The 57,170-nt window shown below is 71.8% G+C and carries 49 protein-coding genes and 1 pseudogene (1 of these 50 running past the window's edge); 15 read left to right on the top strand and 35 right to left on the bottom strand.

Annotated features, from left to right (window positions below):
• The 17 genes from dxs to ABZ887_RS19150 form a co-directional block, all read right to left on the bottom strand.
• Positions 1-717 carry the 5' end (the start) of a 1-deoxy-D-xylulose-5-phosphate synthase gene (gene dxs / locus ABZ887_RS19230; protein WP_361290607.1) on the bottom strand. It extends 1,278 nt beyond the left edge of the window, so 717 of the gene's 1,995 nt are visible here — the first part of the coding sequence; it begins with the start codon at positions 715-717; its stop codon lies beyond the left edge, outside the window.
• Positions 718-744: 27 nt separating this feature from the next.
• The gene (gene ispG / locus ABZ887_RS19225; RefSeq protein WP_361290604.1) at positions 745-1,902 is read right to left on the bottom strand and encodes a flavodoxin-dependent (E)-4-hydroxy-3-methylbut-2-enyl-diphosphate synthase; all 1,158 of its coding nucleotides are present in this window, start codon (positions 1,900-1,902) and stop codon (positions 745-747) included.
• A 4-nt stretch (positions 1,903-1,906) separates the two neighbouring features.
• Entirely contained in the window at positions 1,907-2,929 is a 1,023-nt protein-coding gene (gene hpnH, locus ABZ887_RS19220; protein WP_181803030.1) for an adenosyl-hopene transferase HpnH, read from the bottom strand.
• A gap of 5 nt (positions 2,930-2,934) precedes the next feature.
• Entirely contained in the window at positions 2,935-3,576 is a 642-nt protein-coding gene (locus ABZ887_RS19215; RefSeq protein WP_361290600.1) for a 1-hydroxy-2-methyl-2-butenyl 4-diphosphate reductase, read from the bottom strand.
• Positions 3,576-5,567: a squalene--hopene cyclase gene (gene shc / locus ABZ887_RS19210; RefSeq protein WP_361290597.1), complete on the bottom strand. Its 1,992-nt coding sequence runs from the start codon at positions 5,565-5,567 to the stop codon at positions 3,576-3,578. The genes ABZ887_RS19215 and shc overlap by 1 nt, the downstream gene beginning before the upstream one ends.
• A 117-nt stretch (positions 5,568-5,684) precedes the next feature.
• Entirely contained in the window at positions 5,685-6,752 is a 1,068-nt protein-coding gene (locus ABZ887_RS19205; RefSeq protein ID WP_361290594.1) for a polyprenyl synthetase family protein, read from the bottom strand.
• A 59-nt stretch (positions 6,753-6,811) separates the two neighbouring features.
• Positions 6,812-8,233 (bottom strand): hydroxysqualene dehydroxylase HpnE, encoded by a 1,422-nt coding sequence (gene hpnE / locus ABZ887_RS19200; protein WP_361290591.1) that lies wholly within the window; start codon positions 8,231-8,233, stop codon positions 6,812-6,814.
• Positions 8,230-8,370 (bottom strand): DUF6380 family protein, encoded by a 141-nt coding sequence (locus ABZ887_RS19195; protein ID WP_361290588.1) that lies wholly within the window; start codon positions 8,368-8,370, stop codon positions 8,230-8,232. Before ABZ887_RS19195 ends, hpnE begins: the two co-directional genes overlap by 4 nt.
• Positions 8,370-9,323: a presqualene diphosphate synthase HpnD gene (hpnD, locus tag ABZ887_RS19190; protein WP_361290585.1), complete on the bottom strand. Its 954-nt coding sequence runs from the start codon at positions 9,321-9,323 to the stop codon at positions 8,370-8,372. Before hpnD ends, ABZ887_RS19195 begins: the two co-directional genes overlap by 1 nt.
• Positions 9,320-10,222, bottom strand: coding sequence for a squalene synthase HpnC (hpnC, locus tag ABZ887_RS19185; RefSeq protein WP_361290582.1), 903 nt, complete (start codon positions 10,220-10,222; stop codon positions 9,320-9,322). Before hpnC ends, hpnD begins: the two co-directional genes overlap by 4 nt.
• A 359-nt stretch (positions 10,223-10,581) precedes the next feature.
• Entirely contained in the window at positions 10,582-11,367 is a 786-nt protein-coding gene (locus tag ABZ887_RS19180) for an ABC transporter ATP-binding protein (RefSeq protein WP_361291046.1), read from the bottom strand.
• A gap of 1 nt (position 11,368) precedes the next feature.
• The gene (locus ABZ887_RS19175; protein ID WP_361290579.1) at positions 11,369-12,298 is read right to left on the bottom strand and encodes an ABC transporter permease; all 930 of its coding nucleotides are present in this window, start codon (positions 12,296-12,298) and stop codon (positions 11,369-11,371) included.
• 167 nt (positions 12,299-12,465) lie between these two features.
• A complete protein-coding gene (locus ABZ887_RS19170; protein ID WP_361291043.1) occupies positions 12,466-13,338 on the bottom strand; it encodes a glycosyltransferase in 873 nt (290 codons plus the stop codon).
• A gap of 8 nt (positions 13,339-13,346) precedes the next feature.
• Positions 13,347-14,090, bottom strand: coding sequence for a CDP-alcohol phosphatidyltransferase family protein (locus tag ABZ887_RS19165; RefSeq protein WP_361290576.1), 744 nt, complete (start codon positions 14,088-14,090; stop codon positions 13,347-13,349).
• A gap of 13 nt (positions 14,091-14,103) precedes the next feature.
• Positions 14,104-15,165 (bottom strand): iron-containing alcohol dehydrogenase family protein, encoded by a 1,062-nt coding sequence (locus ABZ887_RS19160; protein WP_361290573.1) that lies wholly within the window; start codon positions 15,163-15,165, stop codon positions 14,104-14,106.
• A complete protein-coding gene (locus tag ABZ887_RS19155; RefSeq protein WP_361290570.1) occupies positions 15,153-15,905 on the bottom strand; it encodes a phosphocholine cytidylyltransferase family protein in 753 nt (250 codons plus the stop codon). Before ABZ887_RS19155 ends, ABZ887_RS19160 begins: the two co-directional genes overlap by 13 nt.
• Positions 15,902-17,668 (bottom strand): DUF5941 domain-containing protein, encoded by a 1,767-nt coding sequence (locus ABZ887_RS19150; protein WP_361290567.1) that lies wholly within the window; start codon positions 17,666-17,668, stop codon positions 15,902-15,904. Before ABZ887_RS19150 ends, ABZ887_RS19155 begins: the two co-directional genes overlap by 4 nt.
• 425 nt (positions 17,669-18,093) lie before the next feature.
• Between ABZ887_RS19150 and ABZ887_RS19145 the strand changes: the two genes are divergently transcribed.
• Positions 18,094-19,035, top strand: a complete 942-nt coding sequence (locus ABZ887_RS19145; RefSeq protein WP_361290564.1) for a cation diffusion facilitator family transporter — start codon at positions 18,094-18,096, stop codon at positions 19,033-19,035.
• 216 nt (positions 19,036-19,251) lie between these two features.
• On the top strand, positions 19,252-19,845 hold the full coding sequence (idi, locus tag ABZ887_RS19140) for an isopentenyl-diphosphate Delta-isomerase (protein ID WP_361290561.1): 594 nt from the start codon (positions 19,252-19,254) through the stop codon (positions 19,843-19,845).
• Between the two features lie 6 nt (positions 19,846-19,851).
• On the opposite strand, the gene ABZ887_RS19135 is transcribed toward idi, so the two are convergent.
• Positions 19,852-20,346: an ATP-binding protein gene (locus ABZ887_RS19135; RefSeq protein ID WP_361291040.1), complete on the bottom strand. Its 495-nt coding sequence runs from the start codon at positions 20,344-20,346 to the stop codon at positions 19,852-19,854.
• Positions 20,347-20,626: 280 nt separating this feature from the next.
• Here ABZ887_RS19135 and ABZ887_RS19130 point away from each other — a divergent pair, with 280 nt between their 5' ends.
• A complete protein-coding gene (locus tag ABZ887_RS19130; RefSeq protein ID WP_361290558.1) occupies positions 20,627-21,382 on the top strand; it encodes an enoyl-CoA hydratase-related protein in 756 nt (251 codons plus the stop codon).
• On the opposite strand, the gene ABZ887_RS19125 is transcribed toward ABZ887_RS19130, so the two are convergent.
• Together ABZ887_RS19125 and ABZ887_RS19120 are read right to left on the bottom strand one after the other, a co-directional pair.
• Positions 21,354-22,004: a DJ-1/PfpI family protein gene (locus ABZ887_RS19125; protein ID WP_361290555.1), complete on the bottom strand. Its 651-nt coding sequence runs from the start codon at positions 22,002-22,004 to the stop codon at positions 21,354-21,356. The genes ABZ887_RS19130 and ABZ887_RS19125 overlap by 29 nt on opposite strands.
• A gap of 7 nt (positions 22,005-22,011) precedes the next feature.
• A complete protein-coding gene (locus ABZ887_RS19120; protein ID WP_361290552.1) occupies positions 22,012-22,980 on the bottom strand; it encodes a GlxA family transcriptional regulator in 969 nt (322 codons plus the stop codon).
• A gap of 135 nt (positions 22,981-23,115) precedes the next feature.
• On the opposite strand from ABZ887_RS19120, the gene ABZ887_RS19115 reads away from it, so the two are divergent.
• The 3 genes from ABZ887_RS19115 (at position 23,116) to ABZ887_RS19105 (ending at position 27,512) form a co-directional block, all read left to right on the top strand.
• Positions 23,116-23,985 carry a hypothetical protein gene (locus ABZ887_RS19115; protein ID WP_361290549.1) on the top strand — a complete coding sequence of 290 codons (870 nt, stop codon included), beginning with the start codon at positions 23,116-23,118 and terminating at the stop codon, positions 23,983-23,985.
• Between the two features lie 211 nt (positions 23,986-24,196).
• Entirely contained in the window at positions 24,197-26,584 is a 2,388-nt protein-coding gene (locus ABZ887_RS19110; RefSeq protein ID WP_361290546.1) for a Tex family protein, read from the top strand.
• Positions 26,585-26,726: 142 nt separating this feature from the next.
• Positions 26,727-27,512: a DUF4232 domain-containing protein gene (locus ABZ887_RS19105; RefSeq protein WP_361290543.1), complete on the top strand. Its 786-nt coding sequence runs from the start codon at positions 26,727-26,729 to the stop codon at positions 27,510-27,512.
• A 33-nt stretch (positions 27,513-27,545) separates the two neighbouring features.
• Here the strand turns inward: ABZ887_RS19105 and ABZ887_RS19100 are convergent, their stop codons facing one another.
• The 4 genes from ABZ887_RS19100 to ABZ887_RS19085 all read right to left on the bottom strand — a co-directional run bounded on the left by ABZ887_RS19100 (position 27,546) and on the right by ABZ887_RS19085 (position 33,529).
• On the bottom strand, positions 27,546-30,062 hold the full coding sequence (locus ABZ887_RS19100) for a lysylphosphatidylglycerol synthase transmembrane domain-containing protein (RefSeq protein ID WP_361290540.1): 2,517 nt from the start codon (positions 30,060-30,062) through the stop codon (positions 27,546-27,548).
• A gap of 151 nt (positions 30,063-30,213) precedes the next feature.
• Positions 30,214-30,690 (bottom strand): DUF1003 domain-containing protein, encoded by a 477-nt coding sequence (locus ABZ887_RS19095; RefSeq protein WP_361290537.1) that lies wholly within the window; start codon positions 30,688-30,690, stop codon positions 30,214-30,216.
• 119 nt (positions 30,691-30,809) lie between these two features.
• Positions 30,810-32,450 carry an ABC-F family ATP-binding cassette domain-containing protein gene (locus ABZ887_RS19090; protein ID WP_361290534.1) on the bottom strand — a complete coding sequence of 547 codons (1,641 nt, stop codon included), beginning with the start codon at positions 32,448-32,450 and terminating at the stop codon, positions 30,810-30,812.
• Between the two features lie 56 nt (positions 32,451-32,506).
• Positions 32,507-33,529 (bottom strand): oxidoreductase, encoded by a 1,023-nt coding sequence (locus ABZ887_RS19085; protein WP_361290531.1) that lies wholly within the window; start codon positions 33,527-33,529, stop codon positions 32,507-32,509.
• 65 nt (positions 33,530-33,594) lie between these two features.
• Here ABZ887_RS19085 and ABZ887_RS19080 point away from each other — a divergent pair, with 65 nt between their 5' ends.
• A complete protein-coding gene (locus ABZ887_RS19080) occupies positions 33,595-34,539 on the top strand; it encodes an FAD-dependent oxidoreductase (protein WP_361290528.1) in 945 nt (314 codons plus the stop codon).
• Positions 34,540-34,543: 4 nt separating this feature from the next.
• Here ABZ887_RS19080 and ABZ887_RS19075 read toward each other — a convergent pair whose 3' ends face one another.
• Positions 34,544-36,496, bottom strand: coding sequence for a Xaa-Pro dipeptidyl-peptidase (locus ABZ887_RS19075; RefSeq protein WP_361290525.1), 1,953 nt, complete (start codon positions 36,494-36,496; stop codon positions 34,544-34,546).
• Positions 36,497-36,719: 223 nt separating this feature from the next.
• Between ABZ887_RS19075 and ABZ887_RS19070 the strand changes: the two genes are divergently transcribed.
• Complete coding sequence (locus ABZ887_RS19070) at positions 36,720-38,189, top strand: M1 family metallopeptidase (protein ID WP_361290522.1); 1,470 nt, start codon at positions 36,720-36,722, stop codon at positions 38,187-38,189.
• Positions 38,190-38,293: 104 nt separating this feature from the next.
• On the opposite strand, the gene ABZ887_RS19065 is transcribed toward ABZ887_RS19070, so the two are convergent.
• Positions 38,294-38,785 (bottom strand): macro domain-containing protein, encoded by a 492-nt coding sequence (locus ABZ887_RS19065; RefSeq protein ID WP_361290519.1) that lies wholly within the window; start codon positions 38,783-38,785, stop codon positions 38,294-38,296.
• 42 nt (positions 38,786-38,827) lie between these two features.
• Positions 38,828-40,297 (bottom strand): amino acid permease, encoded by a 1,470-nt coding sequence (locus tag ABZ887_RS19060; protein ID WP_361290516.1) that lies wholly within the window; start codon positions 40,295-40,297, stop codon positions 38,828-38,830.
• A 252-nt stretch (positions 40,298-40,549) separates the two neighbouring features.
• Between ABZ887_RS19060 and ABZ887_RS19055 the strand changes: the two genes are divergently transcribed.
• Positions 40,550-41,269: a MerR family transcriptional regulator gene (locus tag ABZ887_RS19055; RefSeq protein WP_361290513.1), complete on the top strand. Its 720-nt coding sequence runs from the start codon at positions 40,550-40,552 to the stop codon at positions 41,267-41,269.
• Positions 41,270-41,317: 48 nt separating this feature from the next.
• Here the strand turns inward: ABZ887_RS19055 and ABZ887_RS19050 are convergent, their stop codons facing one another.
• From ABZ887_RS19050 to ABZ887_RS19035, 4 genes are read right to left on the bottom strand one after another with little or no spacing between them, the layout of a single operon-like run.
• Entirely contained in the window at positions 41,318-43,513 is a 2,196-nt protein-coding gene (locus tag ABZ887_RS19050) for a 3-hydroxyacyl-CoA dehydrogenase NAD-binding domain-containing protein (protein ID WP_361290510.1), read from the bottom strand.
• 40 nt (positions 43,514-43,553) lie between these two features.
• Complete coding sequence (locus ABZ887_RS19045; protein WP_361290507.1) at positions 43,554-44,768, bottom strand: acetyl-CoA C-acetyltransferase; 1,215 nt, start codon at positions 44,766-44,768, stop codon at positions 43,554-43,556.
• 57 nt (positions 44,769-44,825) lie between these two features.
• On the bottom strand, positions 44,826-45,839 hold the full coding sequence (locus ABZ887_RS19040) for an LLM class F420-dependent oxidoreductase (RefSeq protein WP_361290504.1): 1,014 nt from the start codon (positions 45,837-45,839) through the stop codon (positions 44,826-44,828).
• Complete coding sequence (locus tag ABZ887_RS19035) at positions 45,839-46,999, bottom strand: CaiB/BaiF CoA-transferase family protein (protein ID WP_361290501.1); 1,161 nt, start codon at positions 46,997-46,999, stop codon at positions 45,839-45,841. Before ABZ887_RS19035 ends, ABZ887_RS19040 begins: the two co-directional genes overlap by 1 nt.
• 179 nt (positions 47,000-47,178) lie before the next feature.
• Between ABZ887_RS19035 and ABZ887_RS19030 the strand changes: the two genes are divergently transcribed.
• Positions 47,179-48,357 (top strand): saccharopine dehydrogenase NADP-binding domain-containing protein, encoded by a 1,179-nt coding sequence (locus ABZ887_RS19030; protein ID WP_361290498.1) that lies wholly within the window; start codon positions 47,179-47,181, stop codon positions 48,355-48,357.
• Between the two features lie 15 nt (positions 48,358-48,372).
• On the opposite strand, the gene ABZ887_RS19025 is transcribed toward ABZ887_RS19030, so the two are convergent.
• From ABZ887_RS19025 to ABZ887_RS19015, 3 genes and pseudogenes are all read right to left on the bottom strand, one after another.
• The gene (locus ABZ887_RS19025; protein ID WP_361290495.1) at positions 48,373-48,555 is read right to left on the bottom strand and encodes a hypothetical protein; all 183 of its coding nucleotides are present in this window, start codon (positions 48,553-48,555) and stop codon (positions 48,373-48,375) included.
• Between the two features lie 477 nt (positions 48,556-49,032).
• Positions 49,033-49,296, bottom strand: a pseudogene (locus ABZ887_RS19020) (endonuclease V); the annotation flags it as partial.
• Positions 49,297-49,339: 43 nt separating this feature from the next.
• The gene (locus ABZ887_RS19015) at positions 49,340-50,443 is read right to left on the bottom strand and encodes an oxidoreductase (protein ID WP_361290492.1); all 1,104 of its coding nucleotides are present in this window, start codon (positions 50,441-50,443) and stop codon (positions 49,340-49,342) included.
• A gap of 203 nt (positions 50,444-50,646) precedes the next feature.
• Between ABZ887_RS19015 and ABZ887_RS19010 the strand changes: the two genes are divergently transcribed.
• Entirely contained in the window at positions 50,647-51,063 is a 417-nt protein-coding gene (locus ABZ887_RS19010; protein ID WP_361290489.1) for an SsgA family sporulation/cell division regulator, read from the top strand.
• 1 nt (position 51,064) lies between these two features.
• Here ABZ887_RS19010 and ABZ887_RS19005 read toward each other — a convergent pair whose 3' ends face one another.
• The gene (locus tag ABZ887_RS19005; RefSeq protein ID WP_361290486.1) at positions 51,065-51,910 is read right to left on the bottom strand and encodes an isocitrate lyase/phosphoenolpyruvate mutase family protein; all 846 of its coding nucleotides are present in this window, start codon (positions 51,908-51,910) and stop codon (positions 51,065-51,067) included.
• 353 nt (positions 51,911-52,263) lie between these two features.
• Between ABZ887_RS19005 and ABZ887_RS19000 the strand changes: the two genes are divergently transcribed.
• From ABZ887_RS19000 to ABZ887_RS18985, 4 genes are all read left to right on the top strand, one after another.
• On the top strand, positions 52,264-53,901 hold the full coding sequence (locus tag ABZ887_RS19000) for an ABC-F family ATP-binding cassette domain-containing protein (RefSeq protein WP_361290483.1): 1,638 nt from the start codon (positions 52,264-52,266) through the stop codon (positions 53,899-53,901).
• A gap of 97 nt (positions 53,902-53,998) precedes the next feature.
• Entirely contained in the window at positions 53,999-54,775 is a 777-nt protein-coding gene (gene ddaH, locus ABZ887_RS18995) for a dimethylargininase (RefSeq protein WP_361290480.1), read from the top strand.
• Positions 54,776-55,001: 226 nt separating this feature from the next.
• On the top strand, positions 55,002-55,976 hold the full coding sequence (locus ABZ887_RS18990; RefSeq protein WP_361290477.1) for an acyl-ACP desaturase: 975 nt from the start codon (positions 55,002-55,004) through the stop codon (positions 55,974-55,976).
• Between the two features lie 67 nt (positions 55,977-56,043).
• The gene (locus ABZ887_RS18985; protein ID WP_361290474.1) at positions 56,044-56,889 is read left to right on the top strand and encodes a hypothetical protein; all 846 of its coding nucleotides are present in this window, start codon (positions 56,044-56,046) and stop codon (positions 56,887-56,889) included.
• The last annotated feature ends 281 nt before the right edge of the window (positions 56,890-57,170 follow it).

Raw genomic sequence — 57,170 nt, 5'->3', positions numbered from 1 at the left:
CATGCCCTGCGGGGCGAAGGCGTCCTTGAAGCCCTTCTTGGCGCCGTGCAGGGACTCGTAGATGGTGTTGCCGACCACCGGGGTGCGCAGGAGGACGTCCTTGCCCCAGGCCAGCACCTTCTCGTAGCCGTCGGTGGTGCGCAGCGTCGCCAGGTGGTTGGCGAGGCCGCCGATGGTGGGGGCGTACGACCGCTCGTTGTCGTTGACGACGATGATCAGCGGCCGGTCCTTCGCCGCCGCGATGTTGTTGAGCGCCTCCCAGGCCATCCCGCCGGTCAGCGCGCCGTCGCCGATCACCGCGACGACATGGCCCTTCTCCCCCTGCACCTGGCGGGCCTTGGCGAGGCCGTCGGCCCAGCCGAGCGCGGTGGAGGCGTGGCTGTTCTCGATGACGTCGTGCTCGGACTCCTCGCGCGAGGGGTATCCGGACAGGCCGCCCTTGCCGCGCAGCTTGGAGAAGTCCTGACGGCCCGTCAGCAGCTTGTGCACATAGCTCTGGTGGCCGGTGTCCCAGAGGATGCGGTCGACCGGGGACTCGAAGACCCGGTGCAGCGCGACGGTCAGCTCCACGACGCCCAGGTTGGGCCCGAGGTGTCCGCCCGTCCTGGCGACCGCGAGCACCAGGAACTCCCTTATTTCTTCGGACAGTTCACCGAGTTCCGCCTCGGACAGCGCCTTCAGGTCGCGTGGTCCCCGGATCTTCTCCAGAATCGTCACGCTCGGCCCCCTCTCGGTCCGTGCTGGTCAGCTCACCGTGACGGCGGGTGTTCCGGACCCGGCGCCGTCCTGCTCCATCTGTTCGGCGATCTTCATCGCTTCCTCGATGAGGGTCTCCACGATCTTCGACTCGGGCACGGTCTTGACGACCTCGCCCTTGACGAAGATCTGCCCCTTGCCGTTGCCGGAGGCGACCCCCAGATCGGCCTCCCGTGCCTCGCCGGGGCCGTTGACCACACATCCCATGACGGCGACGCGCAAGGGCACTTCCATGCCCTCCAGCCCTGCCGTCACCTCGTCCGCCAGCTTGTAGACGTCGACCTGGGCGCGCCCGCAGGACGGGCAGGAGACGATCTCGAGACGCCGCTGCCGCAGGTTCAGCGACTCCAGGATCTGGATGCCGACCTTGACCTCCTCGGCGGGCGGCGCGGACAGCGAGACGCGGATCGTGTCACCGATGCCCTGCGAGAGCAGCGCCCCGAAGGCGACCGCCGACTTGATGGTTCCCTGGAACGCCGGGCCGGCCTCCGTGACGCCCAGGTGCAGCGGATAGTCGCACTGGGCGGCGAGCTGCCGGTACGCCTCGATCATCACGACCGGGTCGTTGTGCTTGACGGAGATCTTGATGTCCCGGAAGTCGTGCTCCTCGAAGAGCGAGGCCTCCCAGAGCGCGCTCTCCACGAGCGCCTCCGGGGTGGCCTTGCCGTGCTTCTCGAGGAGTCGGCGGTCGAGCGAGCCGGCGTTGACGCCGATCCGGATCGGCGTGCCGTGGTCCTTCGCGGCCCGCGCGATCTCCCGCACCTGGTCGTCGAACTTCTTGATGTTGCCGGGGTTCACCCGGACCGCCGCGCAGCCGGCCTCGATGGCCGCGAACACGTACTTGGGCTGGAAGTGGATGTCCGCGATCACCGGGATCTGGGACTTCCTCGCGATCGTCGCCAGGGCGTCCGCGTCGTCCTGCGTGGGGCAGGCGACGCGGACGATCTGGCAGCCGGACGCGGTGAGTTCGGCGATCTGCTGGAGGGTGGCGCCGATGTCCGAGGTGCGGGTCGTGGTCATCGACTGCACCGACACCGGGGCGCCGCCGCCGACCGCCACCGGCCCGACATGGATCTGCCGGGACGCGCGGCGCTCGGCGACCGGCCGGGCGGGGACCTCGGGGAGGCCCAGGGAGATGGCGGTCATGCCGTCACTCCCGGTTCCCGGAGACCGTCTCGCGCATGGCGCGGAGCGACTCCTTGAGGGATCCCATGGTGGCGAGGACGGCGGTGGGCTCGTAGCCGCAGTGCGCCATGCAGTTGGCGCAGCGCGGGTCCTTGCCGCGGCCGTACTTGTCCCAGTCGGTCTTCTCGATGAGTTCGCGGTACGTCGGGACGTATCCGTCGCTCATCAGGTAGCAGGGGCGCTGCCAGCCGAAGAGCGAGTAGTTCGGGATCGCCCAGGCCGTGCACGGGAAGTCGACCTTGCCCTCCAGGAAGTCCAGGAAGAGCGGGGAGTGGTTGAGCCGCCACTTCTTGCGGTTGCCGCCCGCGAAGGCCTTCTTGAAGAGTTCGCGGGTCTGCTCCACCCCGAGGAAGTGCTCCTGGTCGGGGGCCTTCTCGTAGGCGTAGGCGGGCGAGATCATCATCTCGTCGACCTTGAGGTCGTCGTTGAGGAAGTTGAGCACCTCGATGATGGTCTGCGGGGTGTCGGTGTTGAAGAAGGTCGAGTTGGTGGTCACCCGGAAGCCGCGCCGCTTGGCCTCCTTGATGGCCTCCACCGCCTCGTCGAACACGCCTTCCTTCGCGACGGACTCGTCGTGCCGCTCGCGCAGCCCGTCGATGTGCACCGCGAAGGCGAAGTAGGGCGAGGGCGTGAACTTGTCCATCTTCTTGCGCAGCAGCATCGCGTTGGTGCACAGGAAGACGTACTTCCGCTTCGCCACCAACTGCCGCACGATCTCGTCGATCTGGGGGTGCATCAGGGGCTCGCCGCCGGCGATGGACACCATCGGCGCACCGGACTCCAGCACCGCCCCGACCGCCTGCGCGACCGGCATGCGCTGCTTCAGCACCCCCGCCGGGTGCTGGATCTTGCCGCAGCCCTCACATTTCAGGTTGCACGCGAAGAGCGGTTCCAGCTCCACGATCAGCGGGAACTTGTCCCGCTTGCGGAGCTTCTGTTCTGCCAAGTAGGTAGCGACCTTGATCGACTGGCGCAGCGGCATGGCCATCTGGCTCACCTCCGGGGGAGCAGCAAAGAACGGTGCCATTCGAAGAAAGCTGGAAGAACGGATCGAAGAACGCGGAAAGCCGATATTCCACCGCGCACCGTGCCGATCCGGACGAGTTCATGTTCAGGAGCGTCCACGACCACCCTGACGGCCGCAACAGGGCGTTCGCCCGCGCGCACGGCGCTCAGGAGCGTGGCCGCCGACTCCATGTCGACCGCGATTGCGCCGGTCGCGAGCAGATCTGACCGCTCATGACCGCGGACGACGTGATCGGACCCGGTGACGGGGCCGGTGTGGACGGTGCGGCCGGGCAGGGTCCGCACAAGCTCCTTCACCAGGAGTTCGGTGCCGACGCACGGGACGCTGCCGCGGGGGTCCCGGGTCTCCTCGGCGACGACCAGGTCGCCGGGGTGCATCCCGGGGGCGAGTCCCGCACAGAAGCCCGTCGCCAGGACCGCGGCGCCGGCCAGCGCGGGATCGGCCAGGACCCGGGTGACGGACCGTTCCGCCGCCTTGGGGCCCATGCCGGTGCGCAGCACGGTGACGGGTCCGCCCGCGCCCCCGCGTTCGCCGGCGCGCAGGGCGAGGTGCTCGATGCCGAGTGCGCAGGCGATCAGCAGCGGGGCCGGCGCGGGCGTGGGGCTCATCAGTCCCCCTCGGCCTCGGGGGTGGGCTCGCCGTGCACGTAGCGGCCGAGCGCGGTGAGCGGGAAGACCTGCCGGTAGAGGTGGTAGTTGATGGAGAAGTCCCAGGGGAAGCCGGTACCGGTGAAGTACGGCTCGTCCCAGGAGCCGTCCTCGGCCTGCGTCTCGGCGAGCCACCGGACGCCCCGCTCGACGGCCTTGGCGTCCCTCTCCCCCGCCGCGAGCAGCGCCATCAGCGCCCACGCGGTCTGGGAGGCGGTGGAGGCGCCGCGCCCGCTCCAGTCGTCGGCGTACTTGTAGGAGCGCAGGTCCTCGCCCCACCCTCCGTCCTCGTTCTGGACCTGCTCCAGCCAGGTCACCGCGCGCCGGACGGCCGGGTGCGAGACGGGCAGCCCGGCCGCGGTCAGCGCGGGCACCACCGAGCCGGTGCCGTACACGTAGTTGACGCCCCAGCGCCCGAACCAGGCGCCGTTCGGCTCCTGTTCGGCGAGCAGCCACTCGATGCCGCGCCGGGTGCGCGGGTCGTGGGACATGCCCTCGAAGGCCAGCATCTCCACGACGTGCGCGGTGACGTCGGCCGACGGCGGGTCGATGACCTCGCCGAAGTCGCAGAACGGCAGCCGGTTGGGGAACGGGCTGGTGTTGTCGACGTCGAAGGCGCCCCAGGCGCCGTTCTTCGACTGCATGCCGAGGTTCCAGCGCACCCCGCGCCCGATGGCCTTCTCCATCCGCTCCGGGTCGTGGTGCCTGACCCGGCGCAGGGCGAGGACGACCTCGGCGGTGTCGTCGATGTCGGGGTAGTTGTCGTTGTGGAACTCGAACGCCCAGCCGCCCGGCGGCAGCTGGGGTCGCTTCACCGCCCAGTCGCCGGGCCGCACGATCTGCTCGCCGAGCATCCAGTCGGCGGCCTTGACGAGTTGCGGGTGGTCGGCGGGCAGGCCGGCGTCGGCGAGGGCGATGGTCGCCAGACAGGTGTCCCACACCGGCGACTGGCAGGCCTCGATCATCCGGCCGCCGTCCTCGCGCCAGATGGCGTAACGATCCAGCGACTCGAGTCCCGCGCGCACCACGGGGTGTTCGAGGTCGTAGCCGAGCAGGTACAGGGCGATCACCGAGTACACGGCCGGGGGCTGGATGCCGCCCCAGGCGCCGTCGTTCTCCTGGCGCTCGACGATCCAGCGGCCGGCGGACTTCAGGGCGGAGCCGCGCAGCCGGCCCAGCGCGACCTTGCGGTAGCCGCGGACAACCTTGTCGAGCCGCTGGAAGACGCCCTCCCAGCTCGCCACCGGAGCCAGCGGCTGGGGCGGGTTCGGGTTGGCCGGGTCGGTGTGGAGCTCGTCCAGGGGGAAGGGGGCGGGGCGCACCGGGCGCTTGGCCGAGACCACGGTGAGCGGCACGATGGTCTGCCGGGCCCACTGGCCGAAGTTGTAGATGCTGAGCGGGAACCACTTGGGGAAGTAGAGGAGTTCCGGGGGAAGTTCGGGCAGGTCCTCCCACTTCCACCAGCCGAACAGGGCCAGCCAGATCCGGGTGAAGACCCGGGCGGCGGCGATCCCGCCGCGCTCGCGGACCCAGGCCGACGCCTTCGCCATGTGGGGCGCGTCCGGCGCGTCCCCGGCCAGCCGCAGGGCGACGTACGCCTCGATGGTGGTGGAGAGTTCGCCGGGGCCGCCGTAGAAGGTGGCCCAGGTGCCGTCCTCGCGCTGCTCGCCACGGATGAAGAGCGCGGCGGCTGCGGTCGTGGACTCGTCGCGGATGCCCAGGAACTGACGGAGCAGCAGGTCCTCGGCGTCCATGGTGACGTTGGTCTCCAGGTCGCCCTTCCACCAGCCCTGCGCGTCCTGCTGGGCGAGCAGATGGTCGGTGGCGCGTCGGACGGCGCGTTCGGCGGCTTCTTGTACCCCGGTCGCCACGGGGGTGGTGAATTCGGTGCTGGCCGAGTCGGCCCGGGGCGGCAGGGTGGCCCCGGTGCTTCCGTCGGTCGTCGCTGTCATGGCTTCCCCTTCGTGCAGTCGTACGAAATCGTTCTGCTGTGGGTCCGCCGTCGGCCGGTGCTGGCTGCGCGCTCGCACCGGCCGGCGACTACGCGAGGGCTATTCGACCGATAATGATCATCTCTTTCGTACGACGACGAAGTCCGCGAGCGCCGTGAACCGTGCCCGTACCCGGTCGGGCATGTCGATGGCGTGCAGGGCCTCGATGGCGATGGTGTGCTGGCGGCGCGCCTCCTCGGCGGTCCACTCGCGGCCGCCGGCCTCCTCGATGAGGGCGGCGCGGGCGGCGAACTCCTCCTCGGAGAAGTTCTCGAAGTCGCTGCTCTTGGCGTCGGCGGCGAGGATCTCGCCGAGCCGCTCGGAGGCGGGCCCGCCCGCGGCGAGCGCGGCGACGACCGGCAGGGACTTCTTGCGCTGGCGCAGGTCGCTCCAGGTCTGCTTGCCGGTGGCGTCCGGGTCGCCCCAGATGCCGAGCAGGTCGTCGACGGCCTGGAAGGCGAGGCCGAGGTGGTAGCCGTACTTCTCCAGGGTGTCGGCGGTGCGGTCGTCGGCGCCGCCGAGCACCGCGCCGATGGAGCTGGAGGCGGCGAGCAGGGCACCGGTCTTGTTGCCCTCCATCTCCAGGCACTCCTCGACGCTGACCCGGTCGCGGTGCTCGTAGGAGATGTCCTGGGCCTGCCCGTCGATCAGGGCGCGGGTGGCGGTGGTGAGGCGGCGGGTGGCGCGGCCGGCCTCGACGGTGCCGAGTTCGAGGAGGACCTCGTTGGCGAGGGCGAACAGGGCGTCGCCGACCAGGATGGCCTGGGCGGGGCCGTGCACCTTCCAGACGGTGTCACGGTGGCGGCGCTGTTCGTCGCCGTCCATCAGGTCGTCGTGCAGCAGGGAGAAGTTGTGGACGAGTTCGACGGCGACGGCACCGGGGATGCCGACCTCGGGGGCGGCGCCGGTGACCTCGGCGGAGAGCACGGCGAGCGCGGGCCGTACGGCCTTTCCGCCGTCGCCGTCGGCGGGGTTGCCCTCGGCGTCGATCCAGCCGAAGTGGTAGGCGGCCACGGTGTCCATGGGGGAGGCCAGGCGGTCGACGGCCGCCCGCAGTACCGGTGTGGCAAGGGTCCGGCCGCGCTCCAGGAGCGCGGTCACGTCCACCGCGTCGGCAGCCGTCTCGGCCGGGGGCACAGTGGGCACAGTTTCTCCTCTTGTTGCGGTACCGGGGGTGCGGGGGCCTGCCGCCTGCTGATCGAGCTTCACGCCGCCTCCTCGAACGCGAAGAGGTGACGGGGGCGGGGCCGGCCCAGGGTGCCCAACGCGGCGTCGGCCGCGTTCACACCGCTGCGGACCGCACTCTCCATGGTCGCGGGCCACCCGGTGGCGGTCCACGCTCCGGCCAGGTAGAGGCCGGGTGCCTTGGTGCGGGCGCCGGGCCGCAGCCGCCCGACGCCGGGGGTGGGGGCGAACGTCGCGGTGCGCTCCCGGGTCACGAAGAAGTCCTGCACCCCGGCGCCGCGCGCACCGGGCAACAGCCGTTCCAGCTCGGGCAGATAGCGCTCGCGCAGGTCGGCCACGGGGGTGTCGATCTCGTCCTGGGCCGCCGACTGCGACAGCGCCAGGTACTGTCCCTCGCGCAGCCCGGAGGCGTGGGTGCGGTCGAACACCCACTGGACGGGGGTGCCGAGGGCCGCGAAGAACGGCTTGGTGAGCACCGTGCGGTCGTAGACCACATGGACGTTGAGGATGGGAGCGGTGCCGATCTCCAGCAGGTTCTCCGGGGCGTCGAGGGCACCGGCGGGCAGCAGGTCGTGCGCCTCGCGCGGGGCGACGGCGAGCACGACGGCGTCGGCGGTGAGTGTCTCGCCGGGAACCTGAACGCTCCAGGTTCCGTTCTCGTTAGTGGAGACGGAGGTGACGCGTGTACGGACCTCGGTACGCACGCCCGCGGAGTCGAGCGCCTTGCGGGCCAGCCGGTCGTGCAGTTCGCCCAGCGGCACATGGGCCCAGCCGATGTCGGCCGCGCCCGGGTCGGACAGCAGACCGGTCTTGAACACCATCGCGGCGAGCCCCAGTGAGGCGTCGCCCGCGACCGCGTTGAGGGTGGCGACCCCGACCAGGTCCCACAGGGCCTCGACGGCACGCGCCGACTGGCCGTGGGCGGCCAGCCAGCTGCCGAAGTCCTGTGCGTCCAGGCTCGGATCGGCGAGGTCGAGCCCCTTGAGCGCGAGCGCGGCACGCCCGACCCTGGCCCGCTCGGCGAGCGAGAGGTGCGGATAGGCGGCCAGGCTGCGCCCCAGATGCAGGGGCACCGGCAGCGGGTCGCGCCGCAGCCTGCCCAGGCGCCGCCCCTCCGGCTTGGCGAGGTCGAGGACGGGCACGTCGAGGCGGTCCTGCAGCGGTGCCAGCGCTGTGCCCTCGATGCGGTCGAGGAACCAGCGGTAGGCGGTGCAGCAACGCAGGTACACGTGCTGGCCGTTGTCCACGGTCAGGTCGCCGCGCTGGAAGGAGAAGGCGAGCCCGCCGAGCCTCGGCCTGCCTTCGAGAAGGGTGACGCGCACCCCCGCGTCGGCCAGCGCGAGCGCGGCCGTGATGCCCGCGAGACCGCCGCCGATCACGACGGCGGTGCGCCCGGACGGAATGTCGTCCTGCGTCCGCTCGGATCGTGAGCCGTCGGTCATCGTGCCGCCTCTCCTGGCCGTCCGCCGTGCCGGTGGAACGGGGCAGGGCGGGCCGTCGCAGTCAGGGACGCCACGCCGCGCCGGAGGGTTGCCTGCCGTTTTCCTCCGGTGGAGTCACCTTGGCCCACTTTGTCCATCAGGCGCGCCTCCTGACGGTCAGACGGGAGGTGTGGCGTCGGGTGTCGAGCCCGGACAGGCCGCGCACGGCGACGTACGCCTTCTCGCGTCCGGGCAGCGAGACCCGGCCGCGCAGCACCGCCTCCGGTTCGCGCTCGATGCGGTCGAGCAGGCGGCGGTAGATGCCGGCCATGGCGGCGACACAGGCGCCGCTGCGCCGGTCGAGCATGGGCAGCAGCCGGTAGCCCTCGGCGAAAAGGGCCCGGGCGCGCCGTACTTCGAAGTGCACGAGGCCCGCGAAGTCGGAGCCCTCCGGCGGGGTCGGCCCGTGGAACCCGGCCGAGCAGCCGAACTTGGCGAGGTCGTCGGCGGGCAGATAGATACGGCCGTTGCCGGCGTCCTCGCGGATGTCCCGGAGGATGTTGGTCAACTGGAGCGCGAGCCCGAGCGTGTCGGCATACTCCGGCGCGCGCTCGGCACCGCGCGCCCCCGGTTCCGTGCCGAACACGCCGAGCGAGAGCCGGCCGATGGCGCCGGCCACGCAGCGGCAGTAGACCTTGAGGTCGTCCCAGGTCTCGTAGTGCTCGCCGCGTACGTCCATCAGCACGCCGTCGATCAGCTCGTCCAGGCCGCCCAGCGGGATCGGGAAGGCCTGGGCGGCATGCGCGAGAGCGACGGCGACCGGGTCGGTGTCGTCCTCGGCGACCGCGCCGTCCTGGACCCGGGCGAGCAGTGCCCGGGTGTCCTCCAGCCGGGCCGCCTTCACGTCGTCGGCCAGCTCGCCGTCGCCGATGTCGTCGACGCGCCGGGAGAAGGCGTAGAGCGCCGACATGGCGCGCCGCTTCGGCGCCGGGAGCAGCCTGATGCCGTAGGCGAAGTTCCGTGCCTGCTGTCCGGTGACGGTCTCGCAGTAGCTGTAGGCGGCGAGTACCGGTGCGGACACATGTGTGGGAGAGTCCACGGTCCGGATCACCCCTCTCCTCGCAGAGTCACGCCCACCTCACGCAGCAACCGGCCCTTGCCGGGCTTGGGCGGGCCTGGAAGTACGTCGTATTCGGCGGCGGCGATCGCGTGGACCGCCGCCCTTCCCCCCGCCACGAACCCCGCGAGCAGCAGCTTCAACCTGCCGTGGACGCTACCCACAAGGGGGGCGCCTTCATTCAGGAGATCGCGGGCGCGTTGCGCTTCGTATGCAACCAGTGCACGCACCGATGCGCCTGCGGTTTTCCTGGCGAGATCCGCCTCCTGGACGTGAAAGCGCTTCATGTCCTCGGCGGGCAGATAGATCCGGTCGCGGCCGAGGTCCTCGGCCACGTCCTGGAGGTGTTCGACGATCTGGAGTGCGGTGCAGATCGCGTCGGAGAGCCGGATCCGGTCGGGGGTCGAGGTGCCGGTGACGGCGAGGACCAGGCGGCCGACGGGGTTGGCGGACAGCTCGCAGTAGGCGAGGAGGTCGTCGTAGGTCTCGTACCGCTTGACGAGCTGGTCCTGGCGGTTGGCGGCGACCAGGCCGAGGAACGGCTCGGGGGTGAGGGAACGGCGGCGGACCGTCACCTGGAGGCGGCGCAGCAGGGGGTGGTGCGGAGTGGCGTCGAAGACGCGGCGCAGGTCGGCCTCGAAGGCGTCGAGCAGGACCAGGCGGTCCTCGGCCTGCTCCGGGGAGACCCCGAGGAGGCGGGCGTCGGCGCCGCCGGGGGCCAGGTCGCCGTCGCCGATGTCGTCGACGAGGCGGGCGAATCCGTACACCGCCGTCAGGTCGTCGCGCCAGGCTTTCGGCAGGAAGAAGGGGGCCACGGGGAAGTTCTCGTCCGCGGCCTTGTCCAGGGTGCCGCGCTCCGGGTCTCCGGTGCGCACCGGGCCGGCTGCCGTCACCGTTCGCTGCCCGGGGCGAGGACGGCGCGGCCTGCGTTGAGCTGGGGAGTTTCCGTAGCCATTGCCGTCACATCTCCCGTTCTACACTGCCGACCCAATACACACTATTTCGGACACGCCGCCCAGCAGTCCGCGGGGCGGCCCGGCGGAGGGTGTCGTGCATTATCGCCCCACTTGCCGCTTTCCGGGACCGGTACAGCTTACGTTGTACAACGCATCGAGGTTCGTCGGGGTGTCCCGCAGATCACAACAACACACCGATTGGCGTCAAGATTCCTAAGGCGAGCCGGAGTTGACGTTTCCTTTGCAGACGCCGGGCCCCACCGGAAAGGTTCCGGCGGGGCCCGGGGCGTGGCGGGCTACTTGCCCGTGAACTTCTCGTACTCCTGGAGCACCTCTTCGGTCGGGCCGTCCATGCGCAGCTCACCGCGCTCCAGCCACAGGACGCGGTCGCAGGTGTCGCGGATCGACTTGTTGTTGTGACTGACCAGAAACACCGTGCCCGCGTGCTGGCGCAGTTCGCGGATGCGCTCCTCGGACCGGATCCGGAACTTCGCGTCACCGGTGGCCAGCGCCTCGTCGATCATGAGGACGTCGTGGTCCTTGGCGGCGGCGATGGAGAAGCGGAGCCGGGCCGCCATGCCGGAGGAGTAGGTCCGCATGGGCAACGTGATGAAGTCGCCCTTGTCGTTGATGCCGGAGAACTCGACGATCTCCTGGTAGCGGGCCTTGATCTCCTCGCGGGACATGCCCATCGCGAGACCGCCCAGGATGACGTTGCGCTCACCCGTGAGGTCGTTCATCAGGGCCGCGTTGACGCCGAGCAGCGAGGGCTGGCCGTTGGTGTAGACCCGGCCCTTCTCGGCGGGCAGCAGGCCGGCGATGGCGCGCAGCAGGGTGGACTTGCCGGAGCCGTTGGAACCGATCAGGCCGATGGCCTCGCCGCGGTAGGCGACGAAGGAGACCCCGCGGACGGCGTGCACCTTGCGCACGCCCCGGTCGTCGCCCCGCTTGAAGATGCGGCTGAGGGCGGCCGTCGCGCTGCCCTTGCCGGTCTTGGCGCCGTTGACCCGGTAGACGATGTGCACGTCCTCCGCGATCACGGTGGGGATCCGCTCCCCCTGGTCCTGCTCCACGTCGTTCAGGTCAGCCACGGCCGTACCGCTCCTCCGCCTTCCAGAAGTACACGAAACCGCCGGCGAACACGACCACGGCCCAGGACAGCGCGACGACCCAGACGTGCGGCGGCAGGTTCGAGGCGCCGTAGCCGTCGATGAGGGCGAAGCGCATCAGGTCCATGTAGACGGTGGCGGGGTTCACCTGGAGGAGCGTGCGCGCCCACTCCGGCCGGCCCTCCATCATCTTGGTGATCGAGAACATCACACCGGACATGTACATCCAGGTGCGCAGCACGAACGGCAGCAGCTGGGCGAGGTCCGGGGTCTTGGCTCCCAGCCGGGCCACGATCAGGGCCAGTCCCGTGTTGAAGAGGAAGAGCAGGAACAGGATCGGGACGACCAGCACCCAGGACAGGCCCGGGCGGCTGCCGAACCCGACCACCACCGCGACCATGACGATCATCGAGAAGAGCAGCTGCTGGAGCTGCTGCAGCGCGAAGGAGATCGGCAGCGAGGCGCGCGGGAAGTGCAGCGCCCGCACCAGGCCGAGGTTGCCGGCGATCGCCCGCACGCCCGTCATGATCGAGCTCTGGGTGAACGTGAAGGTGAACACGCCGGTGACCAGGAACGGGATGTAGATGTCCTGCGACATGCCACGGCTGGCGTGCAGGATGACGCCGAAGATGAAGTAGTACACGGCCGCGTTCAGCAGCGGCGTGGCCACCTGCCAGAGCTGGCCGAGCTTGGCCTGGCTGTACTGGGCGGTGAGCTTGGCCTGTGAGAAGGCCAGGATGAAGTGGCGCCGTCCCCAGAGCTGGCGTACGTACTCGACGAGCGAGGGGCGTGCGCCGCTCACCGCGAGTCCGTATCTGGCGGCGAGCTGCGCCGCCGTGAGGCCTTCGTCGGGCGACGGCACCGCGCTCACCGCGATCCCGCCGTCATGCGTTGTCTCACTCAAGGGTGGAAGCCTTCGTCTCCGGATCCGTCCGCGGATGCGCCGTCGGATTCGTCTTACGTTCGTCTTACGCAATTGTGCTACTGGGCACGACACGTCTCCGTCATCGGAGACGCCTTCGGGGGGGGTGTCCGCGCACCGTCGCGCGCGGACCCGCACCTTCGAGCTTGTCAGATCACCGGGGGACGGCCCAGTCGCGTGAGTCTCCACACGGTCCGCCAGCGCATCGGGCGGCGGGGGCCGCACGGGGTGGTCCAGCCCTCCCGGAAGCCGGCGAACCAGGCGTGCAGGGCCGGGCGGGAGGGGCGGCGCACCAGGGTCAGCAGCAGCCACACCCCGAGGTAGACCGGGACCAGGGGGGCGGGCAGGTTGCGGCGGGCCAGCCAGACCCGGTTGCGTGCGACCATCCGGTGGTAGACCGCGTGCCGGGAGGGAGCGGTGGTGGGGTGGTTGAGGACCATGTCGGACCGGTAGTCGATCATCCAGCCGGCGTCCAGGGCCCGCCAGGCCAGGTCGGTCTCCTCGTGGGCGTAGAAGAACTCGTCCGGCAGGCCGCCGACCTCGGCGAGGACCTGGGTGCGGACGGCGTTGGCGCCGCCCAGGAAGGTGGTGACCCGGGAGGAGCGCATCGGGTCGGAGGCCCGCAGCCGCGGCACGTGCCGGCGCTGGGTCTGCCCGGTGTCCGGGTCGGCGATGCGGAAGCTGATGATGCCGAGACGCTGGTCGGCGGCGAAGGCCTGGCGGCACAGCTCGGCGGTGTCGTGCTCGGCGAGCAGTCCGTCGTCGTCCAGGAAGAGCAGTATGTCGACGTCACGGCCGCTGGGGCCGAAGGCCTCTATGCCGACGTTGCGCCCGCCCGGGATCCCGAGGTTCTCGGGCAGCTCCAGGGTGCGGACGCCGTCCGGGACGTCCGGAACGGGCGAGCCGTTGCCGACGACGACCACCTTGACCCGCTCGCCGTCCTGCTTGGCGACCGAGTCGAGGAGGGCGCGCAGTTCGTCCGGGCGGTTGCCCATGGTGATGACGACCGCGCCGACCTTCAGCCCGGCGCTCACCGCAGCCTGCTCGACGCGAGGACCGAGACCAGGTGCAGCAGGGTCTGGAGCAGCGCGATGCCGGCGAGCACGGCGGTGCCGAGCCGGGTGAAGAAGAGGTCGCCGCGGACCTGGTCGACGATCGCGAGGACCAGGATCAGCAGGGACGCCTCGATGCCGAGGATCAGCCGGTGGAACCGGAGCAGGGCGGCGGCCCGGCGGGCCAGTGCCATCCCGGAGGAGCGCATCTCGGCGGCGGCCTCCTTGACCACCGGCAGGCCGGCCTGGTGGCGGGCGACACCGACCAGGTCGGTCTCGGCCTTGATCAGGATCGCGCCGAGCGCGGCCAGGGTACCGAGGAAGGCCCACAGCCAGTCGATACGGCCGCTGCCGAACAGGTCGGCGGCGCGCAGCCCGAGGCCCACGAGGACGGCGGCGTCGGTGAGGTAGGCGCCCACCCGGTCGAGGTAGACCCCGCCCAGCGAGTACTGCTGCTTCCAGCGGGCGACCTCGCCGTCGACGCAGTCGAGCAGCAGGTACATCTGGACGCACACCACACCGAGGACGGCGCCCGTGATCCCCGGCACCAGCAGGGCCGGGGCCGCGAGCACGCCGAAGACGGTCATCAGGTACGTGAGCTGGTTGGGCGTGACCCTGGTGTTCACCAGGTAGCGGTCCACCCGCAGGGACACCTCGCGCATGTAGAGGCGTCCCATCCAGTGCTCACCGCTGCGCCGGTCCTTGACCCCAGCGGGGTGCACGACCGGACGGAGTTCAGCTACCGATGGCCTTGACATAGTCGACGTAGATGTCCTTGATCTGGTGGGTCTTGAGGTCGAGGTGTTCGAGGATGGTGTAGCGGCCGGGCCGGGTCTCCGGAGCGAACTCCACGACCCGGACGAACTCGTCCACGGTGAAGCCGATCTCCTCCGGCAGCACCGGCAGTCCGTGCCGGCGCAGCACACCGGCCATGTACACGGACTCCTCGTGGGCTCCGCGCAGGTACATCGCGAAGGCCGCGCCGAGCCCGCACTGCTCGCCGTGGCTGGCGGCACGCCTCGGGAACAGCAGGTCGAAGGCGTGGTTGATCTCGTGGCAGGCGCCGGAGGACGGGCGGGAGTCGCCCGACACCGACATGGCGATACCGCTGAGGACCAGCGCCTCGGCGAGGACCTGGAGGAAGTCGTTCTCGCCGATGCCGCCGGGGTGGCGGAGCACCGCCTCGCCGGCCTGCCGGGCCATGGCGGCCGCCAGACCGTCGATCTTCTCGCCGGTCACGCGGTGGGACAGCTCCCAGTCCGCGATCGCGGAGATGTTGGAGACGGCGTCGCCGATGCCCGAGCGCACGAAGCGCGCCGGGGCCTCCCGGATGACGTCGAGGTCGATGACGACCGCGATCGGGTTCGGCACGCCGTAGGAGCCGCGGCCCGCGTCGTTGTCGAGGGTGGCGACCGGCGAGCAGAGTCCGTCGTGCGCGAGGTTCGTCGGCACCGCGACCAGCGGCAGGCCCACCCGGGCCGCGGCGAACTTGGCACAGTCGATGATCTTGCCGCCGCCGAGGCCGACGACCGCGTCGTAGTGGCCGGCCCTGATCTCGCCGGCCAGCCGGATCGCGTCGTCGAGGGTGCCGCCGCCGACCTCGTACCAGGTGGCGCCGGGCAGGCTCGGCGCGACGCGCTCGCGCAGCTTCGAGCCCGAGCCGCCGCTGACGGCGACCGCGAGCCGCCCGGAGTGCGAGATGCGTTCGTCGGCGAGCACGCCCGCCAGGTCGTCGAGGGCACCCGGGCGGATGTCCACGACGACCGGCGAGGGGATCAGCCGGGTCAGTACTGGCACGCGATCTCCCGTCCCCTGGCGAGATCGTCGTGGTTGTCGATCTCGACCCACCGGACGTCGCCGATCGGCGCCACGTCGATCCGGAAGCCGCGGTTGACCAGCTCCTGGTAGCCGTGCTCGTAGAACTGCTGCGGGTCGGTCTCCCAGACCGCCTTCAGCGCGTCGGCGAGCTCGGGGGCCGCGTCGCCCTCGATGAGGGTGACGCCGATGTACTCGCCGGTGGCCTCGGCGGGATCCATCAGCTTGGTGATCTTCGTCATGCCCTTGTCGGCGCCGACGACGACCTTCATCTCCTCGTCGGCGAGGTCCTTGACCGTGTCCAGCGCGAGGATGATCTTCTTGCCGTCGCCGCGGGAGGCGAGCAGCGTCCGCTCGACGGAGACCGGGTGCACGGTGTCGCCGTTGGCGAGGATCACGCCGTCCTTGAGGGCGTCACGGCCGCACCACAGGGAGTAGGCGTTGTTCCACTCCTCGGCCTTGTCGTTGTCGATGAGGGTGAGCCTGAGGCCGTACTTCGCCTCCAGGGCCGCCTTCCGCTCGTAGACGGCCTCCTTGCGGTAGCCGACGATGATCGCGACCTCGGTCAGGCCGATCTCGGCGAAGTTGCCGAGGGTCAGGTCGAGCACCGTGATCGAGTCCTCTATCCCGGCAGGCCCCACCGGCACCAGCGCCTTGGGCAGGCTGTCGGTGTAGGGGCGCAGACGCCGTCCGGCGCCGGCCGCCAGCACGAGGCCGATCATGCGGGTTCTCCTTCGTCGTGTACGGCGGGCGCCCCTGCGGACACCCAGAAGCGGATGCTCTCGACGAGCACCAGCCCGGCCACGACCACGGCGAGGACCGTGAGCGCGACCTTGAACTGCGCGCCGGTGAGCACCGCGGCCAGGACGGTGACCAGCAGCACTCGCCCTTCCTGCCCCCCGATGGCGCGGACCAGCCAGGCCGGCGGCGCCCCGGCGTTCCCGCGGATGCGGTACACCGTGTCGTAGTGATGGTAGGCGACGGCGGCCACCAGGCCGAAAGCCGCAGGAAGGGCTCCGTTTACCCCGGCTTTACCTGCGAGGACGAGCACGGTGCCGTACTCGGCGGCGCGGAAGAGGGGCGGGACCAGCCAGTCGAGGGCGCCCTTGAGGGGGCGGGCGAGGGTCTGGCCGGAGGCGAGGGCGTAGACGACGGCTCCCGCGACCGGGGCCCAGGTCACACCGGAGAAGAGGGAGACGGTGAGAACCGCCACGCCCGCGAGGGCCACCAGGAACGGGGAGCCGAGCGGGGCGCGCAGGGCGCGGGACGCGAACCCGGCGAGCGGACCGTTGTCCGCCAGGTCGGCGAGTGCCTCGGCCGCCCGGTCGGTGCGCTTCGCCTTCCGGGTCAGCGACCGCAGGACCCGCCCGGCCGTGGTGTAGGTCGCCGCGAAGGCGCAGCCGATCAGCAGGACGTAGAAGGTGATCCGCGGGGTCGTGGCCGCCGTGAGGACGGCTATCAGTGCCCATCGTTCGCCGATGGGCAGGACTATCATCCGGCGCACCCAGACCGTCCAGCCGACGCTGTCGAGGCGCCCGGAGAGGGCCGCGGTGGGGCTGGTGTTGGCGGTGGCGTCGTGGTTGGCCTCGTTGAAGGAGAAGTCGACCACGTGCCGGCAGGTCTGCAGGATCATGGCGCCGAGGGCGAGGGCCCACACGTCGTCGCCGCCGCGGGCGGCGCCCAGCGCGAGGCCCGCGTAGTAGGCGTACTCCTTGGCCCGGTCGAAGGTGGCGTCCAGCCAGGCGCCGAGCGTGGAGTACTGCAGGGAGTAGCGGGCGAGCTGACCGTCGGTGCAGTCCAGGACGAAGGAGGCGATGAGCAGCACGCCCGCCGCGACGAATCCGATGCGGGTGCCGGTGGCCGCGCAGCTCGCCGCGATCAGGGCGGTGAGCAGGGAGGCGGTGGTGACCTGGTTGGGGGTCAGGCCGCGGCGGGCGCACCAGCGGGCGATGTAGCGGGAGTACGGGCTGATGAAGAAGGTGGTGAAGAAGCCGTCGCGGGACTTCACGGCCGACTTCAGGCGTACGGCCTCGTCGTCGACGGCGGCGACGGCCTGCCGCGCCTCGTTGCGGGCCTGCGGATCGGCGGGGACGGCCGCGACCAGGCTGCCCAGCTCGGGATGGTGGACGTCGGCGTCGAGGGCGGTGACGAGACCGTCGACGGCGAGGGCGGTGCCGCCGCCCGCGGCGGCTTCCCCGGCCAGCGCACGGCTCAGGGCCTGACGGCCGGCGGGCTGGGCGGTGACGGCGCCGGGGATCGCGGCGAGCGGGAAGCGGGGGTCGGTGAGGCCGAGCCGCAGGGCGTGCACATGACCGACGAAGCGGGAGTCGACGACGGCGACGCGCCGGTCGGCGGGTACGGCGGCGAGCAGGGCCTCGGTCTCGACGGTGTCCGACGCCGTCCGCACCTCGAAGCCGAGCGCCCGCAGATCGCTCTCCAGTGACGATCCGGGGACCGGCGGACCGGTGACGATGGCGGTCGACAACCGAACTCACTCCCTGGGTGCCGGCGAACGGACGCCGGTCTGCTGCATGGTCGGGCGGGGTGTGCCTGGCGGCCCCCGGGCGGCATTCGGCAGAGGTTATCGGATGGTGAGGACTGCTTGTTCACCGGCCGTTCACGGCACAGTCCACTCACTCTGCCCCGGCCTTTGCCGAGATCATCATCCGCGATCCGGGCCCCGACCCACAAACCGCGCTCGCAGAACGGACATTGAAGACACCCGCCCACGGCTCCGCGACCGTCCGTCCGCACCACCCAGCCCCTCACGGAAGGTAACTGAGGCTGCCCTGACCTGGTCTTCGTTTTCGCAGGTCAGGGCAGATGACAACGGTCTTCAGTGCCGCGTTGCCGGATACCCCCCACCCGTAGTTCACTGTGATCCCGGGCGGAACACAGGAGGCGTATCCCATGGGGGCAGGGCACGACCACGGTCACGGCCACCGTCACGCGCCGGCCACCGGTACGGCCGCGGCGGCGTACCGGGGACGGCTCCGGGTGGCGCTCGCCATCACCCTCGGGGTGATGGTGGTCGAGATCGCCGGCGGTCTGGTGGCCGACTCGCTCGCGCTGATCGCGGACGCGGCCCACATGGCGACCGACGCGCTGGGCCTCGGCATGGCCCTGCTGGCGATCCACTTCGCCAACCGCCCGCCGAGCACCCACCGCACCTTCGGCCTCGCCCGCGCCGAGATCCTCGCCGCCCTGGCCAACTGCCTGCTGCTGCTCGTGGTCGGCGGCTATGTGCTGTACGAGGCGGTCCAGCGGTTCCTCACGCCGGCGGACACCCACGGCGGCCAGATGATCGTGTTCGGTCTCATCGGCCTGGTCGCCAACATGATCTCGCTCACGCTGCTGGTGCGCGGCCGGCAGGAGAGCCTGAACGTGCGCGGGGCGTTCCTGGAGGTGGCCGCCGACGCGCTGGGCTCGCTGGCGGTGCTGGTCTCTGCCGTGGTGATCCTGACCACCGGCTGGCAGGCGGCCGACCCGATCGCCTCGCTGGTCATCGGCCTGATGATCGTGCCGAGGACGCTGAAACTGCTGCGCGAGACCCTGGACGTCCTGCTGGAGGCGGCGCCGCGGGACGTCGACATGGCGGAGGTACGGACGCACATCCTGGCCCTTGACGGCGTGGCGGACGTCCACGACCTGCACGCCTGGACGATCACCTCGGGGATGCCGGTGCTGTCGGCGCACGTGGTGGTCCGCTCGGACGTGCTCAGCGCCGTCGGCCACGAGAAGCTGCTGCACGAGCTGCAGGGCTGTCTGGGCCACCACTTCGACGTGGAGCACTGCACCTTTCAGCTGGAACCGGTCGGGCACGCGGAGCACGAGGCCCGGCTCTGCCGCTGACCCCGTCGCGGCCGGATCCTGCGGCCGGGTACCGGAACGCAGCGCTCCGCGCTCCCCCGGCGTCCTTGTGTTCGAGACCCCCGGACGGTTCCCTCAGGCACCCGTAGGGCACGATCAACTACCGGGTCCCTCTTCCGGCGTGCCCGTGCCGGGAAGTGCCGGGAGTGTCGGATTCGTACGGCAGACTTGGTGCGAGGACCGAGGCGAAGGATGGGTATGCCGATCACACCTGCCACCGCGACGCACAGCACGTCGGAAGGGACCGCAGACGCGATTTTCCTTGAACTCGTCGACGAGAAGGGTGTGACCATCGGCACCGCGGAGAAGCTGGCCGCGCACCAGCCGCCCGGGCAGCTGCACCGGGCGTTCTCCGTCTTCCTCTTCGACGAGCACGGCAGGATGCTGCTCCAGCAGCGGGCACTGGGCAAGTACCACTCCCCCGGCGTATGGTCCAACACCTGCTGCGGCCACCCCTACCCCAAAGAGGCCCCCTTCGCGGCGGCCGCCCGGCGGACCTTCGAGGAGCTGGGGGTCTCCCCGTCGCTGCTCGCCGAGGCCGGCACGGTCCGCTACAACCACCCGGACCCGGCCTCCGGCCTGGTCGAGCAGGAGTTCAACCACCTGTTCGTCGGCATGGTCCAGGCGCCGCTCGCGCCGGACCCGGAGGAGGTCGAGGCGACCGTCTTCGTGTCGGCCGCCGAGCTGACCGAGCGGCACGCCCAGGACCCCTTCTCGTCCTGGTTCATGACCGTGCTGGACGCGGCCCGCCCGGCGATCAGGGAGCTGACGGGCCCGTCCGCCGGCTGGTGAACCCCCTCAGGGCAGTGTCGCGGGTTTGAGCGGCAGGGCGGCCCAGATCACCTTGCCGCCGTTCGACGTGTGCTCCACGTCCACGACTCCGCCGGCCTCCCGGGCCACCTCCCGGACCAGCAGCAGCCCCCGGCCGCCGAGCTGGCCGTGGTCGGCCTCCAGGGCGGTCGGGCGGTAGGGGTGGTTGTCCTCCACCGACACCCGCACCCACTCGGCGCCGACGGCGACCTCCACGGCGAGCATCGGCGACAGCAGCGCCGCGTGCTTGACCGCGTTGGTGACCAGCTCGGAGACGATCAGCAACAGCCCGTACACCAGGTCCTCCGAGACCGGGACGCCCTGGCGCTGGAGCAGGTCCCGTACGGCGCGCCGCGCCTGCGGGACCGAGGCGTCCACAGCGGCGGCGGTGAACCGCCAGACTCCTTCGTACGGCAGCGGATCCGGCGGCGGAGCGCCGCCTCCCTCTGGACGCGGGTCGTGCCCGCGCCCGTGGTTCTCCATCGTCCGGTCGCCACCCTCGCGCTCGATTGTCACCACACGTCGAGTGTTGGTAACGACCCGCTCCGCTCCGGATGACTGAACACAAGTCAGCAACTATCGAGCGGATCCGACCGTTGGCGTATGACAAGGTCAGTTGTGGGACGACTCTTGCCCTCTTGAATGCCGACTTCGCGAACTATTCGGGTTGTACGGGTATGAGAACTTTCCCGGGAGACGGGATGCGGCTCCCCTGTCACCACCGCAATTCCACTCCTCCCGGGCGCGGATACCATCCCGCACTATGGAGCCCCGCCTCGACCACCAGGTCGGAAACGCCGTTGCCACGGTCGTCATCGGCAACCCTGCCAAACGCAACGCGATGACCGCGGAGATGTGGCGCGCCCTCCCGCCCCTTCTCGACGCCCTCGCGGCGGACCCCGCCGTGCGGGCCCTCGTCCTCACCGGCGAGGGCGGCACCTTCTGTGCCGGCGCCGACATCTCCACCCTCCGGGGCTCCTCCGCCGAGGCACAGACACTCGCCGTCGCCGCCGAGGAGGCCCTCGCCGCGTTCCCCAAGCCGACCCTCGCCGCGGTGCGCGGCCACTGCGTCGGCGGCGGCTCGCAGCTCGCCGCCGCCTGCGATCTGCGGTTCGCCGAGGAGGGCGCGCTGTTCGGGGTGACACCGGCCAAGCTCGGCATCGTCTACCCGGCCGCCTCCACCCGCCGCCTGGTGTCCCTCGTCGGCCCGGCCACCACCAAGTACCTCCTCTTCTCCGGCGAGCTGATCGACACGGAGCGGGCGCTGCGCACCGGTCTGGTCGACGAGGTGCTGCCGGAGGGCGAACTGGACAAGCGGGTGGCCGAGTTCACCCGGACCCTGGCCGCCCGCTCGCAGCTGACGCAGGCCGCCGCGAAGGAGTTCGCGGACGGCCGCACGGACCGGGACGCGCACTGGGCGGAGCAGGCACGCGGCAGCGGCGACACCGCCGAGGGCGTCGCCGCGTTCCTGGAGCGCCGTCAGCCGCGGTTCACGTGGGCAGTTCCGCGCCGAGGATGAACCGGCTCATCGAGCGGAGCAGGGCGACGACCTCGGCGGGCGCCTTCTGCGGGGAGCCCGCGTCGTAGGGCGGCTGCGGGTCGTACTCGATCCCGAGCTGTACGGCCTGGGCGACGTCGTCCCCGGAGATCCGGCCGAGGAGGGCGAGGCCCATGTCGATGCCGGCGGAGACACCGGCCGCGGTCACGTACTTTCCGTCGGTGACGACCCGCTCCCCCGTCGGCTCGGCGCCGAACTTGCGCAGCTCGTCCAGGGCCAGCCAGTGCGAGGTGGCCCGGCGGCCTTCGAGGAGGCCCGCGGCGGCGAGCAGCAGGGAACCGGTGCACACGGACGTCGTCCAGGTGCTGGTCGCGTCGGCGGTGCGGATCCAGTCGAGGAGGGCCTGGTTCGTCATCTGCGGGGTCTGGCCGGGGCCGCCGGGGACGACCACGACGTCGGGGTGCGGCACCTCGGCGAGGGTCCGGTCGGCGGTCAGGGCGAGATACCCGTTGTCGGTGCGGACGGGGCCGGCCTCCTCGGCGACGAAGACGACCTCGGAGTCCGGGAGCCGCCCCAGGGTCTCGTACGGCCCCACGGCGTCGAGGGCGGTGAATCGGTCGTAGAGCACGATCGCGAACTGCATGGCTCTCCTAACGGGTCGGGTCGGCGGGGGCCGGGCTGAACCTGCGCCGGTATTCGGCGGGAGTGGTGCCGAGAGCCTTGAGGAAGGCACGGCGCATCGCTTCGGGCGTGCCGTAGCCGCTGGCCCGGGAGACCTCCTCGACCCCGTCGCCGGTGTCCTCCAGGAGCCTGCGGGCGTGTTCCAGCCGGACCCGGTCGACGTAGCGGCCGGGCGTCGTCCCGGTCTCGGCGTGGAAGGCGCGGGCGAAGTGGCGGGGCGAGAGCGCGGCGCGGGCGGCCAGCGCCTCGACGCCCAGGTCGTCGTCCGGGTGCTCGGTGATCCACTGCTGGACCTCCCGCAGCGGTGCGCGCTGTGCGGTCTGGGCGGCGAGCTGGGCGCTGAACTGGGCCTGGTTGCCGGGTCTGCGCAGGAACACCACCAGGTGCCGGGCGACGGTGAGCGCGACGTCCCGGCCGAGGTCCTCCTCGACGAGGGCGAGGGCGAGGTCGATGCCGGAGGTGACACCGGCCGAGGTGGCGACGCGGCCGTCCCGGACGTAGATCGGGTCGGGGTCGACGCGGACGGCGGGATGGTCGCGGGCCAGCGTCTCGCAGTACGCCCAGTGGGTGGTCGCCCGATGACCGTCCAGGAGCCCGGCGGCGGCGAGCAGGACGGCGCCGGTGCAGACGGAGACGAGCCGCTCGGCGAGCGGCCCGTGTGCCCGCAGCCACGCCACCAGCTCCGGGTCGGACCGCCGGGTGCCCTGGCCACCGGGGACGAGGAGGGTGTGCGGGTCGGGCGCGTCGGCCAGGGCCCCGTCCGGTACGACGGTCAGCCCGCTGGAGGTGCGCACGGGAGCGCCGTCCAGGGAGGCGGTGCGGATGCGGTAGCTGCCCGGGGTGTGGGTCTCGGCGCCCGTGAACACCTCCACGGGGCCGGTGACGTCGAGGCTCTGGACGCCGTCGAAGAGGACGACGAGAACGGTTCGCTGCGCCATGTCATCGATTGTTGGCCCGTCCGGTGATGGCCGCAATGACGAATAGCCCACCTTTCCTGCCATCCCGGACGGAGTCCCGGGCCCGCATCGCCCCGGACACTGGAGTCCGTACCAACCAGTCAGTAGCGTGCGCCCATGACAACCGCCGCACTGGAGCCGCGCGCCGGCCGCCGCTGCCACACCCTGCTCAACTCCCTGCACGCGACCCACTTCTTCAGCCCCGAGCTGGCCGAGGAACTGGCCGCGCTCGGGGTCACCCACCCGCGGGCCGTCAACTTCGCGGTGCGGGCGGCCGCGTTGGGGGCGGTCGGGGCCGGCACGGTGACGGCGACGTTCTACAACTACAAGCACGAGCTGGTGGCCCGGCATGTGCCGGCCGTCTGGGAGACCGCCGCCCCGAAGGACGTCCTCGCCGCACGCGTGCGTGCCGTCGACGCGTCGATGCGGCGGCTGCTCGGCGCGGACACGGTGGTCTCCGACGGGATGGCCGAGGCCGCGAGGCTCGCGCTGCGCGCCACCGAGGCCTGCTCGCGCTCCGGCCGCCCGCTGTACGCCGCCCACGCGGACCTGCCGGTGCCCCAGGAGCCGCATCTCGCCTACTGGTACGCGAGCACGCTGCTGCGCGAGCACCGCGGCGACGGGCACCTCGCGGCGCTGCTGGCGGCCGGTCTCGACGGGCTGGAGGCGGTGGTGACGCACACGGCGACCGGCAAGGGCATGACTCCGAAGTGGGTGTTCGCCACGCGCGGCTGGAGCCAGGACGACTGGGACGCGGCGGTGGCACGGCTGCGGGAGCGCGGGCTGCTCGACGCGGAGGGCGAGCTGACCGGGGCGGGGGTGGCCCTGCGGGCGGAGATCGAGACGGAGACGGACCGGCTGGACCGAGCCCCGTACGAGCACCTGGGGTCCGCCGGGGTGACACGGCTGACGGAGCTCGCGGCAGGGTTCGCAAGGGCGGCGGTGGCCGCGGGGGCATTCCCGGCGGACCTTGTCGGCAAGGGGTGACGGTCGGCAGGGGATGACGAGAGGCGAGGCCCTGGGCGGGCGCCGGGGGGGGAAGGCCGGGGCCGGATTCGTGCGGGTGTTTGATCGGGGCCCCGGGTGGGCGACGGATTCGTGGAGAGTCCGTGTCGTGGATAGGCGCCCTGGGGCCCGGTTGTCGGTGTCACCTGCCACAATTGCGGCGCAACCTCAGTGGAGAAGGCGGTACGGGATCGTGACGACACCCGGGTCCCTGGTTCCAGGGTCCATCGAAGGCAGGATCGCCGAGGAGCTCGGCGTACGGGAGCGGCAGGTCAAGGCTGCCGTGGAGCTGCTCGACGGCGGTTCGACGGTGCCCTTCATCGCCCGCTACCGCAAGGAAGCGACCGAGATGCTCGACGACGCGCAGCTGCGCACGCTCGAGGAGCGGCTGCGCTACCTGCGGGAGCTGGAAGAGCGGCGGACGGCGATCCTGGAGTCGGTGCGGGAGCAGGGCAAGCTCACCGGCGAACTGGAGGCGCAGATCCGGGGCGCCGAGACCAAGGCGCGGCTGGAGGACATCTACCTGCCGTACAAGCCGAAGCGGCGGACCAAGGCGCAGATCGCGCGGGAGGCCGGCCTGGAGCCGCTGGCCGAGGGGCTGCTCGGGGATCCCGGGGTGGAGCCGCTGGCGGCCGCCGCCGCCTTCGTCGACGCCGACAAGGGCGTCGCCGATCCGCAGGCCGCCCTGGAGGGCGCCCGCGCGATCCTCACCGAGCGGTTCTCGGAGGACGCGGACCTCGTCGGCGAGCTGCGCGAACGCATGTGGGTACGTGGCCGGCTCGCCGCGAAGGTGCGGGACGGCAAGGAGGAGGCGGGCGCGAAGTTCGCCGACTACTTCGAGTTCGCCGAGCCGTTCACCGACCTGCCCTCGCACCGCATCCTGGCGATGCTGCGCGGCGAGAAGGAGGAGGTCCTCGACCTCGTCCTGGAGCCGGAGGAGCCCACCGAGGGCCCGTCCTCGTTCGAGGGGATCGTCGCCCACAGGTTCGGGATCGCCGACCGCGGCCGGCCGGCCGACAAGTGGCTGTCGGACACCGTCCGCTGGGCCTGGCGCACCCGCCTCCTCGTCCACCTCGGCATCGACCTGCGGCTGCGCCTGCGCACGGCCGCCGAGGACGAGGCGGTCGACGTCTTCGCGGCGAACCTGCGCGACCTGCTGCTCGCCGCCCCGGCCGGCACCCGCGCGACGCTGGGCCTGGACCCCGGTTTCCGGACCGGCGTGAAGGTCGCCGTCGTCGACGCCACCGGCAAGGTGGTCGCCACCGACGTCATCTACCCGCACGTCCCGGCCAACAAGTGGGACGAGGCGATCGCCAAGCTGGCCCGGCTCGCCAAGGAGCACGCGGTCGACCTGATCGCGATCGGCAACGGCACGGCGTCCCGCGAGACCGACAAGCTCGCCGGTGAACTCATCACCAAGCACCCGGAGTTGAAGCTCACCAAGGTGATGGTGTCCGAGGCCGGCGCGTCCGTGTACTCGGCCTCCGCCTTCGCGTCCCAGGAACTGCCCGACATGGACGTGTCGCTGCGCGGCGCCGTCTCCATCGCCCGCCGGCTCCAGGACCCGCTGGCCGAGCTGGTGAAGATCGACCCCAAGTCGATCGGCGTCGGCCAGTACCAGCACGACCTGTCCGAGGTGAAGCTGTCGCGGTCCCTGGACGCGGTGGTCGAGGACTGTGTGAACGGCGTGGGCGTGGACGTCAACACGGCGTCGGCACCGCTGCTCGCCCGTGTCTCGGGCATCACCTCCGGGCTCGCCGAGAACATCGTCGCCCACCGCGACACCAACGGCCCGTTCACCTCCCGCGGCCAGCTGAAGAACGTGGCCCGGCTCGGCCCGAAGGCGTACGAGCAGTGCGCGGGCTTCCTGCGCATCCGCGGCGGCGACGACCCGCTGGACGCGTCGAGCGTCCACCCGGAGGCGTATCCCGTCGTCCGGCGCATGGTGAAGACGTCGGGCCAGGAGGTGGCCGCGCTCATCGGCAACACGGGTGCGCTGCGCTCGCTGCGGCCGACGGACTTCGTGGACGAGACGTTCGGTCTGCCGACCGTCACCGACATCCTCAAGGAGCTGGAGAAGCCGGGGCGCGACCCGCGTCCGGCCTTCAAGACGGCCACGTTCAAGGAGGGCGTCGAGAAGATCTCCGACCTGTCCTCCGGGATGGTCCTGGAGGGCGTGGTGACGAACGTGGCGGCGTTCGGCGCGTTCATCGACGTCGGTGTCCACCAGGACGGTCTGGCGCATGTCTCCGCGCTGTCCAAGACCTTCGTGAAGGACCCGCGGGACGTGGTGAAGCCGGGTGACATCGTCAAGGTGAAGGTCCTCGACGTGGACATCCCGCGCAAGCGGATCTCGCTGACGCTGCGGCTGGACGACGAGGCCGCTCCGCAGCAGGGCGGCCGACAGGGCGACGGCGGCGAACGGCGCCAGCGGGGCGGGCGTCCGCCGCAGCAGCGGCAGCAACAGCAGCGGCAGGGGGGCGGTGCTCGTCAGGCGTCGGCGCCGCCGCCGGCGAACAGCGCGATGGCCGATGCGCTGCGCCGGGCCGGGCTGCTGGGCGGGAAGGACGGCAAGCGCTGACGGATGCCTCGCGGAGGTGTCGGGGAGCGGCCGGCCCGTCGTGGCCGGTCGCGCCCACGCGGCGGAGCCGCATATCGATGCGGCCCCGCGCCCCCAGGGGCACGCGTCTCGCCGCCGTCGGTGAACACGAGGCGAAAGGGGCATGCCAACTCGCTGCCCTGTCTGTGCGCGCCCCGTGATCGTGCATAGCGTTCACGTCATGCGTATACGGGATGGGAGGCAGTTGTTGCTGGCCTGGCTACTGATGGCCGCAACAGCGGCCTGTGATTCGGGAGTTCACTATTCCGTTCCCGATACGCAGGCCGGCCGCGAGGCGACGGCGCGGACCACTGCGGCCACCACCCCGGCCGCTCCCGCCCGACACCCCGCCAAGGCCACCGAAACAGCCGGGGCCCCGGCTCCCAGCCGGACAGCCGCTCCTGCGGACACCCGGTCCGGTACCGCCACGACTCCGGCTGCCCGCACCTGCACGACGCGGGACCTCGCGGCCTCCGAGGGGCGGACCAGTCCGCAGGTGGGTGTCGGACGCCCGGGGTACGCCGCGGAGATCGTGCTGCGCAACCGCTCGGGCTCGACGTGCCGGCTGAGTGGCTGGCCCGGTCTCACCTTCTTCGGTGACGGCGTCCTGCACGTCTGCACGACGGCAGACCCCCCGGACTGCGAGGGCGGGCCGGTGAGCACCTCGGGCATCCGCCCGTTCAAGGTCAGCCGGTCCGCGGCGGCCGTCCCGCCCATCCTGCTGCTCGCCCCGGGGCGCACCACGTCGTTCGTGCTGCACTCGGACGACGCGTGTCCGGGGGTGGACGCCCCCTACGGCGTGGACATCCGCCTGCCCGGCGGCTCCCGACCGCTGACCCTGGTGCCCGGTCCGAACCTCTCCCCGTGCGACGAGAAGCTCGACGTCACCGCTTTTGGCTCCGCCGCCTGACCCCCACCGCGCCCCGGCGCCGGACCCTGCCGGTCAGACGTATCCGCGCCGCTGCACGAACCCCAACGCGGCCGCCCCCAGCGGGACGTTGAGCCAGAACGTGAGCAGCCGGTAGACCAGGACCGCCGAGGTGGCCGGGCCGGCCGGCACGCCGAGGGCGGTCAGGCCCGCGATGAGGCCCGCTTCGAGCGCGCCGAGGCCGCCGGGGACCGGGGCCGCGTTGGCGAGCAGGCGGGCCGCCATGTAGGCGGCACCTAGCTGGGCGAAGGGGAGGTCGCCGCCGAGCGCGTGGAGGCTGAGGGCGAGCCCGACGATCTGGATGACGGGCAGGCCCAGCATGCCGACCACCCCGAGGACCAGCTTGGTTGGGTCGGCGGCGATCCCGGTGAGCGTCGTGCCCGCCGCACGAAGGAACGGCCACACCTTCTCGCGCAGGAAGCGCCGGCCGGGCGGGGTCAGGCCGAGCAGCCCTCCGGCGGCCAGCACGAGGACGATCGCGGGCAGGGTGTACCTGCCCACGGGCAGGTCCAGGTGGACGCCACCATGGTGCTGTCCGGCCGCGGTGAAGAAGACGGTGGCGACCACCACGTTGGAGACCGCGCCGGCCAGGCTCTGCAGCCCGACGGAGGCCGTCGCGGCACCCGTCTCGATCCCCGTCTTCTGCAGATAGCGCAGGTTGAGCGCCATGCCGCCGACGTTGCCGGGGGTGATGCGGTTCAGGAAGGAGCTGGCGAACTGCACCTGGTAGGTGGCCCGGAAGGGCAGGCGCCCGGGGATGGTGCCCAGTTGCAGACAGGTCGAGAAGCCCTGCGAGACGAAGGTGACGGGCACGACCGCGAGCAGCCACCACCAGTTGGCGTCGCGCAGCGCGCGGAGTGCGGCCGGGGCGTTGGCGAGCTGCGGCAGCACGAGGTGGAGCACCAGGAACGCACCGGCCAGGCCCAGGACGCTCTTCCAGGTGAACCGGGCAAGCGGGGCCGCCTTGGCGGCCGGGACCTCGCAGGCGTCGCGTACTTCCTCGGCGAGGTCGTGCATCAGGTTCGGCCGGCCGCCGGGGCGCAGCGTGCGGCGCCGGGTGCCGACCGTGGCCTCCCGGGCGCGGGCCTGGTCGTAGCGGCCCACCTCGCGGCGGGCGGGGCCGAGCAGGGCGAGCGGTTGCAGGTACGGCAGGGCACTCGCGAGCCGTTCGGGGCCGAGGCCGGCCAGGGCGCAGGCGGTGGCACGGGCCGGCCCGACGCGTACGGCGGTGGTCGCGAGCAGTGCGGCGAGGTCACTGCCGAGCGTCTCGGGCGGCGCGTTCAGCTGGGCCCGGGCGAACGCGGTGAGCCTGGGGCCGCCGTCCGACGCGACGAGGATGTGCTCGGGGCGCAACGACCGGTGCGCGAGGCGGTGTTCCTGGATGCGGGCCACGGCCGCCCAGGCCTCGCGGAGCAGGGTGTCGGTCAGCTCCTCGTCGGCGAGCGCGGACAGCGGACGGGCGTCCGCCCCGACCGTCACCACCACCGCGGCGTCCCCGGCCACCGGGTAGGCGATGACGGGGTCGGCGACCCGGGCGCCTGTGCGGGCGGCGAAGACCAGCATGAGCAGTTCGTGCTCGGCGGCGGCGAGCGGTGTCTGCTCCCCGGGGTCCGCCGGGTGGCGCAGCAGGACGCGCCGGGCGAGCCGGTGGAACAGGTCGCGGCCCCGGTCCTCGGCGGCGAGGGCGCGTACGGTCAGCTGCGCGCCCTCGGCGGTCTCGGCGCCGTAGAGGACGCCCTCGCCGGGGAGTTGGCGGTCCGCCGGCAGTTCGCGGAGGGTGGCGAGGGGGATCCCGCAGGCGACGAGGGCGTCGGCGACGCCCTGGGCCGGCGGACGGTCGGGCGGGCCGCCGGCCATGAGCAGGACGGCCGATCCGGCGGTGCCGCCGACGACGAGGGCCCCGAACGCGTCCAGCGGGACCAGTGAGGCGGCCAGTGCGCCGAGCGTGGCGCACCCGACGGTCAGCGCCCACAGCGCCCGTCGCCACGGCCGTGTCAGCCAGGGGCCGGCGGCGACGACCGCGGACGCGCAGGCCGCCAGGTACACCGCCGACGGCCAGCCCGCGTGCACCAGTCCGCCACGGCCGACGAGCGCCTCCGGCCACCGTTCGGGCCTGCTCTCGGCCAGCGCGAGCCGGGTGAGCAGCCAGCCGACGGCCGCGCCCAGGGCCGCGGCGGGCAGCACCCTCGACACCGCGTCGAAGCGGCGCCGTACGACGAGGACGACCAGGGCGGCCAGCGGTGCGAGCATCGCGATCGCCTGCACCGTGCCGAGCAGTGCGTCGCGCAGGCCCGGCGGCAGCGCGGTGGCCGCGGAGAGCAGGCCCTGCTGCGCTCTGCGGGCGAAGTCCCTGGTGGCGACCGCCACCAGGACCGTCAGCACGAGGGCGGCGAGGGAGACCAGCAGTCGCAGCAGGTCGGCCGCGCGCCGCACGTCCCGGGGCGGCGGGGCGTCGACGGTGGGCGCCGCCCCGCCTGCTCCTCCGTCGCCCACGAGGTCGGCGGAGAGCAGCATGCCGTGCCGGTCGGTCATGTCCCGCTCCCGGCGGGGCTGCGAGGACGGCCCATGCGCGCGCTCCTTCGGGCACAGGTCCGGCTCGCCCGGACGTCGGCCCATGGTTCCACGCGGCCGGTGTCCCGCGCCTCGGTCGAATGACTGTGGGCAGACGCAGTCGGCCGACGGATCATGTCTGCTTCGGAGGCTGGCTGGTGCCGTTCATCCGGGCGCGATTCTCCGCGAGCAGTTCCTGGACGCGCTTCTCGACCTCCACGGGGTCGATGCCGAGGGCACGGCCCATGTGGATGGACCACACCTCCGAGCGCACGTTGGTCTCGAAGTCCAGGTCGGCGCGGACGTTCTCGCGGGAGGCCTGCCGGTTCTGGCTCACCATCACGAACGTGGACAGGAAGATCGCCTCCAGGCTGACGATCATGGTGAGCAGTCCGAAGGGGAACGGGTCCCAGATCGCGCCTTCGCCGAACACGCCCTCGTTGAACACGATCCAGACCGTGAACCACAGGGCGTGCAGGTACACGAACATCATGGTGCCGGCGAAGGCGGTGATCGCGTCCGCGATGCGGTCCTGGGTGCCGCGCAGCTGCGCGAGGACGTCCTGTTCGTTCACGATCCGAAGGGCCGGTCGCTTCGGCGATGTGCTCATGGCCAATCTCCTGCCAGGTATAAGGTGCCGGGCCGGGTTGTCGGACGGCTGCGGGTTCGTCGTGGTTGCTCGCGCAGTTCCCCGCGCCCCTGAGGGGCGCGCCTGCAGTCAGGGCGTTCCTAGCGTTCCGTCACCTTGCCCGCCGCTACCTCCAGGCGGCGGGTGACTCGGACCGCGTCCAGCATGCGGCGGTCGTGGGTGACCAGGAGGAGGGTGCCCTCGTAGGCGTCGAGGGCCGATTCCAGCTGCTCGATCGCCGGGAGGTCGAGGTGGTTCGTCGGCTCGTCCAGGACGAGGAGGTTGACGCCACGGCCCTGGAGCAGAGCCAGGGCGGCGCGGGTGCGTTCGCCCGGGGAGAGCGTGGCCGCCGATCGCAGTACGTGGTCCTGCTTGAGGCCGAACTTGGCGAGCAGGGTGCGCACTTCGACCGGTTCGGTGTCCGGTACGGCCGCGCCGAAGGCGTCCAGCAGGGACTCCGTGCCGTGGAAGAGCTTGCGGGCCTGGTCCACCTCTCCGACCAGGACGCCCGGGCCGAGGGCCGCGTGCCCGGCGTCCAGCTCCACCCTGCCCAGCAGCGCGGCGAGCAGCGTCGACTTGCCCGCGCCGTTCGCGCCGGTCACCGCGACCCGGTCCGCCCAGTCGATCTGGAGGGACACCGGTCCGAAGGTGAAGTCGCCGCGCCGTACCTCCGCGTCCCGCAGGGTGGCGACGACGGCGCCGGAGCGCGGGGCCGCCGCGATCTCCATGCGCAGTTCCCACTCCTTGCGGGGCTCCTCGACGACCTCCAGGCGTTCGATCATGCGCTGGGTCTGGCGGGCCTTGGCGGCCTGCTTCTCGCTGGCCTCGCTGCGGAACTTGCGGCCGATCTTGTCGTTGTCGTTGGACGCCTTGCGCCGGGCGTTCTTGACGCCCTTGTCCATCCAGCCGCGCTGCATCTGGGCGCGGTCCTGGAGGGCGGCCTTCTTGTCGGCGTACTCGTCGTAGTCCTCGCGGGCGTGCCGACGGGCCGTATCGCGTTCCTCCAGGTAGGCGTCGTAGCCGCCGCCGTAGAGGTTGATCTGGTTCTGGGCCAGGTCGAGTTCGAGGACCTTGGTGACGGTGCGGGTGAGGAACTCGCGGTCGTGGCTGACGACGACCGTGCCGGCGCGCAGGCCGGTCACGAAGCGTTCGAGGCGTTCCAGGCCGTCGAGGTCGAGGTCGTTGGTGGGCTCGTCGAGGAGGAAGACGTCGTAGCGGGAGAGGAGGAGGGAGGCGAGGCCCGCGCGGGCGGCCTGGCCGCCGGAGAGGGACGTCATCGGCTGGTCGAGGTCGACGGCCAGGCCGAGGGTGTCGGCGACCTCCTCGGCCCGCTCCTCCAGGTCGGCGCCGCCCAGGTCGAGCCAGCGCTCCAGGCTCACGGCGTAGGCGTCGTCGGCGCCCGGTGCCCCGTCGACCAGGGCCTGGGTCGCCTCGTCCATCACGCGCTGGGCCTCGGCGACCCCGGTACGCCGGGCGAGGAACGCGCGGACCGTCTCGCCGGGCCGCCGCTCCGGTTCCTGGGGCAGGTGGCCGACGGTCGCGGTCGGCGGGGAGAGCCGCAGTTCGCCCTGTTCGGGGGCGGTGAGCCCGGCGAGCAGCCGGAGCAGGGTGGACTTGCCCGCGCCGTTGGCACCGACAAGACCGATCACGTCACCGGGCGCGACGACGAGGTCGAGCCCGGAGAAGAGCGAGCGGTCGCCGTGCCCGGCGGCGAGGTTCTTGGCGACGAGGGTGGCAGTCATCAGAACGCCGATCCTAATGGGCCGGGCGGCCCGGGCTCGGCCCTGTTCTCCCCCGGTCAGCGCTCGGGCGCCGCCACCAGCACGCTCCCGGCGGTACGGGCCACCACGAAGGACCCGCCCCGGACCGCCTTGCCGTCCAGGGGAATGCGGTGGCGGCCGGGTTCCAGGACGCCGTCGAAGAGTTCCTGGGTGCGGGGGCGGGAGAGGCGGTCCAGACGGTACGACGTGAGCCGCACCCGGCAGGGCGAGGTGACCTCGATGCCGGCGGTGCCGTCGGAGGCGACCAGCCGGGCCAGCCGGCGTTGCGGGAGCGGGCTGCGGTCGAGGGCGTGTTCGATCTGGGCGACGAGGAGCGGGACGATCGGGGCGAGTCCGTCGACGTAGGCCACCGCCACGCCCGCCCGCTCGAACGCCTGGCGTACGGCGGTCCGCTCGGTCTCGGCGACCGCGGGGCCGAAGGCGACGGCCGCGTAGCCGCGGAGCTCCTCGGCGGGGACGCCGTGGGCGTCGCGGGTGATGTCGGCGCCGATGCCGATGGTGCGCAGGGCGGCGGCCAGCTTGGCGAGGAGGGCGACGCGGGCGCCGATCAGCAGCACCCGGCGGCCGGGCGGCGGGCCGGAGTCCTCGAGAAGGGCACCGAGGGCCTCGCGGTACTCGGGGCCGTGGAAGCGGAACGGGCCGATGCCGTGGTAGCCGTTGAGCTCCAGGTCGGCGTGTTCGGAGGTCTGCCAGGCGAAGTCCCGCCAGATGTAGTCGTCGCCGTCGTGCTCGATGACCGCGGTGACCGCGCCGCAGGCCAGGTCCTCGCACTCGGGACAGCCGTAGACGACGTACCGGCCGTCGGGCAGCGGGGCCTCGGACTCCAGTAAGAGGCCGCGGACCTGGGCGGTGAAGATCGCGGGCGGCACGTCGGAGGCGAGCGGGGAGACGGCGTCCAGGTCGGAGAGCTGGAACAGCAGCGGGTGACCGTCGACGACGAAGTCCACGAAGTCCCGGTGGAGCTGGTACCCGCCGTCGGCGAGGACAGCGCCGGCGCGCATCGCCGGGGCCAGGCCGAAGGTCGCGTATGCGGCAGACATGCTGTGAGTATCCCCAGAGCGGGACGATCTGAGCGCGGCATGACATATTCCGCTAACGTCACGGTGTGCCGTCTGAGCTGAGTGACGAAGTGATCGTGGTCGGTGGCGGGGTCGTCGGACTGACCACGGCGGTGGTGCTGGCCGAGGGCGGGCGCCGGGTGCGGGTGTGGGCCCGGGAGACCGGCGGGCGTACGACCTCGGCCGTCGCCGGCGCGCTGTGGTGGCCTTACCGCATCGAGCCCGAGGCGCTGGTCGGGGAATGGGCGCTCGCCTCCCTTGTCGTGTACGAGGCGCTGGCGGCACGGCCGGAGGAGACGGGCGTACGCCTGGTCGAGGGCGTACACGACGGTCTGCGGCTGGACGGGCTCGGTGCGTGGGCGGCCAAGGTGCCGGGGCTGGCGGAGACCGCCGAAGGTCTGGCGGCCCGGCTGCCGTTGATCGACATGCCGGTCCATCTGGAGTGGCTGCGGCGGCGGTTGGAGCGGGCCGGCGGGACGGTCGAGGAGCGGGTGGTGGAGTCGCTGGACGAGGTGCCCGCGCCGGTCGTGGTCAACTGCACCGGGCTCGGGGCCCGTTCGCTGGTCCCGGATCCGGCGGTGCGTCCGGTGCGCGGGCAGCTGGTCGTGGTGGAGAACCCGGGGATCACCACCTGGTACACGTCCGACGAGGTGGAAGGGGGCGCGTCCGCCTACTTCTTCCCGCAGCCCGGCGGGCTGCTGCTCGGGGGTACGGCGGAGGAGGACGCCTGGTCGCTGGAGCCGGATCCGGAGGTCGCGGCCGGGATCGTGGCGCGCTGTGCGGCGGTCCGGCCGGAGATCGCCGGGGCGCGGGTGCTGGCGCACCGGGTGGGGCTGCGGCCGTACCGGTCGGCGGTCCGGCTGGAGCACGAACTACGGCCGGGCGGCCGGGTGCTGGTCCACAACTACGGGCACGGCGGGGCCGGGATCACGGTCGCCTGGGGATGTGCGCGGGAGGCGGCCGGGCTGGTGGACACCGGCCCGGCCGCCTGACCGGTCAGCTCGCGGGGACGCGCTGGACGGTGCGCGGGGCGTGCACGCCGTGCAGGGCGGTCTTCTCGGGAGCGGTCCACCGTGCGGCGGTGGCGCGGGTGAAGGCGTCCGCGCCGCCGACCAGCGGGACCCTGGCCGTCGTCCGGGACAGGTCCACGGTGAGCGTCGGGGTGGTGGACGGCGGATCGATCAGGTCCTTGTCCGTGCCCGCGACGATCAGCGCCACGCGGTGGCCCTTGGGTACGACGTGGTCGGTGGCCGCCAGGTCGAGGGTGATCGTGTAGGCCCTGCCCGGGGTGAGCGGGACGCCCTTGCCGGGGTCGGCGTAGGTGCCGAGGTCGGCCCAGCCGCGGCTGAAGACGGTGTAGTCGACGGCCTTGGTCTTTGCCGCGGTCTTCAGGAAGCAGGCACTGTCACCGGCCGTGCTCTCGCCCCAGCAGGTGCGGTCGGTGAGGGTGGTGATGCCCTCGTGGGAGTCGGCGTAGTCGCGGATGGTGTCCGGGCCGAGGTCGACCAGGACGGCGGTCAGGTGGGCCGTCGCAGTGGTCGGGGTGGCGGTGACGGTCACCTTGGACGAGCCGGACAGCCGCAGGTCCCGGGTGAGCGGCGCGGTGAGGAAACCGGCCTTGTCCGAGGTGGGGGTGGCGAGCTGCGCGGCCCAGTCGGTCTCGCTCTGCTGCGGGTCGTCCGTGAACGTCTCGGTGCCGGATCCCTTGGTCAGGCCGAGGGTGCCGATGCCTGCCTGGGTGCCGGTGGCGGGGCGCAGGGTGGTGGTCCGCGTGCCGCTCGGCGGCCAGACCGACGAGGTCACCCACTGGTCGGGGTGACGCTCGATGTCGGCCATCGGCTCACGGTCGATGCCGTTGTCGTAGCCGAGGAGTTCGTGGTCGAACCAGCGGTGCAGGGTGTCGACCCAGGCGCCGCGCCGGTAGTCGAAGGGGTCGACGTGCCCGGTCTGGGAGAGCCAGATCTTGCGCTCGACGCCGTTCTTGGCGAGAGCGTCCCACCACTGGCCGAAGTGCTTGGTGCGGACGTTGAGGTCCTGCATGCCGTGCACGAGGAAGACGCTGGCCTTCACCTTGGAGGCGTCCTTGACGTAGTCGCGCTCGGTCCACAGGTCGGTCCAGTCGCCGCTGCGCGGGGCGCCGTCGATCAGCTTCTGCTGGACGGCACCGCACTTGGCGTAGGCGTCGTCACTCTCCACCGCTCCGGCCAGCCAGTCGGGCCCCGAGTCGTACAGCGGGGCACCCTGGGCGAAGTAGTAGTCGTACCAGGAGGAGATGGCGCTGATCGGGACGATCGTCCTGAGGCCCTTGACGCCGGTGGCGGCCACGCCGTTGGCGATGGTGCCGTCCCAGCTCTTGCCGATCATGCCGGTCTTCCCGTTGGTCCAGCTCGCCTTCACGGTGGTGGTGCCGGTGCGGCTGCGGTACGCCTTGGCACGGCCGTTGAGCCAGTCGATGACGGCTTTCGCGGACTGGATGTCGGAGCGGCCGCCGATGTCGATGCAGCCGTCGGAGCGGTTGGTGCCGGCCAGGTCGACGCCGACGAAGGCGTAGCCGCGGGGCACGAAGTAGTTGTCGTAGAAGAGCGGCATCTGGACGACGTTCCCGCCCGCGTCGTACGTCTTGAGCTGGCTCTCGTTGCCGCGTCCGCAGCAGGAGTAGTAGGGGCTGGCGTCCATGATGACCGGTACCTTGCGGCCCTGCGCGGCGGGTTCGGAGGGCCGGACGATGTCGGCGGCGACCCGGTCGGTCCTCCCGTCGCCGTCGGAGTCGAGGCCGGTGTCCACCCAGACGGACTCGCGGATGGCGTTCGCGTACGAGTAGACGGGTCGGCTCTCGCGAGGGGCGCCGGAAGCCTGGGCCGCGGCCGGGGTGAGGAAGGCGGCGATCAGGGCTGCGACGGCCGTGACGGCGAACGGTCTCCAGATCGTGAAGCGCGTGCGTTTCGGCATGGGGCGGACGCTACCCGGGTCAACTCCCGTGCAGAAGGGGGCATCTGGGGGACCGTCAGGGCGGATTGCGGCCGAATGGCGATCGTGTGACAGCAGGTGCCATGGACAGGCCAGGGGCCACAGGGACTGAATAGGCTCCGAACAGTTTCGTGCTCCATCGACTTGGCGCTGCCCGCCGCGGTGTGGCGGGTGCGCCTCGGCCCCCTACCGACCTGGAGTTCTCTTGCACCGCAGAATCCTCGCGCCGGGCGCCCTCGCGGCGGCCTCCCTGCTGCTGGCGATCCCGGCATCGGCCGCGAGCTACAGCCCCGGCGCGCCGGGCATCGGCGATCCGTACTACCCGTACTACGGCAACGGCGGTTACGACGTCGCCCACTACGACCTGCGGCTGCAGTACCAGCCGGCCACCGACGAGCTGGCCGGTACGGCGACGATCCTGGCGCGCACCACGCAGGACCTGTCCAGCTTCGACCTGGACTTCCTGTTGGACGTCAGCGAGGTACGGGTCAACGGAGTGAAGGCGGACTTCGCCACGTCCGGTCAGCACGAACTGGTCGTCACCCCCAGGTCGCCGCTGGCGAAGGGCACACAGGTCACCGTCGTCGTCCGCTACAGCGGGGTGCCGTCGACGAAGAGCGCGTACGGCTTCACCACCTGGCACCGCACCCCGGACGGGGCGGTCGCGGCGGACGAGCCCGAGTCCGCCTGGTGGTGGTTCCCGAGCAACGACCACCCGCTGGACAAGGCGACCTACGACGTGTCGGTGGCCGTCCCCGACGGCACCCAGGTCATCTCCAACGGCCTGCTCCAGTCGACGAGTTCGAAACTCGGCTGGACCCGGTACAACTGGCGGCAGAACAAGCCGCAGGCGACGTATCTGGCCACTTTGGCGGTCGGGAAGTTCGACATCACCACCAGTACGTCGGAGGGTGGCGTACCGGTCGTCAACGCCTACAGCAAGGACCTCGGCGACAACGACGGGGCGGCCCGGGCGAGCGTGGAGCGCACCGGGGAACTCGTCGACTGGCTCTCCGGCTACTTCGGGCCGTATCCCTTCAGCTCGGCGGGCGGATACGTCCCCAACACCACCACCGGGTACGCGCTGGAGACGCAGACCCGCGTGTACTACAGCCCGAAGCAGTTCGCGAACGGTTCCAACACGTCGGTGGTCGTGCATGAGCTGGCCCACCAGTGGTACGGCGACGACGTCTCCCTCAAGGGCTGGAAGGACATCTGGCTCAACGAGGGGTTCGCTCGGTACGCCCAGTGGCTGTGGTCGGAGCACGAGGGTGAGGGCACGACGCAGGAGCTCGCCGACTACGTGTACGCGTCGCATCCGGCCGACGACGCGTTCTGGACGGTGAAGCCGGGGGACCCGGGCCCCGACGACCAGTTCGACATCGCTGTCTACGACCGGGGGGCGCTGGCCGTGCAGGCGCTGCGGAACGCGGTCGGTGACGACGCGTTCTTCGCGATTCTGAAGGGGTGGCCGCAGGAGCACGCGTACGGGAACGCTTCGGTGGGCGACTTCGAGGAGTACGCGGACAAGGTGTCGGGGAAGTCGCTGTCGGGGTTGTTCGATGCGTGGCTGTTCGAGCCGACGAGACCGGTGTCGCCTGCGGCGAAGGCCGTGGGGGCGGTTGCGCAGCCGAAGTCGTGGAAGCGGATCGAGGCTACGAACGACGTGCACTGAGGGGGTGCCGGGTTCGGTGGGCGGGGGGCTGCGGGTCCGTTGTGGCTGGTCGCGCAGTTCCCCGCGCCCCTTAAGGGGCGCCTGCGCGTGGCGCCTCCAGACAGCTAAAGAGGCGCTTCGTCGCCGTAGTCGTACACGGTGACCGGGATTTGTCGGGCCACCAGCCGCTCCTTTATCAACGGCTCGACGCGGGACCACTTGCCGCCCGCCAGGCCGCAGCCTATGCGGGGCATGTGCACGGACGCGCCGCGTTCGGTCGCCTCGTCGGCCAGCTTGGCCAGCGCCGTGTCGATCGCCTCGTAGCGGACCGGGACGCCCTTGCTCCCGGTTCTGGTCCCCCGTTGGCCGATCATGTTGGCCACCCAGATGTACCGGTCGACGCGGACCAGTTGGACCGCGCCCAGGCCGAAGTCGTTGTTCGCGCGGTCTCGGTGCCAGGCGCGGTAGGCCTTCTCCGGCTCCGGCCAGCGGCGGGAGATGGCCAGCACGAAGCCCTTTCCCCAACCCCCCAAGTCATTGCAGACGTGGGCGATCACCTTGACGCCCTTGCCCGACGGCGTGGTGGCGTCACCCCGGATGTATGTGATCTCCGACATGACGCCACCGTAGGCGATGCCACTGACAATGGCGCTGACCTGCTACTTCGTGAGCTGGGACAGCTCCTGGTCGGCCGTCCGGGAGACCCGGCGGCGGACGCCGAACCAGCCGGCCGTCAGCAGTGCGGCGATCACCGGGATGAGCAGGAGGGTCCTGCGACCGACCTCCGGGTCGTTCCACATCATGCCGAGGCAGACCAGCAGGAAGGCGATCGTGGCGATCTCGGTGGCCGGGCTGAAGCGGAGGCGGAACGTGGGGCGCTCGACCAGGCCCGCCTTGGCTCGGCGGACGAAGATCAGGTGGCAGAGCATGATGATCACCCAGGTGCTGATGATGCCGAGGGAGGCGACGTTCAGCACGATCTCGAAGGCCTGGCTGGGCATGAGGTAGTTCAGGCCGACGCCGAGCACGCAGACCGCGCAGGTCAGCAGGATGCCGCCGTAGGGGACCTGGCTGCGGTTCATGCGGGCGGTGAACTTCGGGGCCGAGCCGGCCACCGCCATGGAGCGCAGGATGCGGCCGGTGGAGTAGAGGCCGGAGTTGAGGGAGGACATCGCCGCGGTGAGGACCACCAGGTTCATCACGTCACCGGCGCCCGAGACGCCGATCTTGGAGAGGACGGTGACGAAGGAGCTCTCGTCGGCCGAGTACGCCGAGCCGGGGAGGAGGAGGGCGAGCAGGACCACGGAGCCGACGTAGAAGAGGCCGACGCGCCACATGATCGAGTTCACCGCGCGCGGGACGACCTTCTCCGGCTCGGCGGTCTCGCCGGCCGCGACGCCGACCAGCTCCAGGGCCGCGTACGCGAAGATCACGCCCTGCATGACCAGGACGACCGGCATCAGGCCGTGCGGGAGGACACCGCCGTGGTCGGAGACGACGCTCAGGCCAGGGGTCTGCCCGTCGACCTTGTGCTGGGTGGCGAGCAGGAAGATGCCGATCAGCATGAAGCCGACGAGGGTGGCGACCTTGATGATCGCGAACCAGAACTCCATCTCGCCGAAGATCTTCACGGAGATCAGGTTGACCGCCAGGACGACGGCGAGGGCGATCAGCGCGAGGGTCCACTGCGGGATGCTCGTGAACATCGACCAGTAGTGGGTGTAGAGCGCGATCGCGGTGATGTCCGCGATGCCGGTGGTCGACCAGTTGAGGAAGTACATCCAGCCGGCGACGTACGCGCCCTTCTCGCCGAGGAACTCGCGCGCGTACGACACGAAGGAACCGGAGGAGGGGCGGTAGAGGACCAGCTCGCCGAGGGCGCGGACCACGAAGAAGGCGAAGATTCCGCAGACCAGGTAGGCGAGGGCCAGGGCCGGGCCCGCGTTGTGAAGGCGGCCGCCGGCGCCGAGGAAGAGGCCGGTGCCGATCGCGCCGCCGATGGCGATCATGTTGACGTGGCGGGCCTTGAGGTCCTTGCTGTAGCCGGCGTCGCCCGCGTCCGCGGGCGCCTGGGCCGCGTCGGTCCGGGTGGCGGCAGCCTGCGCCGTGTCCACGTAGTCCTTGCTCAAAGGTGGTTCCACTCTCTGGTGCGCCCGAGCGGGTCGCGCTCGGGTGTCCGGAACGTAGTCGGTCGGCGCACGCGGTGGTGGCACGGACCAAGGCGCCACCTTCCCCCGGCCACCTGGGCACATGCGATGGCACAGGTCACAGAGCGGAACTTCTCACAAGCCCCTGATCGGCGTATATCCATACATATCGACCGAGTGCATCACGATCACCGCCGGTGTCACAGCACCGGTGTGACAGCGATACTGCTGCACATGACGACCGACACCGACGGTGGCTCCGGCGACCCGGCGTTCACCATCGACGAACTGGCCGCGCGAGCCGGCACCACGGTCCGCACGGTTCGCTTCTACGGCACCAAGGGGCTGCTGCCGCCGCCGGTGATCGGGCCGCGCCGGGTGGGCCACTACGGGCGCGAGCACCTGGCCCGGCTGGCGCTGATCGAGGAGTTGCAGCGCCAGGGGATGACGCTGGCGGCGATCGAGCGCTATCTGCGGCAGCTGCCGCCCGGGCTGAGCCACCACGACCTGGCCATCCACCGGGCCGTGGTGGCCTCCTGGGCCCCGGACGCCGAGGAGACCGTGACGGCCGCGGAGCTGCGGCGGCGGGCCGGACGGCCGCTCGACGAGGAGGACGTCGAACGGCTCGTCGCCATGGACGTCGTACGGCCCGACGGGGACGCCTACCGGATCGACCCCGGCCTGCTCCGGCTCGCCGTCCAGCTCCTCGACGTGCCGCTGTCCGAGAAGGCGATCCTGGCCGCGCGCACGGTCCTGACCGAGCACGCGCGGGCGGCCGCGCACGAGCTGTCCCAGCTGTTCCGGGCCGAGGTGGCGGAGCGGACCGAGGCGGACGTGAAGTCCCTGTCCGCGCACATGCAGCCGCTGGTGGTCCAGGCGCTGCTGACCGCGTTCCAGCGGTCGCTCAGCGCGGAGGTGCACCAGTGGCTCGACGGCTCCGGAGACGGATCCTGAGAAGGTTCCTGGGGAGGATCCGCTCCGCGCACCCGGCTCGGCGTCGGCTCAGCGGCCGTCGGTGAAGGTCTCCCCCTTCTCCGCCTTCTCGACCAGCAGCGCGGGCGGGGTGAACCGCTCGCCGTAGGTCTCGGCGAGTTCACGCGCGCGTGCCACGAAGCCGGGCAGGCCCGCACCCGCCCCGCCGTAGGCGTCGTAGCCGTTGATGTACTGCAGGACGCCGCCGGTCCAGCCGGGGAAGCCGATGCCGAAGAGCGAGCCGATGTTGGCGTCGGCGACCGAGGTGAGGACGCCCTCCTCCAGGAGGCGGACGGTGTCGAGGGCCTCGGCGAAGAGCATGCGCTCCTGCATGTCCCGGAACGGGATCTCGTGGCCGGGCTTCGTGAAGTGCTGGCGCAGACCGGGCCAGAGCGCGGCGCGCCTGCCGTCCTCGGCGTAGTCGTAGAAGCCCGCTCCCCCGCTGCGGCCGGGGCGGCCGAACTCGTCGACCATGCGGTCGATGACCGCCTCGGCGGGGTGCGCGGTCCAGGTGCCGCCGGCCTCCTCGACGGCCAGCCGCGACTCGCGGCGGATCTTCTGCGGGAGGGTGAGGGTGAGCTCGTCCATCAGGGAGAGCACCTTGGCCGGATAGCCGGCCTGGGCCGCCGCCTGCTCCACGGAGGCGGGCTCGATGCCCTCGCCGACCATGGCGACGCCCTCGTTGATGAAGTGGCCGATGACGCGGGAGGTGAAGAAGCCGCGCGAGTCGTTGACGACGATCGGCGTCTTGTTGATCTGCCGGACCAGGTCGAAGGCGCGGGCCAGGGCCTCGTCGCCGGTGCGCTCGCCCTTGATGATCTCGACGAGCGGCATCTTGTCGACGGGCGAGAAGAAGTGCAGGCCGATGAAGTCGGTCTGGCGCTCGACGCCCTCGGCGAGGGCGGTGATGGGCAGCGTGGAGGTGTTGGAGCAGAGCAGGGCGTCGGGGGCGACGACGGACTCGATCTCCTGGAAGACCTTGTGCTTGAGGGAGGTGTCCTCGAAGACGGCCTCGATGACCGCGTCGCAGCCGGCGAGGTCCTGCGGGTCCCCGGTGGGCGTGATGCGGGCGAGCAGGGCGTCGGCCTTCTCCTGGCTGGTGCGGCCCTTGGCGACGGCCTTGGCGCACAGCTTCTCGGAGTAGGCCTTGCCCTTCTGGGCGGCCTCGGCGGAGACGTCCTTGAGGACGACGTCGATGCCCGCGCGGGCGCACGAGTAGGCGATGCCGGCGCCCATCATGCCCGCGCCGAGGACGGCGACCTTGGTGACCTTGCGGGGCTCGACGCCCTTGGGGCGGTTGGCGCCGGAGTTGACGGCCTGGAGGTCGAAGAAGAACGCCTGGATCATGTTCTTCGAGGTCTGCCCGGCGGCCAGCTCCACGAAGTAGCGGGCCTCGATGACCTGGGCGGTCTCGAAGTCGACCTGGCTGCCCTCGACGGCGGCGGCGAGGATGCGGCGCGGCGCCGGGTAGGGGGCGTTGTTGGTCTGCTTGCGCAGGCTGGCCGGGAAGGCGGGCAGGTTGGCGGCGAACTTCGGGTTGGCGGGCGTGCCGCCGGGGATCCGGTAGCCCGGCTTGTCCCAGGGCTGCTGCGACTCGGGGTTGGCGTCGATGAAGGCGCGGGCCTTGGCCAGCAGGTCCTCCGGCGACTGGGCCACCTCGTGGATGAGGCCGTTCTGCAACGCGCGCGTGGCGTTGTACTGGTTGCCCTGGAGGAGGACCTTCAGCAGGGCGTCGGCGATGCCGAGGAGGCGGACCGTGCGGACGACTCCGCCGCCGCCCGGGAGGAGGCCGAGGGTGACCTCGGGGCAGCCGATCTTGGTGCCGGGGGTGTCGAGGGCGACGCGGTGGTGGCAGGCGAGGGTGAGTTCGAAACCGCCGCCCAGGGCCGCGCCGTTGATCGCGGCGACGACCGGCTTGCCGAGGGTCTCGATGCGGCGCAGGTTGCGCTTGACGCCGAGGCCGCCGTCGAAGAGGTCCTGGGCGGTCTCGGGGGTGACCCGGATGAGGTCGCGCAGGTCGCCGCCGGCGAAGAAGGTCTTCTTGGCGGAGGTGAAGATGACGCCCCGGATCGAGTCCTGCTCGGCCTCCAGGCGGTCGGTGACCGCGGCGAGGGACTCGGCGAAGGCCGCGTTCATGGTGTTCGCGGACTGGTTGGGGTCGTCCAGGACGAGGGTGACGACGCCGGTGTCGTCCTGTTCCCAGCGGATGGTGGTGCTCTCGGTCATGGGTCGTGTCTCCGTGAAGTCTCTTGGTTCCGCGGGGATTTCAGACGCGCTCGACGATGGTGGCGATGCCCATGCCGCCGCCGACGCACAGGGTGGCGAGGCCGTAGCGCTTGTCCTGGCGCTCCAGTTCGTCGACGAGCGAGCCGAGGATCATCGCGCCGGTGGCGCCGAGGGGGTGGCCGAGCGCGATGGCGCCGCCGTTGACGTTGACCTTGTCCAGGGACAGGCCCATGTCCTTCACGAAGCGCAGCACGACCGCCGCGAACGCCTCGTTGATCTCGACCAGGTCGATGTCGTCGATGGTGAGTCCGGCCTTGGCGAGGGCCTTGCGGGTGGCGGGGGCGGGGCCGGTGAGCATGATGGTCGGCTCGGAACCGGAGACGGCGGCCGCGACGATCCGCGCGCGCGGGGTGAGGCCGTAGCGCTCGCCGATCTCCTTGGTGCCGATGGCGACCAGGGAGGCGCCGTCGACGATGCCGGAGGAGTTGCCCGCGTGGTGGACGTGGTCGATCTTCTCGACCCAGTGGTACTTCTGCAGGGCGACCGCGTCGAAGCCGCCCAGTTCGCCGATGTCGGCGAAGGAGGGCTTGAGCCTGGCGAGGGAGTCGGCGGTGGTGCCGGGGCGCAGGTGCTCGTCGTGGTCGAGGACGACCAGGCCCGCGCGGTCCTTCACGGGGACGACGGAACGCTCGAAGCGGCCCTCCTTCACGGCCGTCGCCGCCCGCTCCTGGGAGAGCGCCGCGTACTCGTCGACGTCCCGCCGGGAGAAGCCCTCGATGGTGGCGATCAGGTCGGCGCCGATGCCCTGCGGCACGAAGTTGACGGCCAGGTTGGTCATCGGGTCGTTGAACCAGGCGCCGCCGTCCGAGGCCATCGGCACCCGGGACATCGACTCGACGCCGCCCGCGAGGACGAGGTCCTCGAAGCCCGAACGGACCTTGGCGGCGGCCATGTTGACGGCCTCCAGGCCGGACGCACAGAAGCGGTTCTCCTGCACGCCGGCGACCGTGTCCGGCAGTCCGGCGGCGATCGCGGCGATCCGCGCGATGTCGGAGCCCTGGTCGCCGACCGGGCCGACGACACCGAGCACGACGTCGTCGATCGCCGCCGGGTCGAGGTCCGGGAAGCGGTCGCGGATCTCGTGGATGAGCCCGACGACCAGGTCGATGGGCTTCGTGCCGTGCAGGGCGCCGTTCGCCTTGCCGCGGCCGCGCGGGGTGCGGATCGCGTCGTACACGTACGCTTCGGTGCTCACTGACAAGCCTTTCAACGAGGGTTTTTCACGAAACGAGGGTTTTCAGGAGAGCGCGGGTCAGAGCCAGTTCTTGACCGTCTCGACCAGGCGGGCCGGGTCCGGGCCGACGGGGGCGATCTCCAGCATGGTCACGCCCGCCTCGCGGAAGGCGGCGATGCGGTCCCGGACGTAGCCCTCCGGGCCGCACAGGGATATGAGTTCGCAGAACTCGTCCGGCACGGCCGCCTCGGCCTCCTTCTTGCGGCCGGCGAGGTACAGCTCCTGGATGAGCCGGGCCTCCTTCTCGTAGCCGTAGGCGACGGCGAGGTCGTTGTAGAAGTTCTTGCCGGGGGCGCCCATACCGCCGACGTAGAGGGCGATCCGGGGGCGGGCCAGGTCGCGTACGGCGGCCGCGTCCTCGCCGATGGCGAGCAGGCCGCCGGCGACGATCTTCAGCTCGCCGAGGGCCGGGTCCCGGCGGGCGGCGCCCTCCGCCAGGGGCGTGCCCCAGACCTGGTGGGCCTTCTCGGGGATGAACAGGGTGGGCAGCCAGCCGTCGGCGATCTCGGCGGTCATCCGGACGTTGGCGGGGCCCAGCGAGGCCACGTAGAGCGGGACGTCGGGGCGGACCGGCTTGGTGAGGATCTTCAGGGGCTTGCCGAGGCCGCCGGGGCGGGGCATGTCGGTGATGCCGTGGTGGTCGATGACCTCGCGGCGCAGGATCCGCCGGGTCAGCTCGATCGTCTCGCGGGTACGGCCGAGGGGCTTGTCGTACGCCTTCCCGTGCCAGCCCTCGACGACCTGCGGGCCGGAGGCGCCGAGCCCGATGATCGCGCGGCCGCCGGAGACCGCGTCGAGGCCGGCGGCCGTCTGGGCGATGAGGGCGGGGGTACGGGAGTAGACGTTGAGGATCGCGGAGCCGATCTTCATCCGTCGGGTGCGGGCGGCCAGGTAGCCCATGAGCGTGGGCGAGTCGAAGCCGTAGGCCTCCGCGACCCAGACCGCGTCGAGGCCCGCCGACTCCAGCGCGGCCGCCTGGTCCGCGGCGGCACGCGGGTCGCCCGCGTAGTCGAGGAAGGTCGAGAGCTCCATCAGGTGGCGTCCTTGTCGTGGTCGGCGTGAGCGTCGAGGAGTGCCGGTACGTCCCAGTCGTGGGCCACCTCGGCGGTGTCCGCGCCCGGCCGGGCGGGGGCGGTGCGCACGGTCGTGGGGGTCGCGGAGAAGCGCGGGGCGGGGGCGGGCTGGGTGATGCCGCCGTGGTCGGTGAAGGTGCCGCGGGCGGCCAGGTGGGGGTGGTGCGGGGCCTCGCGGAGGGAGAGGACGGGGGCCACGCAGGCGTCGGAGCCCTCGAAGACCGCCGTCCACTCGTCCCGGGTACGGGCCTTGAAGCGGGCGGCGACGCGTTCGCGCAGCTCGCCCCAGCGGGTCCAGTCCTTGCGGGCGTCGGCCAGGCCGTCCAGGCCGCCGAGCAGCGTGAGGAACTCCGCGTAGAACTGGGGCTCCAGGGCGCCGACCGCCATGTGGCCGCCGTCGGCGGTCTCGTAGGTGCCGTAGTACGGGCAGCCGCCGTCCAGCAGGTTGGCTCCGCGCCGGTCCTGCCAGCCGCCCGCGGCCACCATGCCGTGGATCATCGCGGAGAGGTGCGCGGTGCCGTCCACGATGGCGGCGTCCACGACCTGGCCGGTGCCGCCCGCGCGCGCGTGGTGCAGTGCGGCCAGGACGCCGACGACGAGGTAGAGGGAGCCGCCGGCGTAGTCGCCGAGCAGGTTGGCGGGGACGGCCGGGGGCTCGTCGGGGCGGCCGATCATGCCGAGGGTGCCGGTGAGGGCGATGTAGGCGATGTCGTGGCCCGCGCGGTGGGCGAGGGGCCCCTGCTGGCCCCAGCCGGTCATCCGGCCGTAGACCAGGCGGGGGTTGCGGGCGTGGCAGTCCTCGGGGCCGACGCCGAGCCGCTCGGCGACGCCGGGGCGGTAGCCCTCGATCAGGATGTCGGCGTGTGCGGCCAGGTCGAGGACGCGGGCGGGGCCGTCCGGGGACTTGAGGTCGACGAGCACCGAGCGCTTGTTGCGGTTGGTGACGTCGTACGCCGGGTCGATGGCGAGCCCCGGGCCGCCGGGCCGGTCGACGCGGACCACGTCGGCGCCCAGGTCGGCGAGGAGCATCGCGGCGAACGGGCCGGGGCCGATGCCGGCCAGCTCGACCACGCGCACGCCGGAGAGCGGGCCGTGTCCTGGCGTCCCTGCCGTGGTCATGCCGCCCCCAGTCATGTGACACAACTGATGTAACACCGATGATGCTAAGAACACGTTCCACTGGGCACAAGAGTGGACGAGCAAGCGCTTAGTCAAGATACCCGGTGGGGGTGCGTCCGCACTCCTCACGCTAGCCTCAGCCACCGACAACGGCACGGGTTGCAGGACCGAGAGGTGTCATGAGCAGGCTGAAGACGACGGACCGTCCCTACGACCTCGTGCTCTTCGGAGCCACCGGCTTCGTCGGCGAGCTCACCGCCGAGTACCTCGCCGCGCACGCGCCGGAAGGCCTGCGCTGGGCCGTCGCGGCCCGGGACGAGCGCAGGCTGCAGGCGCTGCGCGAGCGGCTGCCGGGCGGCGCGGAGGTCGGGGTGCTGCGCGCCGACGCGGCGGAGCCCGCCACGGTCCGCGCCCTCGCGGAGCACGCGCGCGTGGTGGCCACGACGGTCGGCCCCTACGGCCGCTACGGCGAGGACCTGGTCGCGGCCTGCGCGGACACCGGCGCCGACTACCTGGACCTGTGCGGCGAGCCGGAGTTCGTGGACCTGACGTACGTCCGGCACGACGCACGCGCGCGTGAGACGGGCGCCCGCCTGGTGCACGCCTGCGGTTTCGACTCGGTCCCGCACGACCTGGGCGCGTACTTCACGGTCCGGCAACTGCCGGAGGGCGTGCCGCTGACCGTGGACGGGTTCGTGACCGCCGACGCGACGTTCTCCGGCGGCACCTTCGCCTCCGCGCTGGACCAGTTCGCGCGTCCCCGGCAGATGCTCGCCGCCGCGCGGGACCGCGCCCGGCACGAGCCCCGGCTGCTGGGCCGCCGGGCGAGCGCGCCGACGGGCGTCCCGCGCTTCGCGTCCGAGGTCGGCGCCTGGGCGCTGCCGCTGCCGACCATAGACGCCCAGATCGTGCGCCGCTCGGCGCGGGCCCTGGACCGCTACGGCCCCGACTTCCGCTACCGGCACTACGCGGCCGTCAGACACCTGCCGATGGCGCTCGGCGGGGTCGCGGCCGTCGGCGCGGTCACCGCGGCCGCCCAGCTGCCGCCGGCCCGGCGCTGGCTGTCGGACCGGCTCAGGCCCGGGGACGGGCCGGACGCCGAGAAGCGGGCCCGCAGCTGGTTCACGGTCAGGTTCGTCGGCGAGGGCGGCGGACGACGGGTGTTCACGGAGGTCTCGGGCGGCGATCCCGGCTACGGCGAGACGGCGAAGATGTTCGCCGAGGCCGCCCTGTCGCTGGCCTTCGACGACCTGCCGCCGACGGTCGGCCAGGTCACCACCGCGCAGGCTATGGGCGACGCGCTGACCGAACGGCTGCGGGCGGCCGGGATCGGGTTCCGGGTGGCTGCAACGTTCTAGCCGACTCGGGCGTCGTCAGGACTGCCACTGCACCACGGTGTAGAGCATCCCGACGATCCAGGCGAACCCCGCCACCACGGCAAGGAACAGTGCCGCGTTCACGGCGCGCCCGGCAGACTGGGCGGGGGCGGCCACGGGCTTGGGTGCACGGTGTGTCGTCAAGCGGGCCAGCCTGCCGCCGGACGGTAACAGCGGCATCCGTACTAGTACTCAGAATCGCTACTCATGATCGCTGCTCAGGCCTGGGCTTCGCGCAGCGCCCTGCGGCACAGCGCGTCCGCGCGGCGGGTGGTCTCGGGGAGTGGGTTGCTCCGAGGTAGGGGCCACGGTTTAACTCGATCGTGTGATGGTCGGCTTCCGGGCTTGCAACGGTCTGGGCCATTCGGGCTACGGTGAGCGTGCGATCTGGTACGCCGAGTACGGCGCTGGCGTGCGGGCCCCCGCTCCACCGGAGTGATGGTGCGGGGCCTCCCTATCTCCTTGGCCGTACTCGTCTGGTCAGGTCGTGAGGGAACCGGCCTCCTGGGTTCGGACCACGGACAGGATCCGTGTCGCTGCCTCAGGGCTGAGTACGTCGGGGACCAGTGCGCTCAAGACCGTTCGGGGCGCGCGGCTGAGCGGACTCATTCTGCCCAGTCCACAGGAGCGGTTCTTGGCGACGCCGATCATAGGCGGGCCAGAGATGTACGGGGCGGCAATCCGCCCAGCCGCGGCAGCCTCGGCGGCGATGTCGAGGCTCGCCGCGTCCAGGACGACGGCCGCGGCGGCCACCAGGTCGCGCTCGTCGTCGTAGGCCACGTCGACGCCGGTGACGTGCCCGGTGCCGGGCGCCGGACCCGGCTCGTCGAGGACCACCCGCCCCCGCAGCTCGTCCTGCACGGCCAGGGCCGCTTCCTCGGTCGCGGGCCAGCCCGCGGGTACGCCTACGGTCGTCGTCATGGTGGACATGAGCGTACGGCGCCGCACACGCGTGGAGTGCGGGTCAGTTCTCCAGGCGTGCCGCCCGCCCCTGCTCGCCGGCCGCCCAGCAGCCGAGGTCCGGCGTGCAGGTCACCGTGTCGTACGAGCCGGTGTCGACGGTCCGCCAGCTGCGGCCGCCGTCGGTGGTCAGGTCGGTGCCGGTGGGGCCGACGGCGAGCGCCGTGGTGCGGCTGTGCGGGAGCCAGGCGGCACCGGAGCGGTAGGCGGGCGGCGGAGTGGCGGCGGGCCGCCAGCTGCGGCCGCCGTCCGGGGTGACCGCCGCCGCCTGCGGTGAGGCCTGGTCGGCGCGGTAGTCGCCGCCGACCGCGAGACCGTGGGTGCGGTCGCGGAAGGCGAGGGCGAAGACGCCCTTGGCCGGATCGCCCGCCGGGACGGGCGTGTCGGCGGCGGTCCAGGTCAGGCCGCGGTCGGTGGAGTGCAGCACGCGCGCGTGGGCGCCGCCGCCGGTGGCCAGCCAGGCGTCCTTCGGCCCGGAGGTGACCAGGCACTGGCCGCTCGCGGCGAAGCCCGCCTCGCCGTCCAGGGCGGCCGGCATCCCGTCGTCCGGCAGCACGCGCCACGAACGGCCGCCGTCGCTCGTCGACAGGATGCGGAACTTCCCGTCGACCGGGTCGCTCATGGCGAGGCCGTGGCGGCGGTCGAAGAAGGCCATGCAGTCGTAGAAGGCGGCGGGGTCGGTGTTGCGGAAGGACTCCGTCCAGGTCCGGCCGCCGTCGTCGGTGCGGTAGACCCGGGCCGCCTCGCCCTCGCCGATGGCCAGCACCACCGCGCGGTGCGCGTCGAACGCCTCGACGTCCCGGAACTGCAGGTCGCCCGCACCCGGCGGAGAGACGTTCCGCCAGCTCGTCCCGCCGTCCGTGGTGCGCAGTACGGTGCCGCCGGTACCGGCCAGCCAGGCGGTGTTCCGGTCGACGGCGGCCAGGCCCCGGAACCGCACGTCCGGGGTGCCGGTGTCCTTCAGCACCCAGTGCGGTGCCCGCGTCGTGGCCTGCGCGGAACCGGCGGTCAGCGCGGCCAGCGCCGCCGCGCACGCCACCCCCACCACGGCCGCCCGGCCGGTACGTCGGGCTCGTCCTGTGCGTCGCGTGCTCCCCAAGCGCCTCATGGCGCGCGAAGCTAGCCGACCGTCACGGCGCCGTCCAGAGGGCCCCTCAGCCCCGCGTGGCAGGTAAGCCCCGGGTGTGAATAGCGCCGGTGACGGAGGTCACTCGCACTTCGCGTGCACGGATCGGCCGCTTCCGTCGTCTCTTCCAGTGCCAGGTCTCACACGCCCGGAAATTCGTACAGCCGTCACGAGGGAGCAAGGCGTTGTCCATCGTCATCGAGCAGCCCGTAGAGGCCCGCCTGGTCGCCGCGTCACCGCGCATGCCGAGCATTCCCGCCACCCTGCGCTACGACCGCGAGGACCCCTTCGCCGTGCGCATGACCTTCCCGGCCCCGGCCACCCTGGAGGGGGTCGACGTCTGCTGGACGTTCTCCCGCGAGCTGCTGGCGGCGGGGCTGCACGCCCCCGAGGGCAGCGGGGACGTCCGGGTACGGCCGTACGGCTACGACCGGACCGTGCTGGAGTTCCACGCCCCCGAGGGCACCGCCGTCATCCATGTGCGCACGGGCGAGATACGCCGGTTCCTGGAGGCGACCGGCGACCTGGTCCCCACCGGTCTCGAACACCTCCAGCTGGACCTGGACCACGACCTGGCCGAACTGATGCGGGACGCCTGCTGAGTCAGCCCTCCCGCGCCAGCAGGGCGTTGAGCTCGCCGTAGCCGAGCCCGCCCGCCGGCGCCCCGTACGTTCCCGCGTCCAGCAGCTCCCGCGCGGCGCGGCGGACGGCCGCGTGCGCGACCTCGGCCAGGCCGGAGCCCGCGCTCACCCGGGCCACACCGAGGGCGGCCAGTTCGGCGACGGCCGGCGCGCCCGGGCCCACCAGCACGTTCAGCGGCCCGTCGACACCCTCGACGAGCTCCTTGACCGTCTCCGGATCGACCACCCCGGGGACGAAGATCCCGTCGGCGCCCGCGGCCCGGAAGGCGGTGGCCCGCTCCAGGGTGGCGTCCACTCCCCCGGCGGCGCGCAGGAAAGTATCGATCCGGGCGTTCACGAACAACGGCACACCCTCCTTGTCCGCGGCCTCACGCGCGGCGGCTATCCGCTCGGCCTGCCCGGCGACCGACCGCAGTGGTCCGTTCCCCTCCTCGTCGCCGTACAGGGCGTCCTCGATGTTGACGCCCACCGCGCCCGCCGCGAGCACCGCGCGGACGGTGTCGGCGACGCCCGCCGGGTCCTCGGCGTACCCGCTCTCGATGTCGGCGCTGACCGGAACCCGCACCGTGGCGACGATGCGCCCCACGGCCTCCAGCGCGCGCTCCCGGTCCAGCCGGTCGCCGTCCGCGGCGCCGAGGGCCCAGGCGAGCCCGGCGCTGGTGGTCGCCACCGCGGCGGCGCCCGCGTCCTCGGCGAGCCGGGCGCTCACCGCGTCCCAGGCGTTCGGGAGGACGAGCGGCCGCCCCGGGACGTGCAGGGCGTGGAAGGCGAGGGCGCGGTCCCGGAGGGTGCTCTGGTTCGTCGTCATGCGGACGACTCAACCACCCGGTGCCGGAGGGAGGCTGGCAGGAATCCGACATGCATGTGGAGCCCGGCCGGGCTCGCGTTCGACGCGTTGACGCCGCGGTTTAATGCGTTGACGCCTCGCCGGGCCCGCTCCTACGGTGGTGCACGTCCTGTTGTCGCCGATTGGAGAAGGACGTTGCTCGTCTGAGGTCCTGAGACACCGCGTCACACCCGTGAGGTGTGTCTGTGGCGTTCGACCTCGGCGTGTGAGCCGTCCTCCCGGCACAGGATCTCTCCCTGGCCCTCTCGGCTGCTGCCCCGCGGTGTCTCGACACGCGTTTGCCCCCCGACACCGCAAGCAACCGCGAGGCGCCCATGTCTGCATCCGTCACCATCACGTCCCTGTCCTTCGCCTGGCCCGACGGCTCCCCCGTCTTCGACGGCCTGGACATCTCCTTCGGCCCCGGCCGCACCGGCCTGGTCGGCGTCAACGGATCAGGGAAATCAACACTTCTGAAGCTCGTCGCCGGTGAGCTGACCTCCTCCGACGGCACCCTGAAGGTGGCCGGCGAGGTCGGGCACCTGCCGCAGAACGTCACGCTCGACACCGCGCTGCGCGTCGACGAGGCGCTCGGCATCGCCGCTCAGCGGGCCGCGCTGCACGCCATCGAGGCAGGTGACGTGTCCGAGGCGCACTTCGAGACGGTCGGCGACGACTGGGACGTCGAGGAGCGCGCCCTGGCCGCCCTCGGCGAACTCGGGCTCGGCCACATCGGCCTGGACCGGACCGTCGGCGAGGTGTCCGGCGGCGAGTCGGTGCTGCTGCGACTGGCCGCGCTGGTCCTTCGGCGCCCGGACGTGCTGCTGCTCGACGAGCCCACCAACAACCTCGACCTGTACGCCCGCAAGCGGCTGTACGCGGCCGTCGCGTCCTGGCCGGGCGTGCTGATCGTGGTCAGCCACGACCGCGAACTCCTCGACCTGGTCGACCAGATCGCCGACCTGCGCACCGGGGAGGTCACCTGGTACGGCGGCAACTTCTCGGCGTACCAGGAGGCGCTCGCGGTCGAGCAGGAGGCGGCCGAGCGCATGGTGCGGGTCGCCGAGGCCGATGTCCGCAAGCAGAAGCGCGAACTGTCCGACGCCCAGGTCAAACTGGCCCGCCGCAAGCGGTACGGGCAGAAGATGTTCGAGCAGAAGCGCGAGCCGAAGATCGTCATGGGGGCGCGCAAGCGCGCGGCCCAGGAGTCCGCGGGCAAGCACCGCATCATGCACGAGGAACGGCTCAGCGAGGCGAAGGAGCGGCTCGACGAGGCGGTGGAGGCGGTGCGGGACGACGACGAGATCCGCGTCGAACTGCCGTACACGGCCGTTCCACCGGGCCGGAACGTGCTGACGCTGGAGAACCTGGAACTCGCGCACGGCTCGCGGGTGAAGGGGATCCTCGATCTGCGCGGGCCCGAGCGGATCGCGCTGATCGGGCGCAACGGCGCGGGCAAGACGACGCTGCTGCGGACGATCGCCGGGGAGCTGGCGCCGGTCGCGGGCGAGGCGCACGCGCACGTGCCGCTGCGTTTCCTGCCCCAGCGGCTGGACGTCCTGGACCCGGAGCTGACCGTCGCCGAGAACGTGGCCCGGTTCGCGCCGGACGCCGGCAACAACCGGATCCGGGCGCGGCTCGCGCGCTTCCTGTTCCGGGGCGCCCGGGCCGACCAGCAGGCGGGGACGCTCTCCGGCGGCGAACGCTTCCGGGCCGCGCTGGCGGCCCTGCTGCTGGCGGAGCCCGCGCCGCAGTTGCTGATGCTGGACGAGCCGACGAACAACCTGGACATCGCGAGCGTCCGGCAGCTCACCACCGCCCTGGAGTCGTACGCGGGCGCCCTGATCGTGGCCAGTCACGACCTGCCGTTCCTGGAGTCGATCGGGATCACGCGATGGCTGCTGATGGCGGACGGGGAGCTGACCGCCACGTCGCCGGAGGAGGTGGCGCGTCTCGGGGAGGGCACAGCCTGACAACGGGGGGTTTTGTCGACACGTACCCGCCCTGCATGATGGCGGTCCGGCGCCCCGCCATCGGCGCCGGGCCGAACCCCGACCCCGGAGACCCGTCGTGCCCAGCAAGAAGGCCCTCATCCGCCGCCCCAGCCCGCGCCTCGCCGAAGGCCTGGTGACGCACATCGAGCGGGAGAAGGTCGACGTCGAGCTCGCCCAGGAGCAGTGGGAGGCGTACGCGGAGGCCCTGCGCACGCACGGCTGGGAGACCGTCGAGGTGGACCCGGAGGACGACTGCCCGGACTCGGTGTTCGTCGAGGACACGGTCGTCATGTACAGGAACGTGGCGCTGATCACCCGGCCCGGCGCCGAGTCGCGGCGCGCGGAGACGGCCGGCGTCGAGGAGGCGGTGGCCCGCCTCGGCTGCTCGGTGAACTGGATCTGGGAGCCGGGCACCCTGGACGGCGGTGACGTCCTCAAGGTCGGCGACACCGTCTACGTCGGCCGCGGCGGGCGGACCAACGCGGCCGGGGTGCAGCAGCTGCGGGCCGCGTTCGAGCCGCTGGGCGCACGCGTGGTCGCCGTACCGGTGAGCAAGGTGCTGCACCTGAAGTCGGCGGTGACCGCGCTGCCCGACGGAACAATTCTGGGGCACATCCCGAACGTGGACCGGCCCTCGCTGTTCCCGGGCTTCCTGGCGGTGCCCGAGGACGCGGGCGCCCATGTGGTGCTGCTCGGCGGCGGCAAGCTGCTGATGTCGGCGAGCGCCCCCAAGACCGCGGAACTGCTGACCGACCTCGGCCACGAGGTGGTCACGGTCGACATCTCCGAGTTCGAGAAACTGGAGGGATGTGTGACGTGCCTCTCGGTGCGGCTGCGGGAGCTGTACGCCTGACGGGTGATCGTTTCACCTCTTCAGCCCCGGGACCTGCGAGTCCCGGGGCGGGTTGGCATGTCCCGATTCGCCTTGCGCACCGGGCCTGATCAGCAGTCTTTACAGCGCACTTAACCTACGGCTTCGTAACCTACGGTTTCGTAGCCTACGATCACGTAGGTTCCGGCACCGCTCGCCGGTCTCCTCCCGTTCATCCGCTCTTGTTCGGCGTCCCCATGGAGTTCTCGTGACGATCACTTCTCCCCATCTCGGCAGTTCGTCCGCCTGGACCGACGCGCGGCTGCTGTACGCCCTGGAGGAAGTGGTCGAGAAGGAGCTGAACCGCCATCTGAAGGTCGCCAAGGACTGGATGCCGCACGAGTACGTGCCGTGGACGGACGCCCGTAACTTCCCCGGCTTCTTCGAGGACGGCCAGGTCTGGGAGAAGGAGCAGTCCAAGGTCACCGAGATCGGCCGGATCGCGCTGGTGGTGAACCTGCTCACCGAGGACAACCTGCCCAGCTACCACCACGAGATCGCCTCGCTGTTCGGCCGGGACGGCGCCTGGGGCACCTGGGTGCACCGCTGGACCGCCGAGGAGGGCCGGCACGGCATCGTGATGCGCGACTACCTGCTCGCCTCGCGCGCGGTGGACCCGGACAAGCTGGAGCAGTTCCGGATGTCGCACATGAGCGAGGGCTTCGAGTCGGACAACCGGCACTCGATGCTGCACTCGGTCGCCTACGTCGCCTTCCAGGAGCTCGCGACCCGCATCTCGCACCGCAACACCGGCCACCAGTCCGGCGACCCGGTCTGCGACCGCATGCTGGCCCGCATCGCGACCGACGAGAACCTGCACATGGTCTTCTACCGCAACCTCCTGAAGTCCGCGTTCGAGCTGGCCCCCGACCTGACCATGCAGGCGGTGCGGGACGTCGTGGTCGACTTCCGCATGCCCGGCCACGGCATCCCCGGCTTCGAGCGCGCCGCCGCCCAGATGGCGATCGGCGAGGTCTACAACCTGCGTATCCACCACGACGACGTGCTCCAGCCGGTGCTGCGCCACCTGAAGGTCCTGGAGATCGACGGCCTCGGCCCGGAGGGCCTGCAGGCGCAGGAGGAACTCGGCCTGTTCATGGGCGGGCTGGACGCGGAGGCCACGAAGTTCGACGAGAAGCTGGCCGCGCGCAAGGCGCGGATGGCGGCGCGCGCCGGCGCGTGACGCCACCAGGGACGGGCGCCCGGATTTCCCGGTGCGCCCTGTCGGTGGCCTGCGGCATCATGCGCGCATGCGTGCTGACACCACCTCCGGCCGGGCGGTCGGCTTCCTCCTGGACCTGATCGACTCCGCGGACGCCGACCGGGTACGCGCGCGTGTCGGCCTGCCCGTGCCCGCACCCGAGGACCTCCGGGAGGCCAGGCGCCGGATCCCCTGGGGGCTGCCGGCGCTGCCGTCCTCGGTGCTGCTGTGGATGCTCCAGGAGGACGACCCGGATCTCAACACCGTGGTCTGGCGACTGCTCACCCACCAGGACACGGCGCTGCGGCGGGCCGTTCTGGACGGGGTGCCGTTCGGCCCGGGGCGACTGCTCGCGGTGGAGGTCGACCCGGTCCTGCGCGACGACTACGAGGCACCGCCGGTCCCCGAGCGGGTCGCCCGCCTGGGACTGGTGCCCGCCCTGCGCGCGTGCGCCTCCATGCCCGCCGCGCGGCAGGCCACCTCCATGGTCTACCGGCGTGAGCACTGGCAGACGGTCGCCGAGGCGGACCGCGAGAACTCCCTGCCCGGTTACGTCCGCTGGGCCCTGTCCGTCCGCCCGGACTGCCCACCCTCGCTGCGCGCCCAGTTCGGCAGCCACCGCAAGTTCGACTTCCGCGTCCGCCAGGCGGGGATCCTGGACGGGCCCGCCGACTACGCACTGGACCACGGACCGGCCCTGGACGTGCTGAAGGTGCTCTCCCTGGGACACGTGATGTTCCCGCGCCGCGCCGCCGAGGCCGGGGACGCGCTGCGCCCGCTGGTCCGGGACCACCTGGGCGACCGCGAGGAGGCCTGGGCGGTACTCGCCCAGCTCCTCGACACCTTCCACGGCACGACCGGGGAACTCGTCAGGACCGCGGGGGCCATCGCGTGACTAGGGCCTGTCGTTTGGATCAGGCCGGCCTGGCTCACGGTGCCTTGTCGACTGACCCGAGCGGGTCGTGGTGCGTGCAGCTGCAAGGCGGAGGAGGGCGGCGACGCGGAGCGGCGACAACCGACGACAACGCCGCAGATGTGCGTGCCACGACCCGCGACGCCGGCATGATCCAAACGACAGGCCCTAGAAGGTCGATGAAGATCTTGGGTTCTGGTCCTGCCGCGTGAGCGGCGGGACCAGACTTGTCTTGTGGCGATGGGTGAGTGGGTCGGCGAGAT

Origin of the sequence: Streptomyces sp. NPDC047061, from assembly GCF_040643955.1 — a bacterium.
Taxonomy (GTDB): domain Bacteria; phylum Actinomycetota; class Actinomycetes; order Streptomycetales; family Streptomycetaceae; genus Streptomyces.
Note: the sequence above shows the minus strand (reverse complement) of the source record. Positions and strands in the feature narration are given on the sequence as shown.

Bases quoted from the DNA above. Each gene is read 5' to 3' on its own strand.
- ispG (WP_361290604.1), bottom strand. From the start codon at position 1,902: ATGACCGCCATCTCCCTGGGCCTCCCCGAGGTCCCCGCCCGGCCGGTC.
- hpnH (WP_181803030.1), bottom strand. From the start codon at position 2,929: ATGGCCATGCCGCTGCGCCAGTCGATCAAGGTCGCTACCTACTTGGCA.
- ABZ887_RS19215 (WP_361290600.1), bottom strand. From the start codon at position 3,576: ATGAGCCCCACGCCCGCGCCGGCCCCGCTGCTGATCGCCTGCGCACTC.
- shc (WP_361290597.1), bottom strand. From the start codon at position 5,567: ATGACAGCGACGACCGACGGAAGCACCGGGGCCACCCTGCCGCCCCGG.
- hpnE (WP_361290591.1), bottom strand. From the start codon at position 8,233: ATGACCGACGGCTCACGATCCGAGCGGACGCAGGACGACATTCCGTCC.
- ABZ887_RS19195 (WP_361290588.1), bottom strand. From the start codon at position 8,370: ATGGACAAAGTGGGCCAAGGTGACTCCACCGGAGGAAAACGGCAGGCA.
- ABZ887_RS19155 (WP_361290570.1), bottom strand. From the start codon at position 15,905: ATGATCGGCCTCGTGCTGGCGGCCGGCGCCGGACGGCGTCTGCGCCCC.
- ABZ887_RS19145 (WP_361290564.1), top strand. From the start codon at position 18,094: ATGGGGGCAGGGCACGACCACGGTCACGGCCACCGTCACGCGCCGGCC.
- idi (WP_361290561.1), top strand. From the start codon at position 19,252: ATGCCGATCACACCTGCCACCGCGACGCACAGCACGTCGGAAGGGACC.
- ABZ887_RS19135 (WP_361291040.1), bottom strand. From the start codon at position 20,346: ATGGAGAACCACGGGCGCGGGCACGACCCGCGTCCAGAGGGAGGCGGC.
- ABZ887_RS19130 (WP_361290558.1), top strand. From the start codon at position 20,627: ATGGAGCCCCGCCTCGACCACCAGGTCGGAAACGCCGTTGCCACGGTC.
- ABZ887_RS19125 (WP_361290555.1), bottom strand. From the start codon at position 22,004: ATGCAGTTCGCGATCGTGCTCTACGACCGATTCACCGCCCTCGACGCC.
- ABZ887_RS19120 (WP_361290552.1), bottom strand. From the start codon at position 22,980: ATGGCGCAGCGAACCGTTCTCGTCGTCCTCTTCGACGGCGTCCAGAGC.
- ABZ887_RS19115 (WP_361290549.1), top strand. From the start codon at position 23,116: ATGACAACCGCCGCACTGGAGCCGCGCGCCGGCCGCCGCTGCCACACC.
- ABZ887_RS19105 (WP_361290543.1), top strand. From the start codon at position 26,727: ATGCCAACTCGCTGCCCTGTCTGTGCGCGCCCCGTGATCGTGCATAGC.
- ABZ887_RS19100 (WP_361290540.1), bottom strand. From the start codon at position 30,062: ATGACCGACCGGCACGGCATGCTGCTCTCCGCCGACCTCGTGGGCGAC.
- ABZ887_RS19095 (WP_361290537.1), bottom strand. From the start codon at position 30,690: ATGAGCACATCGCCGAAGCGACCGGCCCTTCGGATCGTGAACGAACAG.
- ABZ887_RS19090 (WP_361290534.1), bottom strand. From the start codon at position 32,450: ATGACTGCCACCCTCGTCGCCAAGAACCTCGCCGCCGGGCACGGCGAC.
- ABZ887_RS19085 (WP_361290531.1), bottom strand. From the start codon at position 33,529: ATGTCTGCCGCATACGCGACCTTCGGCCTGGCCCCGGCGATGCGCGCC.
- ABZ887_RS19075 (WP_361290525.1), bottom strand. From the start codon at position 36,496: ATGCCGAAACGCACGCGCTTCACGATCTGGAGACCGTTCGCCGTCACG.
- ABZ887_RS19065 (WP_361290519.1), bottom strand. From the start codon at position 38,785: ATGTCGGAGATCACATACATCCGGGGTGACGCCACCACGCCGTCGGGC.
- ABZ887_RS19055 (WP_361290513.1), top strand. From the start codon at position 40,550: ATGACGACCGACACCGACGGTGGCTCCGGCGACCCGGCGTTCACCATC.
- ABZ887_RS19050 (WP_361290510.1), bottom strand. From the start codon at position 43,513: ATGACCGAGAGCACCACCATCCGCTGGGAACAGGACGACACCGGCGTC.
- ABZ887_RS19040 (WP_361290504.1), bottom strand. From the start codon at position 45,839: ATGGAGCTCTCGACCTTCCTCGACTACGCGGGCGACCCGCGTGCCGCC.
- ABZ887_RS19035 (WP_361290501.1), bottom strand. From the start codon at position 46,999: ATGACCACGGCAGGGACGCCAGGACACGGCCCGCTCTCCGGCGTGCGC.
- ABZ887_RS19030 (WP_361290498.1), top strand. From the start codon at position 47,179: ATGAGCAGGCTGAAGACGACGGACCGTCCCTACGACCTCGTGCTCTTC.
- ABZ887_RS19025 (WP_361290495.1), bottom strand. From the start codon at position 48,555: ATGCCGCTGTTACCGTCCGGCGGCAGGCTGGCCCGCTTGACGACACAC.
- ABZ887_RS19015 (WP_361290492.1), bottom strand. From the start codon at position 50,443: ATGAGGCGCTTGGGGAGCACGCGACGCACAGGACGAGCCCGACGTACC.
- ABZ887_RS19005 (WP_361290486.1), bottom strand. From the start codon at position 51,910: ATGACGACGAACCAGAGCACCCTCCGGGACCGCGCCCTCGCCTTCCAC.
- ABZ887_RS19000 (WP_361290483.1), top strand. From the start codon at position 52,264: ATGTCTGCATCCGTCACCATCACGTCCCTGTCCTTCGCCTGGCCCGAC.
- ABZ887_RS18985 (WP_361290474.1), top strand. From the start codon at position 56,044: ATGCGTGCTGACACCACCTCCGGCCGGGCGGTCGGCTTCCTCCTGGAC.